This is a genomic window from Neobacillus pocheonensis (assembly GCF_050477905.1).
Classification (GTDB): Bacteria; Bacillota; Bacilli; order Bacillales; family Cytobacillaceae; genus Neobacillus; species Neobacillus pocheonensis_A.
Window position 1 is genome coordinate 1 of sequence record NZ_JBCNAD010000003.1, and the last position, 57,671, is coordinate 57,671.

The following is a 57,671-nucleotide window of genomic DNA, read 5'->3' on the forward strand; positions in this document are numbered from 1 at the left end:
TGACCTTTACCTGAGCATTGTATGACCAATCTCAATTTAAGCCAGGAACATTTCGCACAACTCTTGCACCCGTTACTTTAAGTATATCTCTTCACAATCTGCTTGAAATCAACATTTTACCTACAAAAAAACTAATCGGATTTTTCCGATTAGTTTCTTATACTTATTGGTTCGCTTTTTTAACCCATTCAGCAACTGTTACAGTCCTTTTAGCTTGGTGTTTTACAGCTGCTTGGACATCTTCAATCATTTTTCCGTCTTGCCCAACGGTAACACTTGTTCCGTAAGGATTCCCTCCAGCACCAAATGTTACTGGGTCTGTGTAACCAGGAACAGCAACAATTGCACCCCAATGATACATAGTTGTATATAGTGATAAAATAGTTGCCTCTTGACCGCCATGCGGGTTTTGAGCAGAAGACATTGCACTAACGACCTTATTCACTAGCTTCCCATTAAACCAAAGTCCTCCTGTTGTATCTAGGAATTGTTTCATTTGTGCAGGCATGTTACCAAATCGAGTAGGTACGCTGAATATAATGGCATCGGCCCATTCAAGGTCATCTAATTTTACCTCTGGCACATCCTTTGTTGCTTCAACATGTGCTTTCCAACCTGGATTTCCTTCGATAACTGATTGTGGAGCAAGTTCAGGAACTTTTAGAATCTTTACTTCAGCACCTGCTTCTTTCGCTCCTTCAGCAGCCCATTGTGATAATTGATAATTTGTTCCACCCATGCTGTAATAGATCATTGCTAAGTTTACATTTGCCATTGTTTTAGTCTCCTTGTCAGATGAATTTCCAAATAACTTGGATAAAATACCCATTTGTTTCACACCAACCTTATTATTTCTTTTTGAACAATTTTTATCCCTAATCTTCGAACTGTTTTTCCATTTCTATAATTAAGATGTGTGCTGTTTCAACCGCCTTAATTGAAATATTTTCTTCAACAATTTCCAATCCATCTCGATCGTTTAACTCAACATTATTTATTACTGAAGTTCCTTCAATTTGAACCAGATATGATTGTCTTCCTTCTTTTACAGGGAACTCAATGTTTTTTCCTTGTTCCAATTCTAAGGAATATATATTGGCTTCTTGATTAATTTTGATTGGGGCATTTCCATTTATATCTGAAACCATATGCAGCCAATTATTTTTTCTATCTTCCCAGTTGAATCTAAAATCACCGTAGTTTGGCTCAAGTCCATTTTTTACAGGGAGGATCCATATTTGCAAAAATCGAAGTGTATCTTCCCCTAAGTTATACTCACTATGAAGTACACCAGTACCTGCACTCATGTATTGAACTTGACCACGAGTTACAGTGTTATTATTTCCCATGCTATCACCATGTGTTAATTCCCCATTGACAATGTACGATATAATCTCCATATCTCTATGAGGATGTACACCAAATCCTTTTTTTGCTTCAAGCAAATCATCGTTGATTACTCTTAAAACACCGAAATGGATATTATCTGGGTTATAATAATCTGCAAACGAAAAATGAAATTTACTTTTTAACCATCCAATATCACTTGAACCCATTTGGCTACTTTCGATTTTTTTTAGCATAAAATTCCTCTCCTACGTTCATTTTCAATATCCCATTTGATGGCAATCTACTATTTACTCCATTGTTTAACTACTTGCTTTTCGGCTATGTGCATAATTTTTTCACAAGTCATTCCTTTATTAGCTAGGACATTGGTTAGATAATTTTTACCTTTATAATTAACTGTAACCATTACCTCAAACATTTTTAATTTCTCCTTTCAACAATAATTGTTAACCTATTTAGTTGGATATATCGTTTTATGGTCAGCCAGTATCACTAATTGTTTTTCATTCGATTGGTAATTTACTTGTGCATCAGAAGAGTAATACCATGTCTTTTCCGTTTCATTTACCTGAAATACATTTAACTCATGCTTAAAATTCAAAATCTTTGAAGACGTTTCTTCATCAACTGGCAGGCTAATCTCCCAATGTTCACCTTTATTCACAATCGTATAAAGTTCAGTTTGGCATAGTAGGCGACTCCCGATGGAATGACGAATCAATAGCATTTAAAATTACCCCCATGTTACTTATAAAGTTCTTTTAACCACTTTGCAGTGGCTTCAATATTACTTTGATTTGCTTTACCCAAGCCATTTTAGATTCCAAACAGTAAGTCAAAGACTCTTCTACATCCTTTCTAAAAACAAGCGGTACAGCAAAATTATAAATACACATACCAGCTTTCGAATCATATTTAAAATAATGAACATAGTATTCATCTTCAAATAAACGAGGAGTACCAGCGTTAAGATCTTCTTCTGAAAAAACTTTCGGAATTGGAAAATTTTCTTTCTTGAATATCTCTTCTGTTATTTTCAAAGGTCCATGCTTAATCTTAGTGCGTTCTCTAAAAAAATTCTAATATTGGTCCTCAACGTATTGAAGGTAATAGCGTAAAATACATTTTGACATGCTGTTGCCCATATAGGTTGCCCAAAGTTTACCCATTTCTCCCTAAGTTAGACTTTCGGTATTGTTTGTTTTATTAGAACTTAAATTATGTTGTTTAATTGTTTGCAAATCAATTGTTTGCATAGTAACTACCTTCTTTTATTTTTTGGCTTAGTATTTTCACCATTTCAAATCATATTCTTCGCTTAACTTTTATCCATTAAAAGTATTAATTTGTCTTTAGCTTTATTTAATTAAACTGCCACGTTACTTGAAAAAGAAAAAGCGACCTTCGTTATTGAAGTATCGCACCTGTTAGCTTTATAACGAAAACGCTTTTTACCCACTAAAAAATGACCATAAAGCTAAAACTTCAATAGCAATTGGAATAAGTGCTACTATGTCTTAAATTGGAGCAAGAACTAACCAATCAAAAAATTTGAATGAAAAGAAATTACTTTATACAATAATAATAAATAAAAAATCAATCCCATTGGTTATTTGAATAAGGAGGAAATCTCTTGGAGGAAATTAAAAGTCTTGAAACATTTGAACAAGTGGTCTCTAATGAAAAAACTGTTATCATAAAATTTTTTGCAGGTTGGTGCCCAGACTGTACTAGAATGAATATGTTCATCGATGATGTCATTAAGGATTACAGTCAATATGAGTGGAACGAAATCAATCGTGATGATTTTCCAGAACTTGCTGAAAAATATTCTGTAATGGGGATCCCAAGCTTGCTAATCTTCAAAAACGGAGAAAAGCTTGCCCATTTACATAGTGCTAACGCAAAATCTCCAGAGCAAGTAAGAGAGTTTTTGAACGAACAAAATAAATAATTAAAGGTATACGACCAGATAATCTTGGTCGTTATTTCATTTTTAAGCACCATAATCTAAAACCGTATTTACTTTGTTGTTCTGACAACTTTTCAACCCACTATTTAAGGTGAATTTTATATTGTGTGCCAATAGCAACAATATTTACGAAAAGAGCTTTTGAATTAATTTGAGCACAGCCCTTTAGTATCCTTTAAGAATTCCTTCTTCAACTAAAGCTCCCGTTAATTGAACAAGACAGCGCTTGAAGTAATGACTTGAGTTCCAATGCCCGGATTACAGGACGATGCCGGATTAGCGGTTTGGAGGGTTAGTTGGAAAAAAGTGCTCATCACGAACCTATTTGTTCATGAAGAGCACCTGCACATTATCAGTTCGCCCAACGGTCAACTAAACCTGAAGTTGCTTAGATCTATCGAAACGAACAGCAGATCGCGGACGGGTTCCATATTTGGTCCACGCAGATACATGCGGCGTTTTGTCGGGTAACGAAAGCCTTGAACCTCGATGTAGTCATCGATATATTGCGCCGACGGGATGCCGCCGGCGACTTCATTGATGTAGTCGTGTCTGCGCACCAGTAAATCAGCATCAAAGTAGAAGTCCTGCTCCTTACTGTGACTGGCAATGTGATCGGGAAACGTCACACGCAATCCACGCCACGTCTCGTTTCCTTCTTTCCAGGATGGGATTTCGCTGACCTCAAACCCTGTCATCGTCATGAAAAAAGGCGTGGTCAGGTATGTCCACATTGCGTATCCATTGAAATAGGCCCGATGAAGCGGATCCCATGGCGTGTTCATCGTATGATTCGCAAACAAGGTCCTAGGGTTATCTTGCTCGCGAATGACATCCCCGGACAAGGTTTCAATCGCAATACGATCGGGCGTGAAGGCAGTCTTCCAATCCGGTTGACCGAAGGGAGTGATAGAAGCGATTTCCGAGTGAAGCTCTACTGTCATTTCACGCGGATACGGATCTTGAATGAGCCCTTTTAATGGCCATAACCCACCACCGGTAACGATCGTGGCTGTTAATGAATGATAACTTTTCCAACGGTCTAATCCGCCATGCGCGTCTATGACTTTTGCCAGCAGTTCGTTCATAGGTTCCTCCTTGTTTCGAATTGATTTTAAAACTTCTGACATTATATTTTCCCTTTTATTTTAACTGAAATACCGCCGACATGCGGCCGAACCGAGCTAAACGCTCGGGAAATAGGCGAATGAACTCGTGGCAAATATTATTCATCTTACCGCCAATTGCTGTTAAGCCATCATTACAAGCCGTTTAGTAATATTCCCGCCAATCTGACCTGTTTCCCGAGTCAACATATTGCCGTAATACCGTCTGCTGGGATGGTAATACCGATCTCTCTTGCAACTTCAAACTTTAACTGCTCTATTGCACTTTTTGCTTGCGGAACGGAAAGCGTGTTGTTTCTCTGGCTGGGCCATATTATACCCTCCTCAAAAAGTATATTGCTTCCATGGTAGTTTGTTCCTTGAGCCCGCATGGTAGACTGATTCACTACGACCAGGTGCACCACAAATTGTTGCTCTCTGTGAGAAGCACGCAGGAAAGATTAAATCAAACGGATATATTCATTTGTTTTTTATTTTGGAACAATTGGAAATTCGAGCGCTTTTACCATCTCTGCTGGAAAATGATTTATTACTGTTTTCCAGCTGTGATTCCCTTCTTTTTCGAGCGGCACAGTAATAAGCTCATCACCTTTTAGGCTTCAGCCGAACGCTCCCACCATGTGTTGACTTCTTCAAGCCGTTTGGTATAAGCTTCTCGAATCGTATATGCAGCTTGAGATCCAACTGCCAAACGAAGCGGCGAATTGTCGCTTTTTATAACGGAAATGATCAGTTCCACTGCTTTTGCCGGGTCGCCGATCTTGATGTTCGACATACCTTTCTCGTATGCTTCATACTGCGGAGCATATTCTTGTGTCTTCTCGGTAAGCTGCATAGATTCGCCGAAAAACTCTGTTGCGAACACGGAAGGCTCCACGATCGTCGTCTTGATCCCGAAGCTTGCGAACTCTTGCGCGAACGCTTCGGAGAAGCCTTCAACGGCAAACTTGGATGCAGCGTATATGCTGTACGGAGGCATGGACCAAGTTCCGAAGAAGGATGAAAAATTAACGTAATGTCCCGATCCCTGACGTTTAAAGACGGGGAGTGTTGCTCGGATGACATCTAGTACACCGAACACGTTGACGTCGAACTGCTTCCGGATTTGTTCATCCGTATACTCCTCCAGCATACCGAACAGACCGTATCCGGCATTATTCACGACAATATCGATTTTCCCGAAAACATCAACGGCTTCTTGAACGGCGGATTGAATTGTTGCCTTGTTTGTCACGTCCAAAGTAGCGAGGTGAACACGATCCGGTGCCAGTTCTTTAAAATCCTGAATAGCTTCAAGTTTGCGTGCCGTTGCGACCACTTTGTCTCCTGCTTGAAGTAGCTGCTGCACAAATTGCCGTCCGAATCCTGACGAAGTTCCTGTAATAAACCATACTTTACTCATTGTTTTCATTTCTCCCTTTTTAATTATTCAGACCTGATCCTCCGCTTTGATGACAACACTTGACGGCGATCAATCAATATCTTTTTGCTTTTTGAAGTTAATAATTTGAAGCTCTTTAATATAATCACCAATATTCAATTAATCAGCTTCAGCCGAACGATCAAACCATGTGTTGACCTCTTCAAGCCGTTTGGTATAAGCTTCTCGAATCGTATATGCAGCTTGAGATCCAACTGCCAAACGAAGCGGCGAATTGTCGCTTTTTATAACGGAAATGATCAGTTCCACTGCTTTTGCCGGGTCACCGATCTTGATGTTCGACATACCTTTCTCGTATGCTTCATACATCGGAGCATATTCTTGTGTCTTCTCGGTATGCTGCATCGATTCGCCGAAAAACTCTGTTGCGAACACGGAAGGCTCCACGATCGTCGTCTTGATCCCGAAGCTTGCGAACTCTTGCGCGAACGCTTCGGAGAAACCTTCAACTGCAAACTTGGATGCAGCGTATATGCTGTACGGAGGCATGGACCAAGTTCCGAAGAAGGATGAAAAATTAACGTAATGGCCCGATCCTTGACGTTTAAAGACGGGGAGTGTTGCTCGGATGACATCTAGTACACCGAACACGTTGACGTCGAACTGCTTCCGGATTTGTTCATCCGTATACTCCTCCAGCATACCGAACAGACCGTATCCGGCATTATTCACGACAATATCGATTTTCCCGAAAACGTTAACGGCTTCTTGAACGGCGGATTGAATTGTCGCCTTGTTTGTCACATCCAAAGCAGCGAGGTGAACACGATCCGGTGCCAGTTCTTTAAAATCCTGAATTGCTTCAAGTTTACGCGCTGTAGCGACCACTTTGTCTCCTGCTTGAAGCAGCTGCTTCACAAATTGCCGTCCGAATCCTGACGAAGTTCCTGTAATAAACCATACTTTACTCATTGTTTTCATTTCTCCCTTTTTATTTATTCAGACCTGAACCACCGTTTTGATGGCAAAACTTGACGGCGATCGATCAATAACTTATAGCTTTTTAAAGTTAATAATTTGAATCTTTAATATAATCACCCAAATTTATCCATTATATCTAAATGATGTTTTGTAAAAAATATCCGCAACAAATTAGAAGTTGCGTTCTTTGACGTCCAAACAAGAACGATCATTCTAAATAATGCACAAGAGGTTAGTGAGAAATAGCTTTAGATACAAAGAGACTCAATCATTTGAGAATGAACGTTCTAATAATGTTAAAAAAATAATAAACCCATCATTTTTCTAAAAACTTAATTGACAAGTTGGTTATGCGTTGAAGTTTTTCTATATTAACCGAGGTTCTTGCCAGTACCCTTATTCCAACCAATGCATTATGCAGATATTCCGCCAATTCCTCGGCATCGTAATCAGAGGTGAATTCACCGTCCCTCTGTCCCCAAAGAATAATTTCCTTGAGTGCCTGCTCTGCTGATATAAATGATTGAGTAGACTTTGTATCGACATCGACATCACGAGCTGCTAATTCCACTGCCGAATTCACCAGTAAGCAGCCGGAAGGCAAGTCCTCATCTACATTTAAACGAATCATGAATTCAAAAATAAACTGAAGAGCTTCCGTTGCAGTCTTGGAGAGTTTAACTCCGTTAGCAAGATCGGCGCTGAGTTTATCGCTATAGCGATCCATAACGTTCAGAAACAACGTATGTTTGTCGCCAAATGTGTCATACATGCTTCTGCGATGGATTCCCATATGCTCGACCAGATCGGACATGGATGTCTTTTCGTAACCCTGTTCCCAAAAGAGCCTCATCGCTTTATCTAAAACCTCGGACTCTTCGTACTCTTTGCTTCTTGCCATTTCATTTCCCTCCTGTTAACAATATAACATATTGAGAACGATCAGTAAAGAATTAATTTTCATAATGCCAGGGCTATTCAATCTCTTCTCCTGCAAAGATAGGGTGTATCATAAAAAGAAATACTAATGTTAATACAATGATATGTATTGTTCCCTAGCTCTATCTTTATTCACCTAACCTGCTTACGTTAGTTCAAGAAGGATTTTCAACAAAACTCATCAAGATTGGCTCTCACCTATTTGTCCCTATATAAAGCAAATCCATCTCCTTTAAAAACTAGCTCCCTTTCTTTTAGCTCACTTATTAATGCTGTTTGTAGTTTAAACAAAGCCATCTCTTTTGGAGCCTCTGGTGTACTTGGACAAAATGTACCAAACTTATGGTATAATATGGTTGCCTGTAGTGTGTTATGAGAGTCGAAGAGGTTGAAGGGAAATTGTCCTACCAAGGGGCATCGAGTAGACTTTAATCTAAGCCTCTTGACGTCCCGATGGAGTTAGATATTCGCATTCGTGTGAAACTTCCTATCGCTGCCATAGAAATACTCTGGGCTCTGACGAACTTATTTCTATGAAGCAATGTAGCAGGCAACTAAACCTTGACCCGGAGCAAGAGACCTTGGTGACCACTCCTTCAATTTTAGGAGTGGTTTTCATTTTGAATAAAATAGTTATTTCATTACAAAAAAGAACAGACACTATGACTGCTCCTCCTTGCGCCCACCATGAAAGATTTGCAAAATCGCTTTTGCACCCTTCGCCTTTATCGCTAATGCCAGACGACGCAAACTTGGAATCATTTCATCACTATTCCCGGCAAATTGTCCGTGAAATCCTTTGCCGTTTGCTGTCACATAGGTATTTGCCCGTAATGACCATTCCTACACCGCTGGAACGACGTTCATAATACTTGACTTCGGCATCAGAAACGGTCCCGTCAGGATTTGCAGAAGAAGTTGTCATCGGTGCCATAACAATACGATTTTTTAATTCAATCCCATTTCCCAATTTAAAATGACTCAAATAATGGTGGGTATTTTAAATTCATGAAGTCTTTTCTCCTATACCGATTGTCATCTTATTTTGCTGTTTTACGCATGCTTTGAAATCAATTCAGTCAAAACTGATTTTGGTTGAAATCCAACCATCTGGTCTACAGCTTCTCCGTCTTTGAAAAGAATCAATGTTGGAATGCTCATGACACCAAACGCCCTAGTTGTTTCCGGGTTTTCATCTACATTAAGTTTGATAATTCTAACTTGATCTCCCATTTCACTATCGATTTCCTCCAACATAGGTGCAATCATTTTACAAGGGCCGCACCAAGGTGCCCAAAAATCTGCTAACACTAATCCTTCTTTAATTTCAGTAGTAAATGATTGATCTGTAACGTGTAAAATAGCCATTATGAAACCCTCCAATATTATTAATTTAAAAAAACTTTTTTATTCTTTCTGTTCCTTTCAAGCATCTTAATACTCATTTATAATTCGAAACTTATCGCAGGTTATAATCCTCTCTCTAAATGTAATATAAAAAATTACAGTTCACTTTTAAAAAGTGTACCAATTATAAATTTACTCCATTAACAAGCTGCTTAAATGAATACAACAGGGAAGAAAGTTCAATAAACCAATCTTCATCCCCTGTTGATAATGCAAAGTCTATTAGAATTTGCACCTGATTACCAGCCTGCCTTATTGCTCATACGAACTGTGAGTAAAGAGCCGAGACTCCACCAGCCAGACCTTTCTGAACCTTTCGACTCAAATCATCGGCAAGAATTTCATAGCTGTCAGCCTGGATTCCATCGATAGCGATCTTTGCTACATCAGCAGCATTCAACTTAGGAGCTGTCAAGTGGGCAGTCATGTCTGTGTCCATGTACCCGACATGAAGTCCTGCTACGCGTACCTTCTGGTCAGACAGTTCCAAGCGAATTGCGTTGGTGAGAGCCCACTCGGCTGACTTGGCAGCAGAATATGCTCCTGAATTCACACTACTGAACCAGGACAACACTGAAAGAATGTTTAGAATAGTACCGCCCCCGTTAGAGGCGATCTTCGGTGCGAAGGCTCGAGCCATTGAAAGAGTTCCGAAAAAGTGGGTATTAAATTCGGTGTGGATGTCCTCCAAACTACCATTGATAAGGGAGGCGCCTGTCGACACACCAGCATTGTTTATCAGCAGAGTCACGTCTCCCGCTGCCTCTGCAGCCGCTGCCACAGAGGTAGGATCGGTGATATCGATTTGCAATGGTTTTGCTCCCGGTAGTTGGATACTATCAGGGTTGCGTGCCCCCGCATAAACAGTAGCACCTCGAGAGATGAGTTCAAGAGCGAGTTGTCGACCGAGTCCTCGATTTGCGCCAGTAACGAGCGCGGTTTGTTGTGAAATATCCATAATAAGCATTCTCCTTTCAGATGTTAGAATCTACTATTAAATAATGAGACAAAATATGTCTCTTCTTTCGAGCAAGTTGATGTGGAAACAAAAATGCAAAGATAACGATTTAAGATTCCAAATTGGGCCAAGATTGCTTTTGTGGCACAAAATCTTGGTTGACTGCCTTTTTATTATTTAAGAAACGTGATAATCCAAATGTTGCAATACTTGCAAACACAATACTTAACGCACTGAACCATGTAATGGAAGACAATGATATTTGCCCCACAATTATTCCACCAAAACCTGCACCAGCCGCAAAGCCAAATTGCATCATCGATTGGTTCAGACCTAGCAACACATCTGAGGATTCAGGTGATAGCGTTGCTAAATTATATTGCTGAGTTGCACCTGATGACCAGCCTGCAAATGACCAGGCTGTCAATATAACAAAAACAGCAATAATTGAATGTGATATGAATGAAAGCACGACTAAAGATGTTACGTTTACAAGTAACCCTATTTTTAATGTAAAAATTACGCCTCTCTTATCTGCACTTAATCCACCTAGTTTAGAACCAAATAAGCTTGCAACTCCAAGAACAAGTAAAGTAATGCTTACAAGAGAATCACTCATACCTACATTTTTTACAAGGAATGGAGATAAATACGTAAAAAGAATTCCGTACCCTGTCATTAAAAAGAAGGTGATTGATAATGCTAAAGCAATTTTTGGTTTTTTGAACATAGCAATTTGTCTCGTTAAAGGGATTGGAGCATCACCATTCATTTTTGGTATTGTATTTAAAACAATAAAAATGACAAGTAAAACTAATATTGCGGTACCGATAAATACAAATTTCCAGCCATACGTAGATGTAATATAACGTCCAATAGGAACGCCAATGATTAATGATGCGGTAAATCCCATGACAACTGTTGCAATTGAACTGGCCTTTTTATTAGCAGGTGCAATCTTTGCTGCGATATTTAAAATTGTAACGACTGCTACACCTGTACTTAAAGCCATAATAATGCGGGCAATTATAAATAATCCATACCCTGTCACAATCACTGAAAGTAAATTTCCTACAATAAAAACAAATAACGCATAGATCAGTAATTTACGTCTTTCCATTTTAGCCGTTAATACCAGTAATATAGGTGTACCGATGGCATAGGCTAATGAAAAGACTGTAATTAATTGACCAGCCGCTCCAATTGACACTCCTAGAGCCTCTGCCATTTTATCCAAAATACCTGAGATGATGGGTTGTGAAGTACCGACTAAAAAACTTATCAGTGCTAAAATATAAATCTTTGCTGTATTTGACATGTGAAATTTTCTCCTCGATATATTATTAATTTTTATATTTCTATATTTATATAAACACTGTAATAATTTTCAAAATGAAAGAACCTATTAAACCATTTTTTTAATTTCCTCAAGAATTTGTTTCTTTGCTAATTTGACCTCTACATTTTCTTCGCTTATATCAATTCAGTATTTCTATAAATACTGAAATTGAAATTAAAATTATTCCGCTTTAACATTAGAGTAAAGCGGGTGCGTATTGTGCAAGGACTTCTCGTTGTAAACTGTAATATCTGAAGGTTCCCTCTCTGCGAACTGCTAATAATCCGCAATCGAGTAATGGTTTTAAATGATGCGTCAATGTTGAATTGTTCGGGACTTTTAATTGATTTGACATTTCTAGGCACGCTAACTCTGATTGTTGAGTAAGTAATTTTACGATTTGTAAACGAGTCGATTCACCTAGTGCCTTATAGACTTTTACAGCAATATCATCATTCACCGATAAAAACCTCCTTTCAGCAATTCTTATTTCAGTATTTCTAGAAATATTATATTTAATCATAGATGCTCTGTCAAGAGGGTCTATTTCCATTTTTTTAATTCAAAGGCTATTTTCTTAATTTAAAAATGTGATTATGATTTCCATTTCGATTTCAACTTAGAATATATATGGTGTTATCTCTTCCAAAGTGAGCTCTCTTGTTTTTCTTTGTTAACTACCAATTTAAAAACATCCGGTCTTGAATAATGTCCTACTGGATCAAAATCAATTTACAAATAAAATGTTGATAGAATGTGATTTAATTCGCATATAATAAAAGTAGAATATCTCATCTTTATTTAATTATTGAATGTTCTTTAATAACACGTATAGTATTTAGGTCATCATCTTCTGCACCTTGAACAGGAAGACCAGCTTCGATATTTTTTCTTGTATAGATTATATTATCTTCTGTTATTATTTCTCCAGGTATAAAGATTGGTATTCCAGGAGGATATACCATTACAAATTCTGCAATAATTCTGCCAGCAGACTGTTCAAATGGAATCACTTCGGTTTTCTCGTAAAATGCATCGCGCGGTGTTAAAGCTAACAATGGAATCTCAGGTAACAAGACTGAACTGTCTACACTTGTATCTGCTTGATTCTTATATTCTAGTGAAAGTTGCGATAAAGCCTGTACAAGAGTCATCAAATCTTCTTCAGAGTCCCCTGGTGTCACAATACAAAGGATGTTGTAAAGATCAGATAATTCAACTTCAATATTAAATTTGTTTCGAAGCCACTTTTCAACTTCATAACCGGTAATTCCAAGCTCTTTTACTGATATTAACAGTTTGGTAGGGTCCATCGCCACAGCCGCGCTGGATTCCAGAACTTCTCGACCCATGCAATATAGATGGTCAATTTGATTAATCTTTGAACGTGTTTTCTCGGCTTTTCTAATAGTGTCCTCCAACAGTGCTTGTCCTTCCGTAGCTAATGATTTTCTGGCAACATCTAAAGAAGCTAATAATAAATAAGAAGTAGACGTTGTTGTAAGCATACTTAATACAGATTGAACACGTTTAGATGATACTAAGTTACCTTGCAGGTTTAAAATAGAACTCTGAGTAAGGGATCCCCCTAATTTATGCACACTTGTTGCAGCCAAATCAGCACCGGCCTCCATAGCGGATAACGGTAGTTCCTGATGAAAATGAATATGTGCTCCGTGAGCTTCATCTACTAGTACAGGAATGTTCCTAGAATGTGCAATCTTCACTATTTGTCTTAAATCCCCCGATACACCATAATACGTAGGATTGATAACAAGAACAGCTTTTGTATCCGAATGTAGTTCTAATGCTTTTTCAATAGAATCTGGTGTAATACAATGAGAAATGCCAAAGTGTGAATCCACCTCTGGATGAATAAAAATTGGAACGGCACCAGAAAAAACAATCGCACTCATGATGGATTTGTGAACATTTCTTGGTACTAAAATTTTATCCCCTGGACTGCAAACAGACATGATCATAGCCATAATGGCACCACTAGTTCCCTGTACAGAGAAAAAGGTATAATCTGCACCAAATGCTTCAGCAGCTAACTCATGTGACTGTTTGATAATTCCTTTTGGGAGGTGTAAATCATCAAGAGGGCCTATGTTGATCAAATCAATTGAAAGAGCATTTTGGCCAATAAATTCTCTAAATTCAGGATCCATTCCGTTCCCTTTTTTATGACCGGGAATGTGAAATTGGATCGGATTTTTTTCTGCATGTTTTTTTAAGGCTGTAAATAATGGTGTTTCAAATTGGTTTACCAATGTGTAACACACCCTTTCTCATCTTATATTTTGTAAAATCATAGTTGTAGTAGATGATTAAAGAGTTCTTTAGACCGGTACCTTCCTACATAAAAATAACCAAACTCTCCAAATCGGGCACTAACTTAGTAAATATTCTATATAAGGCTTAATACTATCAAACTCCTTACGTTTCAAAATCTGATTCATTTGGAATACAACCTTTCCCTCAAACGTAATATTTGTGAATTGATTCACAAATTTACATGAAAAACATCATAAAACATCTACTTAAATAGAACTATAAGAATCCACTTCTCCATATTATCGGATTTTTAATTTTTATGACCATCCTATGAGATACTTTTTTCACCATCCATTTGTTGTTATTCAAAAAAAGGATCACGTCAATACCATGATCCCTTCTAACTTCAAATATTTGTAGACGCAAGTGCTTCCGCAAACCTTCTAATTCCTTTATCAATGGATTCTTCATTTTCCCTTGCAAATGTAAAACGAACAAAACCTTTTTGAGACCCCATCGTATAGCCAGGGACATAAATGACTCCCTTTTTGATTGATTCCTCGAGTAATTGAGTTTCATTCACTTCTTTTTTTATCCTGCACCAAATATGAATGCCACCCATAGGGGTGGAATAATCAACTTCATCTTTTAAATAAAATTCAAGACTTCTAATAATTTGGTCTCTTCTTTTTTCTAATTGTTTGTTTAAATTTGCAATATGAGAATGAAAATTTTCGGATTCTATAAAATCATTTGCGATCCACTGTGTAAAACTTGCATGACCAAAATCGATTTGCTGTTTCGCATCTGAGAGTCTTTCAATAACAGAAGTTGGGCCTATGATCCAACCAATCCTTAATCCTGAAGCAACGATCTTTGATAAAGAGCTTATATATAAAACATTTCCATTGACATCCATTGATTTTAATGTAGAGACCTTTTCCCCTGTAAAAGATGTTAAACTGTAAGGGTCATCTTCAACGACGGGAATCCCATGTTCTGAAGATATTTCAAGAATCGCTTTCCGTTTCTTTTCACTAAGTAAACCTCCCGTTGGATTTTGAAAAGAAGGATTCAAGAAAATCATTCGTATTCGATGCTTTTTATGCAAGGAAAGTAAGTCATCCGGGTTGATACCATCATGGTTTACAGGAATGTAATAAGGTCTCAGTCCTGCTGATTTAAATATTGGAAGATTATAGTTGTAAGAGGGATCTTCCAATGCAACTGCATCACCTTGTTTTAATAGACATTGAACCACTAAGTGTAATGCTTGTTGTGCGCCAGAGGTAATTAAGATGGATGAAGGATTCGTTTCTATTTTTCGATATTGCTTAACATGCTTTGCAATGGTTTCTCGTAATATTGCGTTTCCTTGCGGATGATCATAACCTAAGCTTCCAATAAACGACCGAGAATATGTAATCTCCCTTAAGTATTTCAATGGAAATAGATCCTCTGAAAGTTCTCCACTAGCTAGATTAATTAACTTATGTTCTACGGCTTCTCTCCTAATCCTCTGGGTTACAGGCAAATTAGGTAAAAAGGATCCCGCTTCAATATACCTGTTCCAGGAAGGAATACGTTTCTTGGTAATTCCCCAAATATCTTTACTTATAGTTGTACCGCTTCCTCTAGTTCTTTGAATTAGCCCATTTGACTCCAATTCATCATATGCAGCCACAACTGTACTTCTATTAATATTGAGATCTTTAGCTAAGGTTCTCTCAGAAGGCAATGGTTTATCTGGTGGAAAAGTACCATCCGCAATTCCGTTTTCGATATATTCTGCCAGTTGTTTATAAATAGCTTTTTTTGATGTTCGATCTGGTTTCCAATCCATATAATACATTCCTTATTATCTTTAATTTGTTTATATTCAAATTATTGTCTTCCTTTATTTGTTTAAATCCGAAGTAATCTTTAATTTTAAAATAAACCTATCGTCATTGTGACAATAGGTTCTAACGGTTTTTGAAGACATTAAGTAAAAAACACAATAAATATTACAAGAGCAATTAAAATTAATGGAATAGAAATAGCATAAATCAATGTCAAATTTGTAGTGTTTCTTTTTGTAGAACTACTATATTTTACGTCTGCTTTTCCAACCATTAATAATGTTGAAATAAGGGCGATTATGATAACTGCGATTACCAAGGTGGTTAAAATCTTCATGTAACACCTCTAATAAAATATTCGTGATCTTAGATAATTGAACTTTGACCTAACAAGAACCAATTGTATTAGCCTTATCAGTATATCCACTTTAAAAGTATAATATATGGAATTTAATAAATAACCATCCATTTATCAGTAAATATAATCATCCACTTTTAACTGAAAGCCCTTTAAAACGCTAAAATCGTCGCTTGGTGGACCATCCAAACGGAACAAAAATTTATTTATAAATATTTGAACTTTTTGTGACATTAATCACCTTTTCTTGTCTTTCAAAATTTGTGTTATTAATATAATCATGTTTTGGATAGAGGAGATTAATGGAGGAAAAATAAAAATAAAATATGAAAAGAGGAAACAACAACCTTATGAACATTACCATTACAGATCAGGCGAAAGAGGCGCTGAGTCAAGTAAGTCACGATAAGATGATTCAATTATCTATGGATCCGGGCAGTTGTGATATTGTAAACACTATTTATGAAATGAAAGTAGTCCCGTTAAGAGAGAATTATTCTTATGAAAAATTATTGAATATAGATGGTATAAACATCATGATTGACGGTGACATTGAAGAAACGTACGATCATGAGCTAAACATCAATTATTCAGCAGGATCTTTTGTTTTTTCAAATAGGAATCAAATTTTTAATAATAAAATTAGACTAAGTTTTGTTTAACTCCATTCAAAATCTAGAATGGATTACCAATTCTTCGATAAAATGGGGTCGGACCAATGTCTGACCCCATTTTGTTTGTTTTTAAACTAAAATCTTGGATGCTTTTACTCCTATTATTAAAAGAATACACCAAGCAAGTTTCAAAACCAATTGCTTTCACATCATAGCTTTTCACTAAATTGTTAGGAATTTTTTACGTTGAGTTGATCATTCCTAATGGATTAAATATGTGTTGTTGAATGTATTCTTCATAAGGCTGTCCTGAAACATAAATTAAAATGGATGGTAATAAAAATATTTGATTGGAGGGTTAAAAAGCTGTTATATCTTTTATTATGAAGGAATAGCTAAAATTACGTAAATTCATAATTTTTATAGAATACATAGCAAGCACTTCATATAAAAAGGGGGAGAAACATGAATAGTTTTCCAGAGGATAGAAATAGCAGGAATAGAGTATCCCATAAGGATTTAAATCATAAAAATATTTCGGCAGGTTTGATTGCAGGAATATTCATTATTACGGGACCTACTGCTCTTATATTGGAAGCAGCAACAAAGGGAAACTTCAGTTACACACAGACGATTCTATGGATATTTGCAGTCTATGTATTTGGAGGATTATTTGGCATTATTCTTCCCATTTATAGTCGGATACCGATTGTTGGCGGCCATACGCTTACTGGTGTTGCATTCCTGACAACGATGACATCGCAGTTTAGCTACCATGAATTTGTCGGAGCATATATCATTTCAGGCATTTTAATGGTATTCATTGGATTTCTGGGATTTTTCTCAAAATTGATTAAGTTGGTGCCTAATGAAATTATTTCCGCAATGCTGGCAGGAATGATTACAAACTATATGGTGAATTTTATTGTTTCCATCAACAAGCTAATATTAATTGGATTTATTCCTTTGGTGGCCTTTTTTATTTTTAGCAGGTGGAAAATAAAAATTCCGCCTGTAATTGCAGCGATTGTCATTGGAACTATATTATTGATCCTGTTCTATCCATTGAATAACATTAAATGGAATTCTGGAGTGATTATGCCCGAAATTCAATTACCTGATCTTAATATAGTAAGTTTCCTTTCTGTCTCTATCCCGCTTGTTTTTCTCATATTAAGTAACGATGCAGCAGTTGCGGTCGGTGCATTGGAAAAAAATAATTATCGGCCCCCGATCAATCAAATTATTTCCTTTAGCGGATTATTTTCAATCATAACAAGCTTTTTTGGAGGTCAGTCTGCAAATATTGCTGGTATGGCAACCGTAATATGTGCAGATGAAGAGGCAGGTCCAAAGGAAAAAAGATACATGGGGGCTGTAGTGGCGGGTGTTCTTCTTCTCGTCTACGGATTATTCTCTTGGAAACTGGTTCCACTAATCCAAGCTTTACCGAAAGAGTTCAATTCAATGATTGTTGGATTTTCGCTTCTCGGTGTATTTGGAAATAGTTTGCATCAATCTTTCTCAAAGCAAACAATGAAAATAAGTACTGTATTTGCCTTCATTATTGCCTTATCAAAGATTACCTTATTAAGTATATGTGCGCCCGTTTGGTCCTTACTTGTTGGTTCTCTCATTGCACGATATATTGAAAATGATACTATAGGAAAAATTGAAAAAAAGGTAAAAGAAACAGCTTAACTTATAAAAGTAAAATGAATTTTGGCCCAATAAAAAGGTAGAATTCAATTAACGAATTCTACCTTTTTTCATTTTCGGCAACATAAGTGGAAATTGAAAGATACTATCTATCCCTCCTATAATATAGACCATCTCAGAAATATAACCATCCAATTTTATAATATTTTAACCATCCACTTATTTTAATGAATTCCACACGCCAATAAAACCTAGATATAATCTGGGGAAAATGAAACTGGAAGTGAATTGTATGAAATGTGACGATTTATCGAAATATAAAATGAATGTTTACTTAAGTGATTTTCTTGTTATAATCGTAACGAATATTGTTGTTGGTCGTCTGACAACTACTCTTCTTATTTATTTTGAAAGGGGCTGTTTCATTTGAATTATGCAAATTTAATTGATCATACATTATTAAAGGCGGACACAAAAAACGAAGAAATTGTAAAGCTATGTGAAGAAGCAAAGCAATATGGTTTCGCTTCTGTATGTGTAAACCCAACTTGGGTACAAAAGGCAGCAGAAATTTTAAAAGAAACAGATGTAAAGGTTTGTACAGTGATTGGGTTTCCATTAGGGGCCAATACCCCTGAAACAAAATCGTTTGAGGCAAAAAATGCAATTGAGAATGGCGCTGCGGAAGTCGATACAGTAATCAATATCGGGGCATTGAAAGATAAAAATGATGAACTGGTAGAGCAAGATATTCGTGTGGTTATAGATGCTGCAAAAGGAAAAGCATTAGTTAAAGTAATAATAGAGGCGTGCTTATTAACAAAAGAAGAAAAAGTTCGCGCATGTGAATTAGCGGTAAAAGCGGGAGCTGATTTTGTCAAAACATCAACAGGCTTTTCTTTGTACGGGGCAACAGTCGAGGATGTTGCAATAATGAGAAAAGCAGTAGGCCCAGACATCGGAGTAAAAGCCTCCGGCGGCGTTCGTGATCTTAACGATTTGAAAGCCATGGTAGAGGCGGGAGCAACAAGAATTGGTTCAAGCTCAAGTGTTGCCTTATTTACTGGTAAAGCAGACTCTTCTGGTTATTAATATAAGAACAAATAGTCACCAAAACATAAAGCCTGTATCTTAGATTACCAAGTAATCATTGATACAAGCTTTATTAATATTCGTTATTTCACTAACCTGAGTAAGGGGCCAATGCTTAATGCATAAACATTAGAATACTAGAAACTTGATGTAAATGAACTAGATGTTTCAGCAACTGTTACCATTTACTTTCCTTTAAATTCAGGCTTCCGCTTCTCTATAAATGCGGCAATGCCTTCCTGGTGGTCTTCGGTTTGCACCATTAAAGTTTGAATCAGCCGTTCCTGTTCCAGGATTTCAGCTAACGAGGCAGTCAATGCCTGGTCTATTAATTTCTTTTGTTTTCCAAATGATTTACCAGGGCCGTGCGCCAATTTTAATGCCAGTTTAGTAGTTTCTTCCTGAAGTTTTTCCAATGGATACAAATAATTGATAACACCCAATTGATAAAGACGCTCTGCCGGAATGGGTTCGGCAGTAAAGAAGAATTGTTTGGCCAGGTGCGGACCTACTAATCTTGGCAGAAAATAAGATCCTCCCCCATCGGAGATTAAGCCAACCTGCGAAAAGCTAAGGGCGAATTTACTGTCATCTTCCGCTACAATCAAATCACAGGCCAGTGCCAAATTGAAACCCGCTCCGGCAGCAAAACCATGAACGGAAGCAATAATCGGCTTTTCCGTCTCTTTCATCAAAAGAATCAACTCATTCAGTTTTCCAATATGCTCATAGACTTGAATGCCGCTTCCTGCGCCCATCGATTTTACATCCCCGCCAGCACAAAACGAGCGGCCAGCACCAGATAACACAATGACCTGAACGTCCTCATCGGTTTGAGCATTCTTCAGGGCTTCTTTTAATCCCAAAAACATTTCCGGGCTAAAAGCATTTAAATTCTGTGGCCGATTCAAGGTTAACGATAAAACTGGGCCTAATTTTTCTACTACCAAATGTTCTTGTGTCATAAAAATCTTCCCCTTCTTTAATAAAATTTACCAGCATTATTTAAACAACCTGCCGCCATCAACAAGCAAATCGGAAGCTATATGTAGGTGGCTTCTTGGGATGCTGCAAAGGCTATCACATTAGCAATTTCTTCGGACTGGGCTCCCCTTTATAACGCAGTGTTTTTTTCAATAACCCGGACAAACCTAACATTACAAAATTGTTTAACTCCACAAAACCCTGCATGATAATCACCCCCTTCCATCGCATTCCCGGCCGCTTGGATGCCATAAATCACACTATGCTGATTGATATTGAACATCCATAAGAATTCTTCATGCGGCATATCCAATACGTTGCATATGCCCCCCTCATTTCGGATGTACTTTAAGGCGGTTATTCATAAATATTTATATAAATATATATTTATACAAATACCAAATTTAGCTAAATATCTCTCGCTGCTGGGCTCCGGTCAGTTTGCCAGCTACGTACAATTCTCGCAATGTTTTTTTGGAAAACTCACCAACACTCGTTTTGGGAATTTCTATGAGGAATAAAACATCATCAGGTAGCCGCCATTTGGTAACTTGTGTGGCAGAGTGATTCAGCAACTCTTATTTGTCATTCACTAAAATTGGGAAATTCATAGGCTGTTTCTTCATGGATCAAATCTTCGTAAGAATAGCCATTTGGTAATGAGGTGAGAGGAATCGTCGCTTTGTCTGTCATGATGAAATTGGTATCAACTGTTGTCAGGCGAGGGTGAATCCAGAAGTGGATAATCCATCATCTGAGTTGCAGCCTCCTCGCTTTAAATACTGACCGTTTAGTATGTATACGCTAACATATTGCATGGTCTATTAAATATTCAGCATTAATATGAATCGGAATCTATTCCAATGGAAAAAGGAATTTCCTCCCCTGAAAAAGCCGTTGATGGCAACTGCCAAATAACATAACCGTGGTCAGCTGGAAATCATAGTAAACAACAAAGAGTGTATGTATGTGTTTGACCGTGTTGTGGAATCCAGGGCATTTTTGGCTTTGAAAGATAGAAGGAAAATCCGTCCCATGTAAAACAGTGTTAATTTAGCATTTAATGATGTATGGTTAAATTAACTTAAATTCGTTCTTATTCAACTTTCAGAACAATCTTACCAATGTTCCGATTTTCCTCTATATATTGGTGAGCTGCGGCTACATCCTGCCATTCGTAAACACGATCAATAATCGGAGCCAGTTTTCCATTTGCAAACTTTTCATTCGAAAATGCTTCAAACTTACGAGTTAGCTCAATCTTAAAAGACTTACTCCTTGATCTTAATGATGAGCCGATAAAATGTATCCTTTTTTGCAGAAATGCCCCCAAATTCACATTGGCTAATTGTTGCCCCCCTAGTACCCCAATCAAAATCCATCTCCCATCGATACCAATGGATTTGATATTGGCATCCCAATACGAGGCCCCAATAAAGTCGAGAATCAGTTGGACGCCGCTTCCATTGGTAACCGCATGAACCTTTTTAGAAAAATCTTCTTCTTTATAATTTACAGTATAATTGGCCCCAAGAGCTAAACATCTATCTAACTTTTCAGCAGATCCGGCTGTGACAATGCTGGTTGCCCCTAATTCCTTTGCAATCTGGATAGCAGCTGTCCCGACACCACTTGCTCCGGCATGAATCAGAACATCCTCTCCTGATTGCAAATGACCTAATTCAACTGTGTTTAAAAATGCTGTCAGAAAAGCTTCCGGAACGGCAGCGGCTTCCTCAAAACTCATCCCATCCGGTATTTTCATCGCCATTTCTGCGGGAATGACAACTTTCTCTGCGTATCCGCCGCCTGTCAACAAAGCATACACACGGTCACCTTCTTTCCAACCGGTCACACCGCTCCCGACACCTTCAATCACACCAGCCATCTCTAATCCAAGAATGTTCGATGCTCCAGGAGGCGGTGGATACAATCCTTTACGCTGCAACAGATCGGCACGGTTAACAGCAGATGCTTTGACTTTCACAAGCAACTCCCCCTCGGTTGGGATAGGGTCATGGACATCTCCTATATACAAGTCCTGATTTCTTTCATCCACAAGAACAGCCTTCAACCTGATGACCACCTTTTTTATTATTTTATTTCATTAATTCACTTCGTAACTTTACAAAAAATAGTAAATATATGTTAATTTGAACTGCCATCACAAATAATATGTAATAAACAAAGGAACATATAAAGCTATTTTTTGCAGCATAATGTTCCTTCGAAATAATTCCAATTTAATTGTCATTAAACGTAATTTTTTAAGAGTCGATCTATCCATACTTTATAATAAGTTGTCTTGCTCGTTTATGAAATCTAAGTAAAGTGATTAGTTTAGAATACAATTTATTACCAACAACCTTTACTTAGGAGCGGTAGTAACGGTTGTTGGAATGTAAGCTGCTATTTAACAGTAAGATTGCTTACTTGTTTCATAAAATCGGCGAAAAAGTCCTTTCCAAGTACACGTTGGTATTGAAGAACTCCTTTACTAGCAGCCAAAATCATTAGGGCAAGAGATTCCACATCGTCTGAAGATTGAAGGTCACCTTGTTCCTGTATTTCCCGAAGTATGTTCGTAATAATTAGTAGTTCCTTTTCGCTTATTTCCTTTACCTTTTTCTGCATTGCCTCAGGCAAAGATTCAAAATCTGTTTGTAAGGACGAGATTGGGCAAATATCATAACAACTAAAGCGTTCCATTCTGTCCGTAAAAAACTTCTCTAGCTTCTCTTTTGGCGATAAAGAGGCTATAGAGGCATTGCTATTCGAAAACCTATCCAATCGTTGCATGATCCTATCGGTAATCGCAGCCCCTAGATCCTCCTTTTTCTCAAAATGATAGTGAATGCTTGCCTTTGTGACACCCAGCTGTTTAGAGATGTCATCGTAGCTAAACGCTACATACCCTTTTTGTTGAATTAACTGCATTGCTAAATCTATTATTTGTACTTTTCGATTTTCCATAGTGTAATTCTAACTTACTAATAGGTAAGTGTCAATACCTCCATAATTTTACTGGCCTCTTTTTATTTACCAAATTTTTTTCACTGTACTGTCATATTGTGTGATATGACCCACATGAACGGTAATAACCAAAGAGCCGTATTTCGGCGATAAACTCAATCATTTCATATTATTGTTCCATGACGGGAAATAAATTAAACATTTTTTTAGCTATTTTTAGGATGTTCCTTCCAACTTTGTCCATTGAAAGTGACTTGAGAAACTTTTTGACCAGCACCTAAACAATCCTACACTGTACAGCCCTTAAATCCTTTTTCTCTTGATTCTTAAATTGTTAATTTATTTCGCTATCACGCCCGCACTTTTTCCGTTATGTTACCCCTCGAAGACTCTGACCGACGGACGGATAGCATATACCAGAGGAGCGTGATTAACGAGAAAATGCATACCGCAATTAAAGCGCCGTACACATTTTCATAGGCACGGACCAGCGAATTCTCTTTTTGAAATTCGAGTAATATACCGCAAACCGCAACGGAAAACGAACCGCCGAAAAACTGGATGAGCTGCATAAATCCCATGCCTGAGCCGATCAACTTGGTCGGCAAAATACGTGACGTTTCGTAATTTAACGAAGCTAACGTTACGGAGGTCGCGGGCGAGAAGAATAGGTACCCGAACAAGATGACAGTCGATGATGTGCCTAGGTCCGCCCAAAAGGCTATCAAAACGAGAGCTAAAATCCCATGCCCGAGAATCAGAAACCGCACACTGCCGTACTGATCGATCCAGCGTCCGATGAAGAACGTGAGAAAGGCTGAAAAAACTGCTCCTGGTCCGATAGTAAAGCCGATAGCCAACGGAGATTTGCCAAATAGATTAGCAAGTGCCAGTGGCATTAAAAACAAGTTTCCGATATTCAGCACCATAAGGAAGAAACCTACAACAAGCAATTTCCGGTACATTGGCTTTGCCAAGAGTTCCGGGTTGATAAACGATTCTTTCGTGCGTTTGAGGTGCCAGATATGAGCAGCAATCGATAACAATCCGGCTGTCAGCCAGGCGGCTGAGCGTTGCGTTACGGCGGTCAGAAGAGTCACCGCATGGACGACGGTCAGGAAGGCGCCAGTTATGTCAAACCGGAAAGGCTTTGGCCCCTCTTTGGGAAGCAGGCGCAGTAGAATCGGGAGAAGAGCAAGCACAAGGCAAGAGACAGCAAATAACCCTTTCCAGCCGATGTACTCGCTGATCAACCCACCGATAATTGGCCCGAGTCCAAAAGCCATGGCAGTTCCCGCCGAAATCATTGAAATTGCTCTGCCTCGCCTTTCATAAGGAATATACCGGCTGGCTAAAACGAGGCCAAGTCCCGGCATCACGCCAGCGCCGGCGGACTGCGCAATCCGAGCTATTAGCAGAGCTTGAAAATTCGTCGCGAAGATGCCGAATACGGAAGAAAGCCCCAGTATCATGAGTCCAACAGACAGCAATCTTCGAATCGGCAGGACGTCGGAGAGTCTGCTGTAAATCACCGTTGATAATGCATATCCGATTGAGTAACTTGAAACAATCCACGATCCAAGAGACGCCGAAACCCCGATATCCCTAATAATGCTCGGAATGGAGACGTTAAACATCGTCGTGTTCATCATGACGATAAACAGTCCGAACGTCCATACCGGCATTACGATTTTGTCATTCATATTGTCAGCTCCTATCCGAGGGTACCCATCCATTGATAGATTGGTGGTCTAACTCCATTAATTTCTACAGTTATCTTCGGTTAAAATGGCATGTGCAAATGTACCTCCAAGAATTGAAATTAAAATTATTCCACTTTAACATTAAAGTAAAGTGGGAGCGTATTGTGCAAGAACTTCTCGTTGTAAACTGTAAAATCTGAAGGTTCCCTCTCTGTGAACGGCTAACAATCCGCAATCGAGTAATGGTTTTAAATGATGCGTCAATGTTGAATTGGCAGGGACTTTTAATTGATTTGCCATTTCCAGACAAGCTAACTCTGATTGCCCTGCAAGTAATTTTACGATTTGTAAACGAGTCGATTCACCTAGTGCCTTATAGACTTTTACCGCAATATCATCATCTTTCACCGCTAAAAACCTCCTTTCAACAATTCATATTTCAGTATTTCTAGAAATATTGTATTTAATCAGAGATGCTCTGTCAAGAGAGTGCTTTTCCTTTTTTAATTCAATGGCTGTTTTCTTAATTTAAGAATGTGATTGTGATTTCCTAATCAAGGAGAGAAGCTCAAAATTAGCTTCTCTCCTTCGCGTAAAACATTTAAGATGTGTCACTTAAACTTCCTCTATAGTTTCTAATAGTAGTATGGTTTCTAAACAAACAAATTAAGCAATAATACACCGCCAAAAGCAACAAATGAAAGGATTGTCTCCAGCACTGTCCAGGTTTTAAAGGTTTCTTTTACGGATAATCCAAGGTATTCTTTTACCATCCAGAATCCAGCATCGTTAACATGTGAAAACATCAATGATCCTGCACCTGTCGCGATAACAAGCAATTCCAGATTTACACCTGACATGTGTTGGACAACTGGTGAAACGATACCGGCTGCTGTTGTTAAGGCAACCGTTGCTGAACCTGTCGCAATTCGAATCAATCCAGCAATCAAAAATGCCAAAACAAGGGGAGATAGTGATAAATGTTCGGACATTTGAGCAATGGTTGTACCTACACCACTATCGATAAGAATTTGCTTAAATCCGCCGCCGGCCCCTATGATTGCAAGGATTGAACCAACTGGCAGCAGGCTTTCTTCTGTAAATTTTTTAATAGCTTTTTTATCCATGCCTTGACGAAATCCGAGAAAGAAGAATGCCGTAAAATTAGCAATCAAAAGCGCAATGATAGGACTTCCAATTAATGCCAAAAATTTCATCTGGCCTGCAGGTAGTGACATATACGGTGCTATTGCTGATAAGATCATTAATAATACTGGTAATAAAATAACAAAGAATGAAATTCCTGTTCCAGGTAATTTTTTCGACGCTGTATTAATACGAATCAACTCTGGTTCTCCTTCAGGAATCACATGTTTATGAACCCACTTTGTAAATAATGGACCTGCGATGATGGCTGCAGGCAATGCAATTATTAGTGCGTAGAGTAGCACTTTTCCAAGATTAGCCTTATAGATCCCTATTGCCGCCATTGCCCCTGGGTGCGGCGGTACAAGACCATGTACGATAGATAGTCCAGTAATAGCTGGTAAAGCGATTAATAATATATTTTGTTTCGTTGTTTTATGAATGGAGATCACTAAAGGTAATAAAATTAAAATACCAACTTCAAAGAACACCGGGATTCCGATAATAAAACCAGAAAGTAGCATAGCCCATGGTAATTTCTTGACACCAAAGGAACGAACGAAGAAATTCGCTACTTGCATTCCGGCCCCTGATTCTGCCATCATCTTTCCTAAAATCGTACCTAACGCCAAAATCCCCACTAAGTGACCAAGAACATTCCCAACCCCGGTTTCATAGGCACTTACGATTTTATCCATTGATAAACCAGCCATAATTGCTAAGAACAAACTCGCAACGGTTAAACTTATAAACGCATGCCATTTCCACCACGATACTCCCAAAACAACGATCACAATGGCTGCTAATGTAACGAGCAATAAATACATATCCATACTTAAATCCACCTTTCAAATTCATTTAGATTATCTATTTCGTAATGTTGCATAAATGATAGTGTGTTTGAGAATTTAAAAGAAAAATTCATTCAGGAATTCTCCTTAATATCGATTTATGATTCCCATACAAAGCGGACTTAAACTTTTCGTTCAGTTTATGAACAAAATCATTTTAACCATTAAAAATACATATAGGGTCTTATTCTTATTTCTTTACCACTGCATGTCCGCCAAACTCATTGCGCAGGGCTGCCACGACTTTCCCGGTAAATGTATCGTTCTCAAGTGAACGATAGCGCATCAATAATGACATTACGATTACAGGAGTTGCGGCTTGAAGATCTAGAGCTGTTTCAACTGTCCATTTCCCTTCACCGGAAGAATGCATAACCCCTTTGATTTCATCCAAATTCGCATCTTTAGAAAATGCATTTTCTGTTAATTCCATTATTAGTGGAAGAATTTAAATATTGTTCGGTGGTATGTGAACGATTTGAAGAATAATGGATTCTCTCAGATTCAAAGATGAGCGTTCATGGTAATTAGGATTGGCTCCTTTTTCCCCTCAGATTCAAAGGTGAACGTCCATGGTAATTAGGATTGGCTCCTTTTTCCCCTCAGATTCAAAGGTGAACGTCCATGGTAATTAGGAATGGCTCCTTATGCCTGTCTAGGCAAAGGAAATCTCATTAAAACTTCCTGGAGTATTAAGGATATTTTAGAAGGATATTTATGTTTAAAACGCCTCAGGTTTTGTCTGAGGCGTTTTAGTCTATATTGGTGTCTTAGATCTTTCATGCTTAGAAATAATTTAATTCCAACCACTAAACTAATTTATTCAACAACCTGGAGAGTGACGTCAATATTCCCTCTAGTTGCTTTTGAGTATGGACAGAATTCATGGGCCTTATGTACAAGCTCTTCTAATTTTTCCTTTTCCACACCAGTCCCTTTTACTTGCAACGTTACCGCAATTTTAAATCCTTGATCGGCCTCATCTTTTAAGAAATCTACATTTGCCGTTACTGCTGATTCGAATTTGACATGTTCCTGCCTTGCGATGTGCTGTAAAGCTCCATCGAAACAAGCAGAGTAACCGCAAGCGAACAACTGTTCAGGGTTTGTCGCGTTTGGTAATTCTTTCGCTCTTGGGGAGCCGGGCATTGCTAAATCCACTTATATTTTGCCATCAGATGATTCAACTCTGCCTTGTCTTCCTCCACGAGCTGTTGCAGATGATGTAAATAATGGTTTTGTAGTCATCGATTTTCTCCTTTTTTGGGGATTATGTCTTGCCTTAATATTTACAAAGAGAGAGCTTTTTACCCTTTACTCTAAACTTAACATTTTGAAAAGCTAATCGGAACATAGTCACTGCCAAAGGCGATGACTGCAAAAAAGTTGAAAGCAGAAGCAGAGGCAAGAACAAAGCTGAGATTCGCTCAACATATACCGCAGGGCTGAAAAGCAATGTAGACGTGTACCATTTGGAAGAGACAATGTTTCGCCATCGGTATGCAAACTGTAAGCAGTTGACAAGTAGAAAGTCTTTCCCCTTCACAAAGAATTCACTAAGAGACATTCAAGTAGATGTTGAGATTACGAATACAGGGATGTCAAAGTACAAGACCTAATAATACTTCACCAATGAATTGAAAAACCTCCCTATTATTTTAATAGGAAGGTTTATTCTTGTTTTAATTATTTGCCTTCACCAGTATTAAACATTTCTTTTGCATATTGGATACCTAAACCATATGCACCGCCGTGTTCTTTAGCAATGGAAAGTACTTGATCATACGTAGCTTGATTTGCCCAGTCACGTTGTAATTCCAGCATATATTGCATCCATGTAATTGGTGTAGCACCAGCTTGAACCATACGTTCAACCGCCATATTGTGTGCTTGATCTGTAACACCGCCTGAAGCGTCCGTTACCACGTAGACTTCATAACCATCATTAAGTGCTTCTAAAACGGGCATCACGACACAAACTTCAGTCCAAAGACCGGCAACGACGATTTTTTTCTTTCCAGTATCTTTAATGGCTTTTACTACGTTTTTATCATCCCAAGCATTCATGGATGTACGATCATAAATTTTTTGATCTGGGAAGACTTTTTTAATCTCTGGGAAGATTGAACCACTGAATGACTTAGATGCTACTGTTGTTAATACAGTTGGAACCTTAAACGTCTTAGCAGCTTCCGCCAATCCCGCTACATTATTACGTAGTGTTGCCACATCGATTGACTTAGTCCCAAAAGCCATCTGAGGCTGATGGTCAATCATTAATAACATATGATTGGATGGTGTTAATAATTTTGAAGTAGATTGGTCATCTACCTTTACTGGTTGATTTTCATTTGTTGATGCTTTTGTTACTGAACTATGGGTTAATTCTACTGCCCCTACTGCACCGAGTGCGACTGTTAAAGCCATTCCTACTGCTGCTAATTTTTTAAATACAGATTTCATCTTCTGAACCTCTCCCTTTATATATTTGTAGTATTTTTTCAAAACATGTTCGATCTAAGAACCACAAACTACTTCGGATTAAAATATCTCTATTTAAAGATATTAGGGTAAAATATATTAATTATTTGCCTTCACCAGTATTAAACATTTCTTTTGCGTATTGGATACCTAAACCATATGCACCGCCGTGTTCTTTAGCAATGGAAAGTACTTGATCATACGTAGCTTGATTTGCCCAGTCACGTTGTAATTCCAGCATATATTGCATCCATGTGATTGGTGTCGCACCAGCTTGTACCATACGTTCAATTGCCATATTGTGTGCTTGATCCGTCACACCGCCTGATGCGTCAGTTACCACGTAAACTTCATAACCATCATTAAGTGCTTCTAAAACGGGCATCACGACACAAACTTCAGTCCAAAGACCTGCAACGACGATTTTTTTCTTTCCAGTATCTTTAATCGCTTGTACTACGTTTTTATCATCCCAAGCATTCATGGATGTACGATCATAAATTTTTTGATCCGGGAAGACTTTTTTAATCTCTGGGAAGATTGAACCACTGAATGACTTAGATGCTACTGTTGTTAATACAGTTGGAACCTTAAACGTCTTAGCCGCTTCAGCCAATCCCGCTACATTATTACGTAGTGTTGCCACATCGATTGACTTAGTCCCAAAAGCCATCTGCGGCTGGTGGTCAATCATTAATAACATATGATTGGATGGTGTTAATAATTTTGAAGTAGATTGGTCATCTACCTTTACTGGTTGATTTTCATTTGTTGATGCTTTTGTTACTGAACTATGGGTTAATTCTACTGCCCCTACTGCACCGAGTGCGACTGTTAAAGCCATTCCTACTGCTGCTAATTTTTTAAATACAGATTTCATCTTCTGAACCTCTCCCTTTATCTATTTGTAGTAATTTTTCAAAATGTGTTCAATCTAAAGTTCACAAACTACTTTGAATTAAAATATCTCGAATTCGAGATATATAGGCAAAAAAATTAATATTATTTACTTTCATTAGATTTTATTATTTCTTATGCGTATCCTTTACTTAATATCTTCAGCCATGTTCCATAAACAAATGCTAATTTTAAAATTAGGGATTTCATCTTCATTACCCCTCCCTAATTTATATGTAGTAATTGTTTAGGAACCATTCTAACTATTCTCCTCCTCTCATTTACAAAATTTCTCGAATCATATATTTTTAATGAAATAATCTTGAGTTAAGATATTTTAACTTCGAGATATTTTCATTATAAATCATTTAAATGATTTGTCAACCTTCTAATTCACAAAACTATTAATATGTTGGTTACTTTTTTTATACTAATTTCCTTTTAGACTTCATCTATAAATTCTTTATTTATTAGTGTGATTACGATATAATTATTTAAATCGTGAAATACCTTGTTACTTTTAGTAACAATCATTACAAATAGGAGGTGTTTATCTTGAGTGAAAAGGAAACACAGGATAAAGTATGTTCAAAGGTCGAAGGATCCTACAATATTATCGGAAAAAAGTGGATGGGATTAATTATCCACACTCTAATGGAAGAACCAAAACGGTTTAGTGAAATCCATGCTTATATTCCTGATTTAAGTAAGAGAATGCTAAACGAACGAATAAAGGAACTTGAGGATTGCGGAATCGTCCTAAGAAATGTAATTACAGATCGCCCAATACGAACAGAGTATTCACTCACAAAAAAAGGGACGGAATTAGGGAGGGCCCTAAAGACAGTAGAGGATTGGGCTGATAAATGGCTATAAAGTGAAACTTCAATTTTTGCGAAAAATCTTCCAGATAGAATATACGTTAATAATAATAACCTTTCCATTTTTTGGAGAGGTTTTTTCAGGATTAACAATTAAATGGTACTAAAAAACACATTTAAGATATCACTGTTTACTTTGTTGCCTTGATATGCTTATACTAACTCTATTTAATTTAAGGCTGTTTTCGTAAACTTTGTTGCTATTTACAGAAAGTGAAGCGGAGTTGATTTCCGCTCCAGGATGCTTGCTTTCCACGGGGCGTGCGTTGAGCCTCCTCGGCGCTAAAGCGCCTGTGGGGTCTCACCTGTCCCGCTGCTCCCGCAGGAGTCTCGCACCTTCCGCTCCAATCAACGTCTTTATAAACGGTTTGCTTTTTACAAAACCTATTAAAAACAACTATCTTTTAGAAAAGAGCCTAAACTAAACTCAAGACTGCCAAGCCACTTCGGAAAGAGGTGATTGGCAGTCAAATTAACTTAATGGTTGTACCTGTAAAAATCCTTTTCTTTTGAAATATTTTATTACACTTCTTTCAAAAGGTGAGCAGGCCGAATGAAGATAGGAGCTAATTCTTTATTTATTTCCACATCTGTTCTGTTGATGCCCCAACAAGATGAAGAGCTTCTTTATCCTATTTCAAAGTTCTCAAAAAAAACATTCATGATGCTTAAAAGAAGTGTACTGTGCCCCCTGATCGCTATGAAGGATAATACCGTAACCCTTCGATTATTTAGCCCCATTTTTCCTTATCCTATTAATCCGACTTGCATACTAATTTCCTCCTCAAATATATTTTTTTATTTCGCCCATTGTTTTTTAACTTGTTCTTCAGCCATACGTAAGATTTCTTCTCCTGAATCCTCTTTATAGGTGCAAAAGAAAACGGCATTATCAAAAGCATGTCTCGGAAAGGCAACTGCTTTGATAACGCCTCATTGAATCCTTCCACTCTACCTTAAAGTCGGAAGAATTCTACTCCAAGAGAGCATGGAAAAGATTAAAGATTTCAACCATTATTATAATAAAATTCGACTCAAGAAAAATTAAACTACCTGTCCCCCATAGAGTTTAGGGAACAGGTAGCTAAGTTGTTTTTCTGTGTCTCAAACCAATAGGTCAGTTCATTTGTTCTGAGGCGTATTATGATTCTCAGTATTAACTTTTGGAAATAAAAATTTAAGACCAACTTACATTGGTGATCCCTGTCCTCGATAAGACTTTTAATCTTTTAAATAAATTAGTTGCGAGAAGCGAATTGGATTTATTCAACAACCTGGAGAGTGACGTCAATATTCCCTCTAGTGGCTTTTGAGTATGGACAGAATTCGTGGGCCTTATGTACAAGCTCTTCTAATTTTTCCTTTTCCACACCGGTCCCTTTTACTTGCAACGTTACTGCAATTTTGAATCCTTGATCAGCTTCATCTTTTAAGAAATCTACATTTGCCGTTACTTGTGATTCGAATTTGACATGTTCCTGCCTTGCGATGTGCTGTAAAGCCCCATCGAAACAAGCTGAGTAACCACAAGCGAACAACTGTTCAGGGTTTGTAGCATTTGGTAGTTCTTTCGCTCTTGGGGAGCCGGGCATTGCTAAATCCACTTTTATTTTGCCATCAGATGATTCAACTCTGCCTTGTCTTCCTTCACGAGCTGTTGCAGATGATGTGAATAATGGTTTAGTAGTCATCTATTTTTCTCCTTTTTTGGGGGATTATATCTTTCCTTAATGTTCACAAAGAGAGAGCTTATTACCCTTTACTCAAAACTTATCATATTGAAAAGCTAATCGGAAATTTCCGACTAGCTTTTTTTATCGGTCAAAATGTTATTGATTCGCTTTTTTGACCCACTCCGCAACTGTAACGGTACGTTTAGCTTGATGTTTAACAGCTGCCTGTACGTCTTCGATCATTTTCCCATCTTGTCCAACAGTAACACTTGTTCCATAAGGGTTACCACCTGCTCCGAAGGTGACTGGATCTGTATAACCAGGAGCTGCTACAATTGCACCCCAATGATACATGGTGGTATAAAGGGATAAAATCGTTGCTTCTTGACCGCCATGAGGATTTTGTGCAGAAGTCATGGCGCTAACTACTTTGTTTACAAGCTTTCCGTTAAACCATAAACCTCCGGTTGTATCCAAAAATTGCTTCATTTGTGCAGGCATGTTACCAAATCGCGTAGGTACACTGAAGATAATGGCATCTGCCCATTCCAAATCATTTAATGTTACTTCAGGTACTGCCTTCGTTGCTTCAACATGAGCTTTCCAACCTGGATTTCCTTCAATAACTGATTGTGGTGCAAGCTCAGGGACTTTTAATACTTTTACTTCAGCACCCGCTTCTTTCGCTCCTTCTTCAGCCCATTTTGCTAATTGATGGTTTGTTCCACCCATACTGTAATAAATTACGGCTAATTTTACATTTGTCATTGTTTCGATCTCCTTTTCTGATGAATCTCCAAATAGTTTAGATAAAAAACCCATTTTAATACACCACCTATTTTCTCAATCATTTTCAATTAATATTCTTTATGATGCCATTTTTTTATTTTTTTGATTCTCATTAAAAAACAGTTTATTTACATTCGATTTCATTGTCTGTAATTTTTATTATTTAATTATAGTTTGCGATACCATTGTGCTGCTTCTTCTACCTCTTCATAGGTTAACTGATGGCCTCTATTCTCCCAATGAAGTTCAACCTTTGCGTTTGCATGATCAAGTAACGATTGTAGTTCAGCAGATTCCAATGGTGAGCAGATTGGGTCATTTGTTCCAGCAGCAATAAATACTGACTTCCCTGACAAATCTGGAAGATCAATTCCTTTTCTCGGCACCATTGGATGATGAAGAATGGCACCCTTTAATGCATTTTGATAGTGGAATAATAAACTTGCCGCAATATTTGCACCATTGGAATACCCGATAGCGATAATATTATTTCGGTCAAAATCATATTTCTGTGATGCTTCGTCAAGAAACTCATTTAATTCTTTTGTTCGGAATATTAAATCCTCTTCATCAAAAACTCCTTCAGCTAATCTTCGGAAAAATCGGGGCATTCCATTTTCCAATATATTTCCACGTACACTTAATACTGATGCCTCATCATCAATTCTTCCCGCAAGTGGCAGCAGGTCTAATTCATTTCCACCTGTACCATGTAGCAACAGTAAAGTTGGTCTTGATGGATCAGTCCCCTTATTAAATATGTGTTTCATCATTTATATCTCCTTCCAGAACGCGAACCACCACTGGAGGTAAGGTTTCTTCTAATTCTTCACGCTTTGACTCTAACCATGAAGGTAACATGAGTTTTTTTCCAAGTTCAGAAACAGGTTCGTCAACCAAAAAGCCTGGCGGATCGGTCGCTATTTCGAAGAGGATTCCTCCTTCTTCATGAAAATAAAGAGCTTTAAAGTAGTTCCGATCAAGGATTTCTGTCGGATGATATCCCTTATCTTGGAGAAGTTTTCTCCATCTGCTATGGTCCTCGTCATCCTTTGCTCTCCATGCTATATGGTGAACCGTTCCTGCCCCCATTAGCCCTCGGACTGAGGGATTTAGCATGATATCAATGGTATTTCCAAGTTGTCCTTCAGATTTAAATCTTAGAAATTCGCCATCTTGTCCAATGCATTCTAATCCCAAAATATTTTCTAGCATGTCCGTGGTCTTATGTGGCTGAGCAGATAAAAGAACAGTGCCGCTAAACCCTTTAATAGCATTCTCTGCCTGAACTCCCCCAAAGTTCCAATTATTCATCTGTCCTTCATCACGTTCAATCAGTTCAAGTTGAAGACCATCAGGGTCGTTAAATTTCAAATAACTTTCCCCAAAACGATCGGATGAAATAAATTCAATATTGAATTTTTGCAAGCGTTTCTTCCAAAATTGAATCGAGCCCTTTGGGATAATATAACTTGTCACACCCACCTGTCCTGTTCCAATTCGACCTTTAAGCTGTTTAGGCCATGGAAAAAAAGTTATTACAGTTCCAGGCTGCCCTATTTCATTCCCAAAATAAAGATGATAAGCCTCTGGACGATCAAAATTTATCGTTTTTTTAACGAGCCTTAACCCAAGTACACCAGCATAAAAATCAATATTCCTTTGTGCATCGTTTACCATCGCGCTTATATGATGGATACCTTCTGATTTTTGCATCTTTATCTACTCCATTTCAGCAATGGGATTGGATGAAATCTTCTCTAACTTTACGGATAGGTCCATCGAAACAATTATTCCTTTTCGTGAATTAATCTAATTCTCTTACTTCAATAGGAATCAATACTTGCTCAATTTCTCCTCTATGCGGTTCGTATTGTGATGGCAACATCAATTTTTCTCCCATCGTCGCCAATGATTCATCATGAGCGAATCCTGGTGGATCTGTTGCAATTTCAAATAGAATTTCCCCATGTTCTCTAAAGTAAATGGCATTAAAGTAGTTTCGATCCTGTACAGGTGTAACACCATAACCGTTCGCCTCAACATACCTCTTCCAATCCAATTGATCCTGGTCATCTTTAGCCCGCCATGCAATGTGGTGTACTGTTCCTACACCCATTTGACCGCGTCCAATCGGAGTTAATTTTAGGTCGATAATATTTCCGATATCTCCAGAAGAACGATAACGAGCGAAATCTCCTTCTTTTCCGATTAATTCAAGTCCCATTACATTTTCTAACAATTCCCCGGTTTTGTTAGGTTGTGCAGACAAAAGAGTAGCGCCGCCAAACCCTTTGATTGCAACTTCAGGAGTTACCCCACCGAAAGTGAATGTATTGACTTCCCCTTCTTCTCTTTCCACAATTTCCAAGTGAAGTCCATGCGGATCATCAAATTCTAAATGTTGCTCTCCAAAGCGTTCCATTTTAGTGAATGAAACGTTGAATTTTTCAAGTCTTTTTTCCCAAAATTCCATAGCGCCCTTCGGAACAACATAAGAGGTGACCCCTACTTGACCATCACCAATGATACCTTGACGAGCACCTGCCCAAGGGAAAAAGGTGATAATTGTACCTGGTTTTCCGCCTTCATTACCGAAATAAAGATGATAAGTACCAGGATCATCAAAATTTACCGTTTGTTTCACTAATCGTAACCCTAGAACTCCAGCATAGAAATCTACATTTTCCTGCGGATGCCCTACAATTGCTGTTATATGGTGAATACCCATTGTTTTCTTAGTCATTTTTGTCACTCCATTTTCTAATGTTTTTTTACCCAACCTGTTCAATGGTCTGATTCTTAGAAAACATTTAAATTGTATTAATCTAATCCCTAATCTTATTTTGTACATTTAATGGTGATTAAACACTTATAAAATTAATTGACTTTAATTCAAAATTCTCTAAATAGAGATATTTTAACTGAAAAATCATTTTATTACTCTATTATTAATTCTTTTCAAAAGATTGACTATTACTTGAGCCTCTTCACGATTTAAGGAACCGAACATATCATTCACCAATTCTTGATGTTTTGGCATGATATTCTCCATCAAATCAATTCCAGCATTAGTCAATGTGACATGTATGACACGCCTGTCATCAGGACAAGGATGTCGATTTAATAAGCCTTTTTGTTCTAATTTATCAATAACATACGTCATCGAACCACTGGATATTAGGACGCTATTACCAATCTGCTGAATCGTTTGTTTTTCATTATGGTAAAGCACTTCTAAAACCGAAAATTCTGTAATACTTAGGTTATTTTTGGCCATCTCATCCCTTATTCGTTCCTGGATTACTTTTGAAGTATTCATCAATTCTAGAAATGGTTGATTGGTGCATTCTCTTTTCATTTTAACCACCTCCTTTAACAAAATATCTTATTTTAATATATCTCGAATTCAAGATATTGACTAAAAATAATATTAAACGATGTTATTTTTAGTCAATATCTTTTTTAGTTATTTTAAACTTTATATTTAATTAATCATACGTTGAGCTTCACGAAGTTGAAAAATTCGACTTTTACGAGGCATAAATCTTCGAATTTCTTCTCCGTTATATCCGACTTGTAACTTTTTTTCATCAATGATTAACGGTGTTCGTAATAATTCTGGGTTATCTTTAATAATCTTGTACAATTCTTGAAGTGTGAAAGATTCAATGTTGCCATTCAATTTTTTAAAAGCTTTCGAATTTTTTGAAATGATTTGATCTGTACCATATTCTGTTAGATGAAGAATTTTTTTAATCTCATCGATCGTAATCGGTTCAGATAAAATGTTTCTTTCTTTGAAAGCAATTTGGTGGTCCTCAAGCCAAGCTTTAGCTTTACGGCAATATACACAACTAGGTGTTAAATATAAAGTTACCATTTTAACAAGACCTTCCATTTAATACTTTTATATAAATTTATCTCAAATCTAATTATCTCAAATTCAAGATAAATTAATTATAAATAATTTTATCAATTTGTCAACAATCTATTTTTTATATTAATAAATGGAAAAAATTATATTATTACCTAATGTATCATATCCATTGTTATTATAAATTTTAAGTTACAGCTCCATGATAAAGTATTCGAGGTAATTTATTAAAATCATAATGAATTACTTTTTCAAAGCTATCTAAATAGGCATGTAAAGATTGTGTAATCATAAGGTTTAGCACTTTTTCTTTAGTATTAAAAATAATGATAGGTTTTTTAAGCGACCATGCATATCCAACTTCCCACATTGTTCCAGGATCCTGATCGTTATATACTGCAAAGATAATATCGCTATACTGAATGGAATTTACATCAGTAACAAAGTTTTGATTTTGCCATTGATAAGATCCAAAAGGAACCGTGCTTTTGTATTTTCGTGGTGAAAATACTTTTAATCCTTTGTTAAATAAAATTATTTCTAATTTTTCTAACAGTGCATTTTGTTCTGAGTTAAAAAATGGTCCAGCCAAATATACGTTCATTTATTGACCTCCAAATGTTTATAAAAATAATTATTAGAAGGTTTATAAAATAGAAATGGCTAAATAAAATTTTATTAAAGTTTAAGAATATTAATCATTTTCTGATTCGATTGCTAAGAAAAAACCAGGAGACTAGACTGACCTAGTGATTTGAGACACGAATAAAACACCCTCTTAGGCTGCCATTTGACCAAACTCTATTGGTGAATGGTAGCCTAATTTCTCTTGTATGCGCTCTTCATTGTAATACTTCATAAATTGATCTACATGCTGTCTCACCAGCTCAAGAGACATTGAATTATACTTTACATATTGAAATTCCTCTGACTTTACATTGGAATGGAACGACTCAATGACCGCATTGTCCCAACAGTTTCCTCTTCTCGACATACTGCTCACTAAATTCTTTTCTTTTACCAGGTTTTGATAGGCATAAGAAGTATACACGCTTCCCTGATCCGAATGGATGATGACTCCCTTTGGATTACCCCTTATTTTCAGTGCTTCCATCAGTGTATCCACTACTAAAGGAGTCTGTTGATGAGTGTAAAGCTTGTACGACACAATTTGATTATTATATAAATCCATGATAGTAGATAAATACAAGGTGCATGACCCATATTGAAGATAAGTAATATCTGTTACCCACTTTTGATTTGGTTTATCTGCCGTAAAGTTCCTCTGTAGAAGGTTGGGGGCGATAATCACGGACTCTCCTTGTGATTTCCATTTACGTTTAGGCTTCACCCTGCATTGTAGATGGTATTTCTGCATCACGCGCTGGACCGTGTTTCGATTTAATTCAATTTGGTACTTTCTCTTCAACAACTTTTTTATCTTCCTGTGGCCATAACGATATTTTGTTTCTTCACACAATGAAATAATGGCCTCCTCTATCCTGGACAACACGGCTGGCTGAGCCGATGCCCAACGGTAGTATGTAGCTCTTGGAACACTTAAAGCCGACAGAATAGCTGTTACTGTATATTTTTTACGTAACTTTTGTACGAGCTGGAGAACTACTTCTTTTTCAACTCCTTTTCGAGCTCCAAATACTTTTTTAAGATTTCATTCTCCTGTTGTAAATGACTAATCTGGCGTTCTTTCTTTTCCTCATCACTCAGAGAATCAGGGCCATGTCCATATGTATATTGTTTTCCAATCGGCTGATTAAATCGATGTACTTCATTCTCACGGAACCATTTCATCCATATCTTGATTTGAGATACATTTTTAATTCCGTACTTATCCATTATTTCTTGATTTGTAAACTGCCCGCTCATTTTATCTTTCACTACTGCCCATTTGGTTTTACTTGAATATACATTTTTGCCCACGCAAAAACACCTCCGATTTAGCACTTTTATTAAGTGTACCATTTCGAAGGTGTTTTATAGTGTCTCATTTTTTTAGGTTAGTCTAGACCCCTCTGCAAGAATAACAGGTTTTTTACAAATTATTGGTCTACTCTTGAAAACAAGTCAATAGCATTTTTTATGTCCCCTGGAAGAGATTGATTGTATTAAGGGGATAACAATATTAGTGCACATTGAATTCCTCTAGTAACATTTTTTCTGTTTGAGGCATGGTTAGACCTAAGTGCCAGCACCCCATTCCAGCTAGTCCATATTGTCGAACTAGTCGAAACTTAACCAGTAAGCTGCGTGGGTCCTCAAACCACACTTCGTGTAGATTTCCTTTATTGTCAACATAACGGAACCAAGGTGAAGCAGCATTCTCATTATAGTGTACCGGACTTTGATATCCTGTGTATAAATCAATGGCATGTTGAGTGGAATAAGCAGAACCAGAACGCTTATTTGTTCCTATAACCCAATCATATGCGTATTGAGGAATTCCAAGCATTAACTTTGATTTATCTACAACAGAAACTGCATAATTCAGTGTAGCTTTCACTCTGTCTATCGGAGCAATTGGCCCTGAAGGTCCTCCTGGCCAATGCCAATCATACGTCATCAAAAACATTCTATCCAGGTATTTCCCAAGCGTTCGATAATCATAACCTGCAGAATAAGATGGCATTTGATCGCCTTCTTTTGGCGGAACAGCCATCATAATTTCCATTCCTGACGGATGAAGCTTTGAAGCTAATTCGTTAATAAACTGGTTAAGGTTAGCCCGATCTTTTGTTTTTACCTGTTCAAAGTCGATTACTACTCCTTTGTAATCGTGACTATCTAAAAGGGAATATATATTATTGACAAATTTTTGTCGTAACCATGGCGTACTTATTAACTGATGAGTAAGATTAGGATCAAACCCCTTTTCACTTAAATTTGTTAGTGTGGCAAAAGGTGGAAGATTTTCTTTCCAAGCAATCTTATGCGCCTCGTTTTCTGGTGTTTCAATGATATTTCCTTGTTCATCGGACCTATACTCAAACACGAAAATACTAGTAAGAGTCTTTTTATAGTTATTCAGCATCCAAGCATTTGAATTCTTATCTTTTGGAACAAAATAAGTTCCAGTCCAAATATTCATTTTTGGCGGCCTTGGGATACTTAATTTCTGACCAGGGACAAGTACTCGACTCTTTAAATGATTTTGTCTCATTAATGTTATTTCACTAATTGCGTGACGATTAGCAATCTCCCAAATACTTTCACCTTGCTGAACAAAATAAGTGGAACCAGGTATCATCATTGCCTGTCCAAGGACTAGTTGAGTATTCTTAGCTAAACCATTCAGCTTAGCTAGGCCCTCTTCGTCTATTTTGTATTGTTTTGATATTTTGGTTAGGCTATCACCAGGTTTCACTTCATGGATGACTTGAGCAAAAGCGAAAATGGGAGTCATTAAGACCACACTAGCTGAAATTAACAAAAACAAAAGTTTCTTTATCATAGGAACCTCCAATAATAAATTTTCTATCATAGTAATAGCTCAAATTGTTTTGAAACAGGCAATTCTTTAGTTTATGACCTTAAAAAACAATGGGCTGTTTAGTATTAATAGGATATAGTTTTCCGTCTAAGGCAAATGAAATTTTGCCCGTTTCTTCGGATACTACTAATGCTAGGGCGTCGCTTTTTTCTGATATCCCAAGAGCTGCTCTGTGACGTGTCCCCAGTTTTTTACCCACTATATTCTTTGTTGTTAAAGGAAGGACATTAGCTGCAGAAACCACTTCGTTTCCCTTAATTAAAACAGCCCCATCATGCAACGGGTTCCCTGGGTAAAAGATGGCTTCCAATAATTTAGGCGTTACTAATGCTCCAATTGTCGTTCCTTTTTGAATAATAGGCTCAACGGAATCAACACGTTGAACTACAATCAGGCCACCATGTCTATGATTCGAAAGATTCTGAACAGTAGTGGATAAATCTTCATAAGTGTCAGTAAAAGATGATAAATAACAATTTAAGTAAAAAGAGGCAGCCATTGTTTCAATTTCAATTAAATGTTGTTTAACATCTTCGAGACTTCCCAATACACAATAATTTTCTTTACCAAGTATGTCTAAATTAGATTGCAGTAGGAGAATTAGTTCTTGAATACCATCTTCTAAATGTTGTTTCATGGGTGAAAAGTCACAATTATTACTATCCATGCACGGATCCCTCCAAATACATTTTATCGTGTAGACTATTGAAAATTAAATTCCTTTAGTAATATCTCCTCTATTTGTTGCATAGTGGTACCTAAATGCCAGCAGCCTAACTCTCCTAATCCATATTCATTAACTAGCCGGAATTTAGTAAGTAGACTACGAGGGTCTTCAAACCACACTTCATGCAAAGTTCCATTTTTTTCAAGATATCTATACCAGGGAGAATCTGACATTTCATCATAATAAATTTGACTTTCATGATTTATAAACTGATCCATTATAGTATTAGTAAGATGTTCTGTTAATATAAAATAGTAAATTAATCCAATAAAGACATATAAAAAAGGATCCCATACTGAAAGGATCCTTAATAATATTGATTCTATTAAAAATTTGGAAATGGTACTTTTATAAAACAGTATGTAATAATAATAAAATCTAGTTTGATACTACTGGTGAAAATCAATAAAAAATTAACGAACATTTTCAAGAGATTCTTTTAGGTCCAAACTGGTTATAATCGAGCTCATCCTCACTTATTAGCTTCTTTATTTTTGATTTTTTCTCCACTGAAGTAACTAGGTAATTAATTATTGAATAGCTTTTTTTACCCATTCTGCTATTGTAACTGTGCGTTTTGCCTGATGCTTAACGGCAGCTTGAACAGCAGATTGCTCCTCAACCATTTTCCCATTCTGATCAACAGTAACACTTGTTCCATATGGGTTTCCTCCAGCGCCAAATATCACTTTATCAGTATATCCTGGAGTTGCAATAATCGCTCCCCAGTGATGCATCGTTGTATAAAGCGACAATATGGTTGCCTCTTGTCCACCATGTGGGTTTTGTGCGGATGTCATCGCACTAACCACTTTATTAACGAGTTTCCCATTGAACCATAAACCACCTGTTGTGTCTAAAAACTGTTTCATTTGTGATGGCATATTACCAAAACGAGTTGGAACACTGAAAATAATTGCGTCTGCCCATTCTAAATCTCCTAGTGATACTGTTGGAATGCATACTCCAACTTCCTCATAATAGTTCTTCCATGGAGGGTTAGAATCAATAACTGATTGAGGAGCTAATTCTGGAACTGTTGATATTTTAACCTCTGCACCAACTTCCTTCGCCCCTTCAGCAGCCCATTGTGCTAACTGATAATTTGTACCTGTTGAACTATATAAGATGATTGCAAGATTTACATTAACCATATTGCCAATCTCCCTTTCATTTAAAAATAATAAAATTAAAACTTTATTAGAAATTCAAATTTATGTTGCCCTTGCTTTTATTTTCAATCCTAAGTTTTACACCTTACCTCATATTTTTTTACCACAAATAAAATAATCGAATAACTTTACGATTCGTTATGTTGTTTTCTATTTACTTTTTTGAGCATTCCGCAACTGTTACTGGACGTTTTCTTGATCCCTTCTACAAGTCATTTTGATTAATTAGTAATTTGTCCCACCCATGCCATAATAAATTGCGACAAATAAAAAAAACTAATCGGAATTGTATCCGATTAGTTTTTTCATTGCACCCCAACTTGAGCTTCTTTCGCTCCAATCAACAGGCAAGTTTAACAAAGCCTTAATTTTATTTAAATACTTTTACACGGTCTTCTATTGGTAGGAATTGTTTCTCTCTAGGTGAAGCTGTCGGCTTACCAAATGGCATTTGGGCTATCATTTTCCAACTACTTGGAATTCCCCATTTCTTTTTAACTTCATCGTCAATAAGTGGATTATAGTGTTGTAATGAAGCACCAAACCCTTCAATTTCCAGCGAGGTCCAAATTACATATTGAAGCATCGCATTTGATTGTTGAGCCCAAACAGGGAAATTTTCGGCATAAGACGAAAATTGTTTTTGAAAAGATTCAATTACTGCCATTTCCTCAAAAAATAAAACGGTGCCAAATCCACTGCCAAAGGCATTCATTTTTTCTTCAGTAGGAGCAAACTTTTCAGCTGGAACGATTTTTCTCAACGTTTCAGTTGTAATACTCCACAAGTTAGTGTGATGTTCTCCTAATAAAAGAACTACTCTTTGGGCTTGAGTATTAAATTCTGATGGGGTATGCTTTACAGCATGATTTATTACCTCTTGAATTCTTTCATCAGATACAACTGGTTCACTGCTTATACCATAATAGGTACGTCGTTCCTCTACTGCGGTATAAAAATCCTTCGATGCTGTCATTTCATTATCTCCTGTTCATTCTTTTAATATTTAATATCAAAATTCAATTTTAATAATTCCTCTTATTAAAATTCTTTATACCAAAGGGATTTACAAGAAGTTATTTAGGTCTTTCTATTTCAAAAATCTCTCCAATTTTTGCATAATTATTACCAGCCAATCGGCTTACAGCGGCTAAGCCCCTAGGGTTTATTCTTCCCTTTTCATAAATTTCATAATCAATATGAAATTGGACAACTTTTCCGATAATTAAATCACTGCCAGGTGATTCCGATCCTCCTAATTCTACGGAATGTTCTAAAACGCATTCCATTCGGATTTTTGCTTCCTTTACTCCTGGAACAGAAATTTTTATGCTTTCAATTGGTGTAAAATTTGCTAACTCAATCTCACTCTGATCAGGAGGAAGGATTGCCGCTGTTCTATTTACTTTTTCAACATTTTGTTCATCCACAATATGGACAACGAATTCCTTGGCCTCGATGATGTTTCTCGCTGTATCCTTCTGTCTTCCTTCTGGCCGTTGAATCGCTATTGATATCATTGGTGGATTAGCTGTCACAATATTAAAATAACTGAATGGTGCACCATTCAAAATACCATCTTTCGAAATCGTTGTGACGAAAGCAATCGGTCTAGGTATAATACTTCCTATTAAGAATTTATAATTTTCTCTTTCGGTATTTGCGGATGGGTCTATTGAAAGCAAAGTAACCATTCCTTTTCGTGAATTAATTAAATTCCTTACTTCAATCGGAAACAATTTGTGCTCAATTTGTCCTCTATGAGGTTCATATTGTGAAGGCAACATCAATTTTTCTCCCATTGTTGCGTGTGTTTCATCATGAGCGAACCCATGTGGATCCGTTGCAAGTGAACGCCCCTGCATCCAACGGAGTTGTAAATTGCTTAACCACTATTTCCTTCCTCATCTGAAAGGCACCATCCTTATCTTTTAAGGTTCTATAATATTCCATTTTGCTATTTAGCTTGACCTATGGGGACTATTTCTACTACTTCATCAACGTTTTTATTTTTGGAAACGAGGAGAATTAAGAGAACGAGGACTTGCAACCTTAAGTAAGGCTTAAGGCACCAGCTAGCTAAAATGTACCGCTAAAGATAAACTCGATTTTCGTTATATCCAGTCAATTTTTGTATCGGACTGAAAATAAATTTCACACACTTTATCTAATGCACTTTTAATCGGAACGTAATTAAGCCCAATCTTAATCTTCAATCAAAAAAATAAGAGCCAACAATTTTGTTGACTCTTTAATAAATTTGTTATGCTATTAATTTGCCAATCAATTAAAAAGTATGAGCTAAATCTTTTGCTCTTGCAATTGCATTTTCTTTAATTTCTTGAGCTTTATCTGGCATTGCGTTATGTCCTTCTACAAATAAACCTTCAAAAGAAGGAACTCCGAAGAATTGCATCATCACATTTAGATAGCGGTGTCCCATTTCCATTTGAGCTGCAGGACCCTCTGAATAAATACCGCCACGAGCTTGAATATGTAGCGCTTTTTTATCCGTCAATAATCCTACAGGACCTTGTTCTGAGTATTTAAAGGTTTTACCTGCAACGGAAACAGAATCAAGATATGCCTTCATAACTGGTGGAAATGAAAAGTTCCATAAAGGTGTTACAAATACATATTTATCAGCTGAAATAAATTGATCAGATAACTCTGAAAGCCGCCCAACTTTAGCTTGCTCTTCAGAAGAAAGTTCCTCGAATCCTTTCCCAGATTGGAGTTTCCCCCATCCGCTAAATACGTCAGCATCAATTTGTGGAATATTTTCCTTATAAAGGTCAATCGAAACAATTTCATCATTCGGATTTACTTCTTTATAAGTTTCAATAAATGCTTTTCCTGCTGCCATACTGAAAGATTGATTGTGATCATGGGGATGAGCAGTAATGTACAATACTTTTGTCATTTTTTTCTTTCCTTTCATTTCGAACCGTTTTAGTTTTAAACTAAAATCATCTTTTTATTTCGAATTAAGATAATTTTAATTCGAAATAATAGTAATATAATTTAGAAGTTAATTCAACCATTTTATTTATGTTTAAAAAGAATTCTTTCATATCTCCCTATTGCTGGTTGGCAGGTTATGATAATTATGCCTCTAAAATTTACATATTGATTTTATTACCCATTTTTACTACAATATTAATGTAACAAGGTTACTTTTTATATACATGTTATTTTTAGTTATTTGTTATGCTATATAATAAAGATAAAAAGTGAGGTAATTAAAGTGAACTTATTAGAATCCAAAGTTATTCAAACTAAGTCAGAAAAAGAAATTTATATTGATCAAAATACAAACATTGAAATAGGCGGTATCCAATATCCTGAAAAAGCCCATCCTTATTATGAATTTATGGTCGGCTTAGAATTAATTAGGATTAGGGCTAATGAATATTATGGAACTAAAAAAGCATACTTTGGTATACGAATTACAGAGAATTTACAATCATTGACCATATTTGAGCCAGATCAACAAAGTATTTTTGCCTCTAAAAGTGAAGAGGAAAAGGATGCAGCAATAGAATTAATAAATTATTTATTAATTGAATCGCTTAATTTTAAACAATTTGTAATGACAATGATCCGTAATCTCAAAACGGAAAATGGAATTTTTGAAAAGGAAATTAGTAAATTAAAAGCTAATAAAGCCCTTTTGGAAAAATTATTAAAAGTCACTTATGAAGATGTTAAATTTGCCATACAAAGGAAAATAATAGCTTGAGTTTAGCTTATGTTAAATCATGTATTATTATTTAATAAACATTAGTTAGGGGAAAAGCTTATAATAATAAAACTGCTTTTCCCCATTGATTTCCTATTAACTTCTTTATAAATTTCCTCTAGATTTTCCTCATCTCTATACTAAAATTTTTGAATTTATGGAAATTTCCCTTTTTTACTTTAAACAAAAATTTTATTAATAAACTTTTTTACTATGCATATTTGGTTACAATAAGTTCATAAGAAATAAAATGTGTGTATGAATGAAGGAGGGTAAGATATTTAGTGGAAGGACAGGAAAACCTTCAACCAGAGGTTGAAAAATCCTTTGAATTAATAGGAAAACGATGGACAGGGTTAATTATATATGTATTATTAAGCGGCCCAAAGCGTTTTAGTGAAATTCACTCAATTATACCTGACTTAAGTAAACGAGTGTTGACAGAAAGAATGAAAGAATTAGAAGAGCATGGAATTGTATTACGTCATGTTATTCCTACGCGTCCAGTAAGAACAGAGTATTTATTAACGAAAAAGGGACACGAGTTAGGGAAAATTCTTGGCCCTATTAGTCAGTGGGCAACGAATTGGATGAAAGAAAATTACTAATAAGATTTTAGAAGGGTTTTTACTCACATAAGGATAAACGGTAAATTTAGGAAAGGCAGGATGAGATTTTTGGCAAATGTTCTTTATATAACAGCACATCCTCTTGACCCCGAACGGTCATATAGCTTAACAGTTGGAAAAGCATTTATCGATTCTTATAAGGAATTTCATCCTCAGGATAAAATTGTCCACCTTGATTTATATAAAGCAGACATCCCCTATCTTGACTCAGATGTATTTAATGGCTGGGAAAAACTTCAGACAGGTACATCATTTGAGCAATTAACATCCGCGGAAAGGTCTAAGGTTGGACGTTTAGCCGAACTGGGTGGACAATTCATATTATCAAATAAATATGTATTTGTTACCCCAATGTGGAATTTTTCTGTCCCTGCCATCATGAAGACCTATCTTGATGCTGTAGCTGTATCAGGTAAAACTTTTAAATATTCCAAACAAGGATCTAAGGGCCTATTAATAGGAAAGAAGGCGATACATATTCAAGCTCGGGGAGATGTGTATTCGGAGGGACTAGAAGCGGAATTGGAAATGGGGCATCGATATCTTGAAGTCATGATGAATTTTTTTGGAGTACAAAACTTGGAAAAAATTATCATAGAAGGACACCTTCAATTTCCAGAAAGAGCCCAAGAAATCAAAGAAAAAGCCATTATTACCGCAAAGGAAGCAGCAAAAATTTTTTAACGCTCTTAAATGAAAAATACACCCTTACCTTGACTGCTAAAACAGGAAGATAAGGGTGTTTGTTTGATGAAATTATTTAGAAATCCGTTTTAACAATTTCTCTTTTTCTGCTTCATATCCCGGTTTGCCAAGCAGTGCAAACATATTCTTTTTATACGCTTCCACTCCTGGTTGATCAAATGGGTTTACTCCCATTAATAAACCACTAATTCCACATGCTTTTTCGAAGAAGTAAACCATTTCTCCAAAAGTAAATTCGTTTAATTCATCCAGCTCGACAGAAAGGTTTGGCACTCCTCCATCTACATGAGCCAATACGGTTCCTTGAGAAGCATTTTTGTTGACATAGTCCATTGTTTTTCCGGTTAGATAATTCAATCCATCGAGGTTAGATTCCTCTTCTTCAATGGTTATATCGATTTTTGGCTTATGAACCGACAGAACTGTTTCAATTAAATCGCGACGGCCTTCCTGCACATATTGCCCCATAGAATGAAGATCCGTTGTAAAATCGACGGAAGCAGGGTAGAGCCCTTTTTGATCCTTCCCTTCACTTTCTCCGAAGAGCTGCTTCCACCATTCAGACACAAAATGAAGGGATGGTTCAAAGTTTACTAGAAGTTCGATGGATTTTCCCTTCCGGTATAGTGCATTTCTCACAGCCGCGTATTGATAGCTTTGGTTTGTACCCAAGTCCGGATTATTATACTTGTCTGCAGCAGCTGCCGCCCCTTCCATCATTTTGTCAATATTGAGACCGGACACAGCTATAGGTAGTAGACCCACTGCGGTTAATACTGAGTATCTTCCTCCTACATCATCAGGAATGACAAAAGATTCATATCCCTCTCCATCAGCAAGCGTTTTTAAAGCCCCTTTTGAGCGATCGGTTGTTGCATAAATCCGTTTTCGCGCCTCTTCTTTCCCATACTTTTTCTCCATATAGTCTCGGAAGATGCGAAAAGCAATCGCTGGCTCTGTTGTAGTTCCTGATTTGGAGATCACATTTACGGAAATATCTTTGTCTTTTATTACATCAAGCAAATGGGAAATATACGTAGCACTAATATTTTGACCGGCAAAATAAATTTGTGTCTTGTTGCCCATTTGGTTATGGAAGGTATGGGAAAGGGCTTCAATTGCTGCTCTTGCCCCAAGATAAGAACCGCCAATTCCGATAACGATTAATGCATCCGAATTACTGCGAATTCTCTCAGCTGCTGCTTTAATTCTTGCAAATTCTTCTTTATCATAGTCATTCGGCAGATTGACCCAGCCTAAAAAATCAGAACCGGGGCCTTTCTTCTCGTGAAGCATATGATGGGCGGTTTTTACAAATTCGGTAAGGTTGTCGACTTCACTCTGCTGCATAAATGAGAGTGCGTTGGTATAATCAAAAGAAATCGTCATTTTATTTTTCTCCCTTATCTCAAATGTCATTTTAAGAGCGTTAGAAAATTCATCATGTTTTTTGAAAATTTCTAACGCTCTCAGGGCTCACTAATTTTTATAGTGAATTTTTCCAGTCAGCTGCAAATTTTTCAATTCCTTGATCTGTTAATGGGTGTTTAGACAATTGCTCAATTACCTTGAATGGTATCGTTGAAATATGTGCTCCAGCCAATGCCACACGGGTTACATGGTCCGGGTGGCGGACAGAAGCGGCGATAATTTGTGAACCTAAATTTTGCACACGGAACAATTCTGCAATCCGTGCTACAAGTTGTACACCATCTTCACTAATATCATCCAACCGGCCCAAGAATGGTGAAACATAGGTTGCTCCTGCGCGTGCTGCCAAAAGTGCCTGATTTACGGTGAATATAAGGGTAACATTCGTTTTTACACCTTTTTTTGTAAGATATCTGCATGCTTCCAATCCATCTAATGTCATGGGAAGTTTAATTGTAATATTTTTATCCCCGCCATTAATTTTAATGAGTTCATTTGCCTCTGCGATCATTTGTTCAGCTGTTATAGCGTTGGGAGTCACTTCCGCAGATACGGATTCCACTTCAGGAACGGCATTTAGGATTTCTGCAATACGGTCTTCAAATTTTACACCTTCTTTTGCCACTAATGATGGGTTAGTCGTAACACCGGATAGAACTCCGATTTTGTACGCTTTTTTGATTTCGTCTAAATTTGCAGTATCAATAAAAAATTTCATGATGTTTTTTTCCTCCAATTTAAATGAATAAAGGTGCCTTATTTATTTTTTTCAACAGCATGTCCGCCAAATTCATTTCTTAATGCAGCTACGACCTTTCCTGTAAAGGTATCATTCTCTTGGGACCGATATCGCATCAATAGAGACATTGCAATGACTGGAACGGCAGCTTGAAGATCTAGAGCAGCTTCGACAGTCCATTTTCCTTCACCAGATGAATGCATGATTCCTTTAATCTCATCCAATTTTGGATCCTTAGAAAAAGCATTTTCTGTCAATTCCATCAGCCAAGAACGAATGACAGAGCCATTATTCCATACTTTTGCTACCTTTTCGTAATCGTAATCAAATTCACTTTTTTCAAGCACTTCAAATCCTTCACCAATGGCAGCCATCATTCCATATTCTATTCCATTATGAACCATCTTTAAGAAGTGGCCGCTTCCTGTTTTGCCTGCATAAAGGTACCCATTTTCCACTGCTGTGTCCCGGAAGATCGGTTCTACGACTTCCCATGCTTCCGGATCGCCGCCAACCATATAACATGCCCCATTACGGGCGCCTTCCGTCCCGCCTGAAGTGCCCGCATCCATAAAGCTCACGCCTAGTTCTTTCAATTCATTGTAACGGCGAATGGATTCTTTATAATGGGAGTTACCTGCTTCAATGATAATATCCCCTTTTTCGAGGAACGGCGTGATTTCACCAATAACAGAATCAACCACATCATGGGGAACCATAATCCAAACAATTCTTGGTTTTTCTAATGATTGAAGAAGTTCCTCATAGCTTGACACACCTGCAGCCCCATAACTTTTTATTTCTTCAACAGCTTTAGAATTTACATCAAATGCAACGACTTCGTGATGATGATCACATAAATTTTTCCCTAAATTTAAACCCATTTTCCCTAACCCTATTAATCCAACCTTCATGTTAATCTCCTCCAATAATGGTTACAATTTATTGATTATTTAGCACTTTCCATTGCTACTTTTGATTGATTTAGAACACTTTTCGTCATTTGAACGACATTTTCAGTAGTAAATCCAAACTGCTTCATAACTGCGTTACCGTCTCCTGATGCACCGAAGTTTTCAATAGATAATATTTTTCCATCGAATCCAACGAAGCGTTCCCATCCTTGGGATATTCCCATTTCAATGGCGACGCGTTTTGTAATAGAAGAAGGCAACACAAATTCTTTATATTCTGAGGATTGTTGGTTGAACAATTCCCAGCTTGGAATCGCAACAATTCGAACAGATATATTTTCCTTTTCTAGTTCTGTTTTTGCGTTTACAGCCAATGAGACTTCGGAACCTGTAGCCAATAATATTACATTTGGTGTCGAAGTTGTTTCAGTCAGTATATAAGCTCCTTTAGAAATATTATCCAGATTCGCTTTTGTTTCGTTATATACCGGCAGGTTTTGGCGGCTTAAAATCAATGCCACTGGGCCTTCTGTTTGCTGAAGTGCATAGGCCCAGGCGCTTGCCGTTTCATTTGCATCAGACGGTCTTATGACAGTCAATCCAGGTATCGCGCGTAGGGCCGCCAATTGTTCAATTGGCTCATGCGTAGGACCATCTTCCCCTACGGCAATCGAATCATGTGTAAATACATAGATGACCGGAAGCTTTGATAATGCTGCCAAACGGATCGACGGACGAAGATAATCGTTGAATACAAAGAATGTACTTACAAAAGGCTTTAATCCTCCATGATAAGCCATCCCGTTTGCTGCAGCCCCCATCGCATGTTCACGTACACCAAAGTAAACATTACGAGCACTATAAGACTCAACTGCGTAAATTTGCTCTCCTTTAATTTCGGTCATTGTAGAATGGGATAGGTCAGCACTGCCGCCAAAAATAGCTGGAACTTTATTTACAAAATGGTTGATTGCTTCCCCGCTGGCAACACGGGTTGACACGGCCTTTCCTGTATCAAAGGTTAAGATATCTTTCGCATCGATCAGCACTTTTCCATCAATGGCATGGGATAATTGCTCTGCTAATTCTGGATATGCTTGCTTATAAGACTGGAATAAGTTATTCCAGCTTTGTTCAGTATCGATTCCCTTACCCTTTAATTGTTCAAAATGTGCTTTGACTTCATCAGGTACATAGAAATCTTCTTCATACAGCCAGTTATAGGCCTTTTTTGTTACCTTTCCTTCTTCTGCTCCAAGTGGTGCACCGTGTGCTTTATTTGTTCCGGCAACCTTAGGGCTTCCATAACCGATAATCGTTCTGATTTCAATCAGACTAGGTTGACCGGTATTTTGTTTTGCCATTTCGATTGCCTTTGAAATGGCTTCAATGTCATTACCGTCTTCCACTCTTAAATAGTTCCAGTGTGCAGATTCCACTCTTTTCTTGATATCTTCAGAAAAGGAAACATTCAATTCCCCATCAAGGGAGATATCATTTGAATCGTACAAGACAATCAACTTATCAAGTTTCATATGCCCGGCCATTGACATCGCCTCATAAGAAATACCTTCCATTAGGTCACCGTCGCCGACTAATGCATACGTATAGTGATCAATAACAGGGTGTCCTTCTTTATTAAACTTTGCCGCTAAATGAGCTTCCGCCATTGCCATCCCTACTGCGTTGGCAATACCCTGGCCTAAAGGACCTGTTGTCGCTTCAACACCCGGTGTGTGGCCAAACTCAGGATGCCCTGGCGTCCTGCTGTTCAATTTTCTGAAATTCTTTAAATCATCCATTGTGACACTATAACCGGACAAATGAAGCAGGCTGTATAATAAACTGGATCCATGTCCGGCAGATAAAACAAATCGGTCACGGTTAAACCATTTTGGATTATCAGGATTATGATTCAAATGGTTCGCCCACAATGCATATGCCATTGGTGCTGCCCCCATTGGGAGACCTGGGTGCCCGGAATTTGCCGCATTGATGGCATCGATTGATAAAGTTCGAATGGTTGTAACTGCTAAGTTCTCAATATTTTGTGACATAGTCTATATCCTCCTGGATATTTGTTATTTCAAATGTGCGGGTTCTCTGTTTTGTTCAATTTCTTCATCCAGCCACCATTTAAAGCCATTTTCTGATAATAGGGCTTCAGCGGCATCTGGCCCATATGAACCTGAACGATATTCATGAAGCGGTGACATATTTTCCTCAAATGCATTCAGAATCGGCTGTACCCACTCCCAAGACAATTCAACTTCTTTCCAATGAGCAAAGAATGTGGAATCTCCGATTAAAGCATCGTAAATCAGTCTTTCGTAAGCCTCTGGGACTCCTGAGCTAAAGTTTTCTACATCTTCACAAGAAAAATTAATTCTAACAGGTTCGATTTTCCCGTTATTCAATGGATTTTTGCTATTTAATTGAAGAGAAACATTTTCTTTCGGGCTGATTTCAATAATCAATAGATTAGGCACCACATTTTGCTGATTATGTTTATACAGTAGTTTTAAAGTATTTTTAAATTCGATGACGATCCGAGTCGATTTATCCTTCATTCTTTTTCCTGTCCGGATATAGAAAGGGACACCGCTCCAAAACGGATTATCAATCCATAAACGAGCTGCTACAAATGTGTCAGTTTGAGAAGAAGGATTTACTCCTGGTTCCTCTTTATAACCTATCACTGGATTACCTTCTATCTCTCCGGAAATGTACTGTCCACGAACAATATGGGCTTGAACATCCTCTTTTCCTATAGGGCGAAGGGCTTCCATTACCTTCCCTTTCTCATTTCGGATTTCAGTCGCGTTTATCTTATAAGGCAAATTCATGGCGGTCATCATGAGCAATTGCATCATGTGATTTTGCACCATATCGCGTATCGCCCCTGCATGATCATAATAACCAGCTCTTTTTTCAACGCCAACCGTCTCACTGGCGGTGATTTGGACATTCGCAATATGATCCTTGTTCCAAATGGATTGGAGTATCGGGTTCGCAAATTCCAGAGCCTCAAGGTTCTGAACCATTGGTTTACCCAAGTAATGGTCAATTCGATAAATTTCCTCTTCATCAAATGCTTGGCTAAGTTTTGCATTAAGCTCACGAGCGGATTGGAGGTCATGTCCAAATGGTTTTTCGATAATTAAACGTTTCCATCCACTTGTTGCACCAAGTCCGCTATTTTTTATATTTAATGAAATGAGGTCGAAAAATTCAGGTGCAACGGAAAGGTAAAACAAACGATTTTCCGCAATTTGCAGTTCTTCTTCTCTTTGCTTTACCACTTGCAGCAATTTTTGATAATCCTCTATTTTGTTTGCGTCAAACCTGCTATAGCGAAAAGCCTCAACAAATTCCTCCATATCCGTCACATCATGCTCGAGGCGGCGCGAAAAGGTTAAAATCGATTCTTTTACTTTTTCTTGAAAATCATCATGTGATTGTTCGCCTCTTCCGAGTCCAATTATAGATATTGGTTGAGGTAATTTTTTATCAATATACAAATTGTAAAGGGCCGGGAATATTTTCCTCTTAGCTAAATCCCCAGTTGCTCCAAATAAGACAAAGGTCATTGATTCCATTGTTATATCTCCTTATAATTGTAAAATACTTCCTTAAAACTAAAGACTAATAAAAGAATGCCATAGAGACAACTCAATTTATTTTTTCCCATTCATCCTCAACTATTTTCGTAAATTAATGACAATTTCCTTACTTCTATTCAAGGTAATGACGATATCAGCCATTCCAATAAACAGTCCATTTTCAACCACGCCGGGTATCATATTCAGGTCTCTTTCAAGATCTCCAGGATGAGTAATATCTGGGAAGCTACAGTCAAAAATAAAATTACCATTATCAGTTCGAAATGGGATTCCATCTTTTTGCCGTAACTGCGGACTGCATCCAAGCTCTAGGATATATTTCTTTGTCATTTCATGACCAAAAGGAACGACTTCTACTGGCAGTGGGAAACCTCCTAATTTATCCACTATTTTGTGTGGGTCCGCTACTACAATAAATGTATTAGCTGCTTTCGCAATTATTTTCTCTCTTAAAAGGGCACCCCCGCCTCCTTTAATGAGAGCTAAGTCACGATTTACTTCATCGGCACCATCTATAGCGACATCAATTTGATCAATTTCTTTAAATGAAACAAGTGGGATTCCTACTTCTGTTGCCAATTTTTCCGTTTGTTTGGAAGTAGGGATTCCTTTAATAGAAAGTCCTTGTTGAACTAATTCTCCAAGTTTAGATATGGTAAACAATACAGTGGACCCCGTTCCCAGCCCAACTATCATTCCATCCTTCACGTACTCTACAGCTCTTTCTCCAACTTCTTTTTTTTCATTCAAGGACTTTTACTCCTTTCATTTAAGGACTAGAAGAAATCGAAATTCATTTGTTTTAATTTAACCATTGTTTCTCGATTTGTTTCTGTGCAATACGCAAAATTTGTTCTTCAGGTGTATCTTTTTTAACGATTACATTCGTCAGGTAATTTTTACCTCTCAATTGAAGTTTAACTGTCACTTCCACCATATATTTCACTCCCTTCAAATTTTAATGTGAATTATATAAATCAAAAGAAAATAACTTTTAGTTCTTAAGTTATTTTTGATGTATTAGGTTACTTTACGTAACTATAATACTTCCGGAAATTATTTTCGTCAAGCAAAAATATCTTAGAATCGAGATTTTTTATTTTACGCATTGTTCTTGCCAGTTCAGCACAAAAAGCCAACAGAGAATTACTGTTGACTTCAACTTATTTGAATTGTAGATTCATCTATTACTCATTCCGCTTTCACCAAATTTGTCACTGTTGCTATTAACTCTATTCGTTCATGTTTTTTTGTGTTTAATCTTTCTTCTACAAAGTAATGAGTTTTCCGATAATTCGAAATAATTACACGAAAGCTACTATAAAGCAGCCCTAATCAATTGTAAAAGGATTTATTTAATTTTAAGGAAATATCACTTTGTAGTTATGCCTTCTTTAGTTAAAAAAAGTATGATATAACAAAAATAAATTAAGAGTTATAATAAGTACAGCAATTATCCACGCACAGATTGACGTTATTGAATGATTTACAAGTTTTCCCATTAGTTTTTTGTTACTTGTAAACATTATTAAAGGTATTAAAGCAAAAGCAATTCCAAAAGAGAGGACAACTTGACTTATTACAAGAGCTTTAGAAGGATTAATTCCCATTAAAATTATTCCTAACGGCGGTATCATTGTAATAAATCGTCTCAAATAAATAGGTATGCGTCGTTTAATAAAGCCTTGCATAATGATGTCACCTGACATGGTACCAACTGAAGAACTAGATAATCCAGCAGATAACAATCCAATTCCAAAACATACAGCCACAAATGGTCCAAGTATTTTTCCAAATTCATTAAAGGCAACTTCTAAATCACTTATGTTTAGTCCGTTTTTATGAAATAAAGCCGCTGATACGATTAACATACTCGCGTTTATCCCACCTGCAATAATCATCGCAATAATGACATCTACAAACTCATAATTAAAAATCTTTTTCCGTTCTTCTTCGGTTTCTCCAACAATCCTATTTTGTGTTAAGGCAGAATGCAGATAAATGGCATGTGGCATCACTGTTGCTCCCAGCATACCAGCTCCTAATAATACGCTATCTACATCCTGAAATTTGAATGTGTAAAGACCAGAGAGAATTGCCACTGCATCTGGTGCTGCATAGAAAACTTGAACCCCAAAAACTATAACTACAATAAAAATCATTGCTGTAATTACAGCTTCTAACGGACGTACTCCTCGCCTTTGAATCTCCAAAATTACGATTGAACCAATGGCTGCAATAATAGCAGCTAAAACAAGTGGGATATCAAAAAGCAAATAAATTCCAAGCGATGCACCAATAAATTCTGCAAGGTCTGTTGCCATAACTACAAGTTCAGCTTGAAGCCATAAAAGAATTGAAGTCTTCTTTGAAAATTTCTCTCGGCAAACTTCAGGAAGGTTTTTACCCGTTGCAATCCCTAACTTGGCAGACATCGTCTGGATCAAAACAGCCATTAAATTAGAAACTAATATGACCCATAATAATGTGTATCCATACTTAGACCCTGCCGAAATGTTTGTTGCATAATTACCTGGGTCGATATATGCCACAGCAGCAATAAAGGCAGGACCTAAAAAAGGAAGCAATCTTTTAATTCCTTTAGAATCACTTTTTATAGAAGAATTAGAATATTTATTCAAAGAGTTAGACAATTTTTTGTTCCAACCTCCTTCTGTTATCCGAACTTATAGTTAATTCAGTAATTTGCATATGAGTTAATGCCACTTTAATATTGTAGCTTTTTATCGCTATTCTTATTTACTTTTACTGCCTTACCTTCTTGAACTCAAGCACATAAACTGAAATAACAAAATGAAAGAAGCTATTTAAGCTTCTTTCTCATTTTGCACTTTAAATTAATGTATTAAGATGCTTCTTAGCATCATATTCTTCCAATGCTTCACCATTTTTTAAACGATGAATAAAATC

At 37.1% G+C, this 57,671-nt stretch carries 56 protein-coding genes and 10 pseudogenes (1 of these 66 running past the window's edge); 10 read left to right on the forward strand and 56 right to left on the reverse strand.

Translation table 11 applies throughout. From position 1 onward, the window contains the following. Positions 1-163: 163 nt before the first annotated feature. The 5 genes and pseudogenes from wrbA (ABES02_RS01360) to ABES02_RS01380 all read right to left on the reverse strand — a co-directional run. The gene (wrbA, locus tag ABES02_RS01360) at positions 164-829 is read right to left on the reverse strand and encodes an NAD(P)H:quinone oxidoreductase (protein ID WP_218349904.1); all 666 of its coding nucleotides are present in this window, start codon (positions 827-829) and stop codon (positions 164-166) included. Positions 830-875: 46 nt separating this feature from the next. Then, positions 876-1,583: a pirin family protein gene (locus tag ABES02_RS01365; RefSeq protein ID WP_218349905.1), complete on the reverse strand. Its 708-nt coding sequence runs from the start codon at positions 1,581-1,583 to the stop codon at positions 876-878. A 50-nt stretch (positions 1,584-1,633) separates the two neighbouring features. Continuing rightward, complete coding sequence (locus ABES02_RS01370; RefSeq protein ID WP_218349906.1) at positions 1,634-1,768, reverse strand: BA3454 family stress response protein; 135 nt, start codon at positions 1,766-1,768, stop codon at positions 1,634-1,636. A 33-nt stretch (positions 1,769-1,801) separates the two neighbouring features. Further along, a complete protein-coding gene (locus ABES02_RS01375; protein WP_218349907.1) occupies positions 1,802-2,077 on the reverse strand; it encodes a hypothetical protein in 276 nt (91 codons plus the stop codon). A gap of 34 nt (positions 2,078-2,111) precedes the next feature. Further along, positions 2,112-2,414 (reverse strand): annotated as a pseudogene (locus tag ABES02_RS01380) (DUF3231 family protein); the annotation flags it as partial. A 578-nt stretch (positions 2,415-2,992) separates the two neighbouring features. Here ABES02_RS01380 and ABES02_RS01385 point away from each other — a divergent pair. Beyond that, a complete protein-coding gene (locus ABES02_RS01385; RefSeq protein ID WP_374226379.1) occupies positions 2,993-3,304 on the forward strand; it encodes a thioredoxin family protein in 312 nt (103 codons plus the stop codon). Between the two features lie 386 nt (positions 3,305-3,690). Here ABES02_RS01385 and ABES02_RS01390 read toward each other — a convergent pair whose 3' ends face one another. From ABES02_RS01390 to ABES02_RS01455, 14 genes and pseudogenes are all read right to left on the reverse strand, one after another. Then, positions 3,691-4,410 (reverse strand): hypothetical protein, encoded by a 720-nt coding sequence (locus ABES02_RS01390; RefSeq protein WP_218349910.1) that lies wholly within the window; start codon positions 4,408-4,410, stop codon positions 3,691-3,693. Between the two features lie 162 nt (positions 4,411-4,572). After that, positions 4,573-4,820: pseudogene (locus ABES02_RS01395) on the reverse strand (small, acid-soluble spore protein, alpha/beta type). A 221-nt stretch (positions 4,821-5,041) separates the two neighbouring features. Beyond that, positions 5,042-5,851 (reverse strand): SDR family NAD(P)-dependent oxidoreductase, encoded by an 810-nt coding sequence (locus ABES02_RS01400; protein WP_218349917.1) that lies wholly within the window; start codon positions 5,849-5,851, stop codon positions 5,042-5,044. Between the two features lie 138 nt (positions 5,852-5,989). Continuing rightward, complete coding sequence (locus tag ABES02_RS01405) at positions 5,990-6,802, reverse strand: SDR family NAD(P)-dependent oxidoreductase (protein ID WP_430129770.1); 813 nt, start codon at positions 6,800-6,802, stop codon at positions 5,990-5,992. 325 nt (positions 6,803-7,127) lie between these two features. Beyond that, positions 7,128-7,712 carry a TetR/AcrR family transcriptional regulator gene (locus ABES02_RS01410; RefSeq protein ID WP_430129772.1) on the reverse strand — a complete coding sequence of 195 codons (585 nt, stop codon included), beginning with the start codon at positions 7,710-7,712 and terminating at the stop codon, positions 7,128-7,130. Between the two features lie 716 nt (positions 7,713-8,428). Continuing rightward, positions 8,429-8,760 (reverse strand): annotated as a pseudogene (locus ABES02_RS01415) (NADH-dependent flavin oxidoreductase); the annotation flags it as partial. Positions 8,761-8,803: 43 nt separating this feature from the next. Next, positions 8,804-9,118, reverse strand: a complete 315-nt coding sequence (trxA, locus tag ABES02_RS01420; RefSeq protein WP_430129775.1) for a thioredoxin — start codon at positions 9,116-9,118, stop codon at positions 8,804-8,806. Between the two features lie 163 nt (positions 9,119-9,281). After that, positions 9,282-9,395: pseudogene (locus ABES02_RS01425) on the reverse strand (group-specific protein); the annotation flags it as partial. Between the two features lie 21 nt (positions 9,396-9,416). Next, positions 9,417-10,115 carry an SDR family oxidoreductase gene (locus ABES02_RS01430; RefSeq protein WP_430129778.1) on the reverse strand — a complete coding sequence of 233 codons (699 nt, stop codon included), beginning with the start codon at positions 10,113-10,115 and terminating at the stop codon, positions 9,417-9,419. A 109-nt stretch (positions 10,116-10,224) separates the two neighbouring features. Next, a complete protein-coding gene (locus ABES02_RS01435) occupies positions 10,225-11,433 on the reverse strand; it encodes an MFS transporter (protein ID WP_430129781.1) in 1,209 nt (402 codons plus the stop codon). A 217-nt stretch (positions 11,434-11,650) separates the two neighbouring features. Further along, complete coding sequence (locus tag ABES02_RS01440; RefSeq protein ID WP_430129784.1) at positions 11,651-11,914, reverse strand: ArsR/SmtB family transcription factor; 264 nt, start codon at positions 11,912-11,914, stop codon at positions 11,651-11,653. A 337-nt stretch (positions 11,915-12,251) separates the two neighbouring features. Then, positions 12,252-13,727 carry an aminotransferase class I/II-fold pyridoxal phosphate-dependent enzyme gene (locus tag ABES02_RS01445; RefSeq protein WP_430129787.1) on the reverse strand — a complete coding sequence of 492 codons (1,476 nt, stop codon included), beginning with the start codon at positions 13,725-13,727 and terminating at the stop codon, positions 12,252-12,254. Between the two features lie 410 nt (positions 13,728-14,137). Then, positions 14,138-15,574: a PLP-dependent aminotransferase family protein gene (locus ABES02_RS01450; protein ID WP_430129790.1), complete on the reverse strand. Its 1,437-nt coding sequence runs from the start codon at positions 15,572-15,574 to the stop codon at positions 14,138-14,140. A gap of 140 nt (positions 15,575-15,714) precedes the next feature. Then, positions 15,715-15,909, reverse strand: coding sequence for a hypothetical protein (locus ABES02_RS01455; RefSeq protein WP_430129793.1), 195 nt, complete (start codon positions 15,907-15,909; stop codon positions 15,715-15,717). Positions 15,910-16,280: 371 nt separating this feature from the next. On the opposite strand from ABES02_RS01455, the gene ABES02_RS01460 reads away from it, so the two are divergent. The 3 genes from ABES02_RS01460 (at position 16,281) to deoC (ending at position 19,295) form a co-directional block, all read left to right on the forward strand. Continuing rightward, positions 16,281-16,592, forward strand: coding sequence for an iron-sulfur cluster biosynthesis family protein (locus tag ABES02_RS01460; RefSeq protein WP_430129796.1), 312 nt, complete (start codon positions 16,281-16,283; stop codon positions 16,590-16,592). A gap of 417 nt (positions 16,593-17,009) precedes the next feature. Continuing rightward, positions 17,010-18,245, forward strand: coding sequence for a benzoate/H(+) symporter BenE family transporter (locus ABES02_RS01465; RefSeq protein WP_430129799.1), 1,236 nt, complete (start codon positions 17,010-17,012; stop codon positions 18,243-18,245). A 384-nt stretch (positions 18,246-18,629) separates the two neighbouring features. Further along, complete coding sequence (gene deoC / locus ABES02_RS01470; protein WP_430129802.1) at positions 18,630-19,295, forward strand: deoxyribose-phosphate aldolase; 666 nt, start codon at positions 18,630-18,632, stop codon at positions 19,293-19,295. 185 nt (positions 19,296-19,480) lie between these two features. Here deoC and ABES02_RS01475 read toward each other — a convergent pair whose 3' ends face one another. Together ABES02_RS01475 and ABES02_RS01480 are read right to left on the reverse strand one after the other, a co-directional pair. Beyond that, positions 19,481-20,260, reverse strand: coding sequence for an enoyl-CoA hydratase/isomerase family protein (locus ABES02_RS01475; protein WP_430129805.1), 780 nt, complete (start codon positions 20,258-20,260; stop codon positions 19,481-19,483). A gap of 149 nt (positions 20,261-20,409) precedes the next feature. After that, on the reverse strand, positions 20,410-20,592 hold the full coding sequence (locus ABES02_RS01480) for a hypothetical protein (protein WP_430129808.1): 183 nt from the start codon (positions 20,590-20,592) through the stop codon (positions 20,410-20,412). Between the two features lie 550 nt (positions 20,593-21,142). Here ABES02_RS01480 and ABES02_RS01485 point away from each other — a divergent pair. Beyond that, a pseudogene (locus ABES02_RS01485) lies at positions 21,143-21,260 on the forward strand (IS4 family transposase); the annotation flags it as partial. Between the two features lie 115 nt (positions 21,261-21,375). On the opposite strand, the gene ABES02_RS01490 reads toward ABES02_RS01485, so the two are convergent. The 11 genes and pseudogenes from ABES02_RS01490 to ABES02_RS01540 all read right to left on the reverse strand — a co-directional run bounded on the left by ABES02_RS01490 (position 21,376) and on the right by ABES02_RS01540 (position 30,136). Further along, positions 21,376-22,353, reverse strand: coding sequence for an NAD(P)H-quinone oxidoreductase (locus ABES02_RS01490; protein WP_430129811.1), 978 nt, complete (start codon positions 22,351-22,353; stop codon positions 21,376-21,378). Between the two features lie 335 nt (positions 22,354-22,688). Beyond that, entirely contained in the window at positions 22,689-23,252 is a 564-nt protein-coding gene (locus ABES02_RS01495; protein ID WP_430129813.1) for a TetR/AcrR family transcriptional regulator, read from the reverse strand. A gap of 66 nt (positions 23,253-23,318) precedes the next feature. Then, complete coding sequence (locus tag ABES02_RS01500; protein ID WP_430129816.1) at positions 23,319-23,411, reverse strand: DUF2292 domain-containing protein; 93 nt, start codon at positions 23,409-23,411, stop codon at positions 23,319-23,321. Positions 23,412-23,424: 13 nt separating this feature from the next. Further along, positions 23,425-23,572: pseudogene (locus ABES02_RS01505) on the reverse strand (pentapeptide repeat-containing protein); the annotation flags it as partial. A gap of 30 nt (positions 23,573-23,602) precedes the next feature. Beyond that, the gene (locus tag ABES02_RS01510; protein WP_430129819.1) at positions 23,603-24,955 is read right to left on the reverse strand and encodes an MFS transporter; all 1,353 of its coding nucleotides are present in this window, start codon (positions 24,953-24,955) and stop codon (positions 23,603-23,605) included. Between the two features lie 141 nt (positions 24,956-25,096). Beyond that, positions 25,097-25,363: an ArsR/SmtB family transcription factor gene (locus ABES02_RS01515; RefSeq protein ID WP_430129822.1), complete on the reverse strand. Its 267-nt coding sequence runs from the start codon at positions 25,361-25,363 to the stop codon at positions 25,097-25,099. 245 nt (positions 25,364-25,608) lie between these two features. Next, entirely contained in the window at positions 25,609-26,934 is a 1,326-nt protein-coding gene (locus ABES02_RS01520; protein ID WP_430129825.1) for a GntP family permease, read from the reverse strand. 208 nt (positions 26,935-27,142) lie between these two features. Then, positions 27,143-27,388: pseudogene (locus tag ABES02_RS01525) on the reverse strand (phosphogluconate dehydrogenase (NAD(+)-dependent, decarboxylating)); the annotation flags it as partial. Positions 27,389-27,771: 383 nt separating this feature from the next. Beyond that, positions 27,772-28,200 (reverse strand): annotated as a pseudogene (locus ABES02_RS01530) (organic hydroperoxide resistance protein). Positions 28,201-28,638: 438 nt separating this feature from the next. Further along, a complete protein-coding gene (locus ABES02_RS01535; protein WP_430129898.1) occupies positions 28,639-29,238 on the reverse strand; it encodes a hydrolase in 600 nt (199 codons plus the stop codon). A 298-nt stretch (positions 29,239-29,536) separates the two neighbouring features. After that, on the reverse strand, positions 29,537-30,136 hold the full coding sequence (locus tag ABES02_RS01540) for a hydrolase (protein ID WP_430129901.1): 600 nt from the start codon (positions 30,134-30,136) through the stop codon (positions 29,537-29,539). Between the two features lie 749 nt (positions 30,137-30,885). On the opposite strand from ABES02_RS01540, the gene ABES02_RS01545 reads away from it, so the two are divergent. Then, positions 30,886-31,206: a winged helix-turn-helix transcriptional regulator gene (locus tag ABES02_RS01545; RefSeq protein WP_430129828.1), complete on the forward strand. Its 321-nt coding sequence runs from the start codon at positions 30,886-30,888 to the stop codon at positions 31,204-31,206. Between the two features lie 878 nt (positions 31,207-32,084). Then, positions 32,085-32,327: pseudogene (locus tag ABES02_RS01550) on the forward strand (IS3 family transposase); the annotation flags it as partial. A 146-nt stretch (positions 32,328-32,473) separates the two neighbouring features. Here ABES02_RS01550 and ABES02_RS01555 read toward each other — a convergent pair. The 15 genes from ABES02_RS01555 to ABES02_RS01625 all read right to left on the reverse strand — a co-directional run bounded on the left by ABES02_RS01555 (position 32,474) and on the right by ABES02_RS01625 (position 45,880). Then, positions 32,474-32,902 (reverse strand): organic hydroperoxide resistance protein, encoded by a 429-nt coding sequence (locus ABES02_RS01555; RefSeq protein WP_430129831.1) that lies wholly within the window; start codon positions 32,900-32,902, stop codon positions 32,474-32,476. 138 nt (positions 32,903-33,040) lie between these two features. After that, complete coding sequence (gene wrbA, locus ABES02_RS01560; protein ID WP_430129834.1) at positions 33,041-33,706, reverse strand: NAD(P)H:quinone oxidoreductase; 666 nt, start codon at positions 33,704-33,706, stop codon at positions 33,041-33,043. A gap of 134 nt (positions 33,707-33,840) precedes the next feature. Further along, complete coding sequence (locus ABES02_RS01565; protein WP_430129837.1) at positions 33,841-34,446, reverse strand: alpha/beta hydrolase; 606 nt, start codon at positions 34,444-34,446, stop codon at positions 33,841-33,843. Further along, entirely contained in the window at positions 34,427-35,389 is a 963-nt protein-coding gene (locus tag ABES02_RS01570) for a ring-cleaving dioxygenase (protein WP_430129840.1), read from the reverse strand. Before ABES02_RS01570 ends, ABES02_RS01565 begins: the two co-directional genes overlap by 20 nt. A gap of 91 nt (positions 35,390-35,480) precedes the next feature. Further along, positions 35,481-36,419 (reverse strand): ring-cleaving dioxygenase, encoded by a 939-nt coding sequence (locus ABES02_RS01575; protein ID WP_430129843.1) that lies wholly within the window; start codon positions 36,417-36,419, stop codon positions 35,481-35,483. 186 nt (positions 36,420-36,605) lie between these two features. Further along, positions 36,606-37,034, reverse strand: coding sequence for a MarR family winged helix-turn-helix transcriptional regulator (locus tag ABES02_RS01580; RefSeq protein WP_430129846.1), 429 nt, complete (start codon positions 37,032-37,034; stop codon positions 36,606-36,608). Between the two features lie 126 nt (positions 37,035-37,160). Next, positions 37,161-37,556: a transcriptional regulator Spx gene (spx, locus tag ABES02_RS01585; RefSeq protein WP_430129849.1), complete on the reverse strand. Its 396-nt coding sequence runs from the start codon at positions 37,554-37,556 to the stop codon at positions 37,161-37,163. A 181-nt stretch (positions 37,557-37,737) separates the two neighbouring features. Then, positions 37,738-38,154, reverse strand: a complete 417-nt coding sequence (locus ABES02_RS01590) for a nucleoside 2-deoxyribosyltransferase (protein WP_430129852.1) — start codon at positions 38,152-38,154, stop codon at positions 37,738-37,740. A 174-nt stretch (positions 38,155-38,328) separates the two neighbouring features. Further along, a protein-coding gene (locus tag ABES02_RS01595) for an IS3 family transposase (protein WP_430129855.1) occupies positions 38,329-39,491 on the reverse strand; the annotation gives its coding sequence in 2 pieces (ribosomal slippage) (positions 38,329-39,215 and positions 39,215-39,491; 1,164 coding nt in all). A 202-nt stretch (positions 39,492-39,693) separates the two neighbouring features. Further along, entirely contained in the window at positions 39,694-41,019 is a 1,326-nt protein-coding gene (locus ABES02_RS01600; RefSeq protein WP_430129858.1) for a glycosyl hydrolase family 18 protein, read from the reverse strand. A gap of 79 nt (positions 41,020-41,098) precedes the next feature. After that, a complete protein-coding gene (cdaS, locus tag ABES02_RS01605; protein ID WP_430129861.1) occupies positions 41,099-41,725 on the reverse strand; it encodes a sporulation-specific diadenylate cyclase CdaS in 627 nt (208 codons plus the stop codon). A gap of 590 nt (positions 41,726-42,315) precedes the next feature. Then, positions 42,316-42,939: an NAD(P)H:quinone oxidoreductase type IV gene (gene wrbA, locus ABES02_RS01610; RefSeq protein WP_430129864.1), complete on the reverse strand. Its 624-nt coding sequence runs from the start codon at positions 42,937-42,939 to the stop codon at positions 42,316-42,318. Between the two features lie 388 nt (positions 42,940-43,327). Continuing rightward, entirely contained in the window at positions 43,328-43,933 is a 606-nt protein-coding gene (locus ABES02_RS01615; protein ID WP_430129867.1) for a nitroreductase family protein, read from the reverse strand. A gap of 100 nt (positions 43,934-44,033) precedes the next feature. Then, complete coding sequence (locus ABES02_RS01620) at positions 44,034-44,642, reverse strand: flavin reductase family protein (RefSeq protein WP_430129904.1); 609 nt, start codon at positions 44,640-44,642, stop codon at positions 44,034-44,036. A gap of 602 nt (positions 44,643-45,244) precedes the next feature. After that, positions 45,245-45,880: an FMN-dependent NADH-azoreductase gene (locus ABES02_RS01625; protein ID WP_430129907.1), complete on the reverse strand. Its 636-nt coding sequence runs from the start codon at positions 45,878-45,880 to the stop codon at positions 45,245-45,247. Positions 45,881-46,204: 324 nt separating this feature from the next. Here ABES02_RS01625 and ABES02_RS01630 point away from each other — a divergent pair, with 324 nt between their 5' ends. The 3 genes from ABES02_RS01630 (at position 46,205) to ABES02_RS01640 (ending at position 48,012) form a co-directional block, all read left to right on the forward strand. Beyond that, positions 46,205-46,699 carry a hypothetical protein gene (locus ABES02_RS01630; protein WP_430129870.1) on the forward strand — a complete coding sequence of 165 codons (495 nt, stop codon included), beginning with the start codon at positions 46,205-46,207 and terminating at the stop codon, positions 46,697-46,699. A gap of 284 nt (positions 46,700-46,983) precedes the next feature. Beyond that, positions 46,984-47,307 carry a winged helix-turn-helix transcriptional regulator gene (locus tag ABES02_RS01635; RefSeq protein ID WP_430129873.1) on the forward strand — a complete coding sequence of 108 codons (324 nt, stop codon included), beginning with the start codon at positions 46,984-46,986 and terminating at the stop codon, positions 47,305-47,307. Between the two features lie 69 nt (positions 47,308-47,376). Then, complete coding sequence (locus tag ABES02_RS01640; RefSeq protein WP_430129875.1) at positions 47,377-48,012, forward strand: FMN-dependent NADH-azoreductase; 636 nt, start codon at positions 47,377-47,379, stop codon at positions 48,010-48,012. 72 nt (positions 48,013-48,084) lie between these two features. Here ABES02_RS01640 and ABES02_RS01645 read toward each other — a convergent pair whose 3' ends face one another. From ABES02_RS01645 to ABES02_RS01685, 9 genes and pseudogenes are all read right to left on the reverse strand, one after another. Beyond that, positions 48,085-49,422 carry a glucose-6-phosphate isomerase gene (locus ABES02_RS01645; protein ID WP_430129878.1) on the reverse strand — a complete coding sequence of 446 codons (1,338 nt, stop codon included), beginning with the start codon at positions 49,420-49,422 and terminating at the stop codon, positions 48,085-48,087. Between the two features lie 97 nt (positions 49,423-49,519). Further along, positions 49,520-50,182: a fructose-6-phosphate aldolase gene (gene fsa, locus ABES02_RS01650; protein WP_430129881.1), complete on the reverse strand. Its 663-nt coding sequence runs from the start codon at positions 50,180-50,182 to the stop codon at positions 49,520-49,522. Positions 50,183-50,220: 38 nt separating this feature from the next. Then, on the reverse strand, positions 50,221-51,117 hold the full coding sequence (gnd, locus tag ABES02_RS01655) for a phosphogluconate dehydrogenase (NAD(+)-dependent, decarboxylating) (RefSeq protein WP_430129884.1): 897 nt from the start codon (positions 51,115-51,117) through the stop codon (positions 50,221-50,223). A gap of 35 nt (positions 51,118-51,152) precedes the next feature. Next, positions 51,153-53,174 (reverse strand): transketolase, encoded by a 2,022-nt coding sequence (gene tkt / locus ABES02_RS01660; RefSeq protein ID WP_430129886.1) that lies wholly within the window; start codon positions 53,172-53,174, stop codon positions 51,153-51,155. 24 nt (positions 53,175-53,198) lie between these two features. Then, positions 53,199-54,716 (reverse strand): glucose-6-phosphate dehydrogenase, encoded by a 1,518-nt coding sequence (gene zwf, locus ABES02_RS01665; RefSeq protein ID WP_430129889.1) that lies wholly within the window; start codon positions 54,714-54,716, stop codon positions 53,199-53,201. 102 nt (positions 54,717-54,818) lie between these two features. Then, complete coding sequence (gene rpiA, locus ABES02_RS01670) at positions 54,819-55,490, reverse strand: ribose-5-phosphate isomerase RpiA (protein ID WP_430129891.1); 672 nt, start codon at positions 55,488-55,490, stop codon at positions 54,819-54,821. A gap of 52 nt (positions 55,491-55,542) precedes the next feature. Beyond that, on the reverse strand, positions 55,543-55,677 hold the full coding sequence (locus ABES02_RS01675) for a BA3454 family stress response protein (protein ID WP_335714940.1): 135 nt from the start codon (positions 55,675-55,677) through the stop codon (positions 55,543-55,545). Between the two features lie 457 nt (positions 55,678-56,134). Further along, positions 56,135-57,394 (reverse strand): Nramp family divalent metal transporter, encoded by a 1,260-nt coding sequence (locus ABES02_RS01680; RefSeq protein WP_430129894.1) that lies wholly within the window; start codon positions 57,392-57,394, stop codon positions 56,135-56,137. Positions 57,395-57,593: 199 nt separating this feature from the next. Further along, a pseudogene (locus ABES02_RS01685) lies at positions 57,594-57,671 on the reverse strand (alkene reductase) (its annotated part continues 337 nt past the right edge of the window); the annotation flags it as partial.

Coding starts and splice junctions, on each gene's coding strand:
- wrbA (WP_218349904.1), bottom strand. CDS start 829: ATGGGTATTTTATCCAAGTTATTTGGAAATTCATCTGACAAGGAGACT.
- ABES02_RS01510 (WP_430129819.1), bottom strand. CDS start 24,955: ATGAATGACAAAATCGTAATGCCGGTATGGACGTTCGGACTGTTTATC.
- ABES02_RS01465 (WP_430129799.1), top strand. CDS start 17,010: ATGAATAGTTTTCCAGAGGATAGAAATAGCAGGAATAGAGTATCCCAT.
- ABES02_RS01410 (WP_430129772.1), bottom strand. CDS start 7,712: ATGGCAAGAAGCAAAGAGTACGAAGAGTCCGAGGTTTTAGATAAAGCG.
- ABES02_RS01625 (WP_430129907.1), bottom strand. CDS start 45,880: ATGACAAAAGTATTGTACATTACTGCTCATCCCCATGATCACAATCAA.
- gnd (WP_430129884.1), bottom strand. CDS start 51,117: ATGAAGGTTGGATTAATAGGGTTAGGGAAAATGGGTTTAAATTTAGGG.
- ABES02_RS01475 (WP_430129805.1), bottom strand. CDS start 20,260: ATGACACAAGAACATTTGGTAGTAGAAAAATTAGGCCCAGTTTTATCG.
- ABES02_RS01615 (WP_430129867.1), bottom strand. CDS start 43,933: ATGACAGCATCGAAGGATTTTTATACCGCAGTAGAGGAACGACGTACC.
- zwf (WP_430129889.1), bottom strand. CDS start 54,716: ATGGAATCAATGACCTTTGTCTTATTTGGAGCAACTGGGGATTTAGCT.
- fsa (WP_430129881.1), bottom strand. CDS start 50,182: ATGAAATTTTTTATTGATACTGCAAATTTAGACGAAATCAAAAAAGCG.
- wrbA (WP_430129834.1), bottom strand. CDS start 33,706: ATGGGTTTTTTATCTAAACTATTTGGAGATTCATCAGAAAAGGAGATC.
- ABES02_RS01590 (WP_430129852.1), bottom strand. CDS start 38,154: ATGAACGTATATTTGGCTGGACCATTTTTTAACTCAGAACAAAATGCA.
- ABES02_RS01600 (WP_430129858.1), bottom strand. CDS start 41,019: ATGATAAAGAAACTTTTGTTTTTGTTAATTTCAGCTAGTGTGGTCTTA.
- ABES02_RS01495 (WP_430129813.1), bottom strand. CDS start 23,252: ATGGAAAATCGAAAAGTACAAATAATAGATTTAGCAATGCAGTTAATT.
- spx (WP_430129849.1), bottom strand. CDS start 37,556: ATGGTAACTTTATATTTAACACCTAGTTGTGTATATTGCCGTAAAGCT.
- trxA (WP_430129775.1), bottom strand. CDS start 9,118: ATGGCTATTTTACACGTTACAGATCAATCATTTACTACTGAAATTAAA.
- tkt (WP_430129886.1), bottom strand. CDS start 53,174: ATGTCACAAAATATTGAGAACTTAGCAGTTACAACCATTCGAACTTTA.
- ABES02_RS01435 (WP_430129781.1), bottom strand. CDS start 11,433: ATGTCAAATACAGCAAAGATTTATATTTTAGCACTGATAAGTTTTTTA.
- ABES02_RS01540 (WP_430129901.1), bottom strand. CDS start 30,136: ATGTTATTAATGATTGACCACCAGCCGCAGATGGCTTTTGGGACTAAG.
- ABES02_RS01365 (WP_218349905.1), bottom strand. CDS start 1,583: ATGCTAAAAAAAATCGAAAGTAGCCAAATGGGTTCAAGTGATATTGGA.
- ABES02_RS01450 (WP_430129790.1), bottom strand. CDS start 15,574: ATGGATTGGAAACCAGATCGAACATCAAAAAAAGCTATTTATAAACAA.
- ABES02_RS01430 (WP_430129778.1), bottom strand. CDS start 10,115: ATGGATATTTCACAACAAACCGCGCTCGTTACTGGCGCAAATCGAGGA.
- ABES02_RS01375 (WP_218349907.1), bottom strand. CDS start 2,077: ATGCTATTGATTCGTCATTCCATCGGGAGTCGCCTACTATGCCAAACT.
- ABES02_RS01570 (WP_430129840.1), bottom strand. CDS start 35,389: ATGCAAAAATCAGAAGGTATCCATCATATAAGCGCGATGGTAAACGAT.
- ABES02_RS01565 (WP_430129837.1), bottom strand. CDS start 34,446: ATGATGAAACACATATTTAATAAGGGGACTGATCCATCAAGACCAACT.
- ABES02_RS01520 (WP_430129825.1), bottom strand. CDS start 26,934: ATGGATATGTATTTATTGCTCGTTACATTAGCAGCCATTGTGATCGTT.
- cdaS (WP_430129861.1), bottom strand. CDS start 41,725: ATGGATAGTAATAATTGTGACTTTTCACCCATGAAACAACATTTAGAA.
- ABES02_RS01370 (WP_218349906.1), bottom strand. CDS start 1,768: ATGTTTGAGGTAATGGTTACAGTTAATTATAAAGGTAAAAATTATCTA.
- ABES02_RS01400 (WP_218349917.1), bottom strand. CDS start 5,851: ATGAGTAAAGTATGGTTTATTACAGGAACTTCGTCAGGATTCGGACGG.
- ABES02_RS01555 (WP_430129831.1), bottom strand. CDS start 32,902: ATGACTACTAAACCATTATTCACATCATCTGCAACAGCTCGTGAAGGA.
- ABES02_RS01455 (WP_430129793.1), bottom strand. CDS start 15,909: ATGAAGATTTTAACCACCTTGGTAATCGCAGTTATCATAATCGCCCTT.
- ABES02_RS01390 (WP_218349910.1), bottom strand. CDS start 4,410: ATGAACGAACTGCTGGCAAAAGTCATAGACGCGCATGGCGGATTAGAC.
- ABES02_RS01645 (WP_430129878.1), bottom strand. CDS start 49,422: ATGACGATTTCTTTTGATTATACCAACGCACTCTCATTTATGCAGCAG.
- ABES02_RS01575 (WP_430129843.1), bottom strand. CDS start 36,419: ATGACTAAGAAAACAATGGGTATTCACCATATAACAGCAATTGTAGGG.
- ABES02_RS01535 (WP_430129898.1), bottom strand. CDS start 29,238: ATGTTATTAATGATTGACCATCAGCCTCAGATGGCTTTTGGGACTAAG.
- ABES02_RS01405 (WP_430129770.1), bottom strand. CDS start 6,802: ATGAGTAAAGTATGGTTTATTACAGGAACTTCGTCAGGATTCGGACGG.
- ABES02_RS01580 (WP_430129846.1), bottom strand. CDS start 37,034: ATGAAAAGAGAATGCACCAATCAACCATTTCTAGAATTGATGAATACT.
- ABES02_RS01460 (WP_430129796.1), top strand. CDS start 16,281: ATGAACATTACCATTACAGATCAGGCGAAAGAGGCGCTGAGTCAAGTA.
- ABES02_RS01675 (WP_335714940.1), bottom strand. CDS start 55,677: ATGGTGGAAGTGACAGTTAAACTTCAATTGAGAGGTAAAAATTACCTG.
- wrbA (WP_430129864.1), bottom strand. CDS start 42,939: ATGGTTAATGTAAATCTTGCAATCATCTTATATAGTTCAACAGGTACA.